Annotated in this window: 23 protein-coding genes; all 23 read left to right on the forward strand. The window is 40.6% G+C overall.

Annotated features, from left to right (window positions below; all coding sequences use genetic code 11):
• Positions 1-45: 45 nt before the first annotated feature.
• Positions 46-21,783, forward strand: a complete 21,738-nt coding sequence (locus Q8R38_05045; protein MDP3791387.1) for an AAA family ATPase — start codon at positions 46-48, stop codon at positions 21,781-21,783.
• Between the two features lie 147 nt (positions 21,784-21,930).
• Positions 21,931-22,533, forward strand: a complete 603-nt coding sequence (locus tag Q8R38_05050; protein ID MDP3791388.1) for a sigma-70 family RNA polymerase sigma factor — start codon at positions 21,931-21,933, stop codon at positions 22,531-22,533.
• A 60-nt stretch (positions 22,534-22,593) separates the two neighbouring features.
• Entirely contained in the window at positions 22,594-22,974 is a 381-nt protein-coding gene (locus Q8R38_05055; protein ID MDP3791389.1) for a zf-HC2 domain-containing protein, read from the forward strand.
• 221 nt (positions 22,975-23,195) lie between these two features.
• Positions 23,196-23,375, forward strand: a complete 180-nt coding sequence (locus Q8R38_05060) for a hypothetical protein (protein ID MDP3791390.1) — start codon at positions 23,196-23,198, stop codon at positions 23,373-23,375.
• A gap of 71 nt (positions 23,376-23,446) precedes the next feature.
• Positions 23,447-24,730: a site-specific DNA-methyltransferase gene (locus tag Q8R38_05065; GenBank protein ID MDP3791391.1), complete on the forward strand. Its 1,284-nt coding sequence runs from the start codon at positions 23,447-23,449 to the stop codon at positions 24,728-24,730.
• A complete protein-coding gene (locus tag Q8R38_05070; GenBank protein MDP3791392.1) occupies positions 24,723-25,400 on the forward strand; it encodes a helix-turn-helix domain-containing protein in 678 nt (225 codons plus the stop codon). The genes Q8R38_05065 and Q8R38_05070 overlap by 8 nt, the downstream gene beginning before the upstream one ends.
• Positions 25,393-27,069 (forward strand): phage terminase large subunit, encoded by a 1,677-nt coding sequence (gene terL, locus Q8R38_05075; GenBank protein MDP3791393.1) that lies wholly within the window; start codon positions 25,393-25,395, stop codon positions 27,067-27,069. Before Q8R38_05070 ends, terL begins: the two co-directional genes overlap by 8 nt.
• Before the next feature lie 120 nt (positions 27,070-27,189).
• Positions 27,190-28,878, forward strand: coding sequence for a HEAT repeat domain-containing protein (locus Q8R38_05080; GenBank protein ID MDP3791394.1), 1,689 nt, complete (start codon positions 27,190-27,192; stop codon positions 28,876-28,878).
• 422 nt (positions 28,879-29,300) lie between these two features.
• Entirely contained in the window at positions 29,301-29,579 is a 279-nt protein-coding gene (locus Q8R38_05085) for a GIY-YIG nuclease family protein (protein ID MDP3791395.1), read from the forward strand.
• Between the two features lie 257 nt (positions 29,580-29,836).
• A complete protein-coding gene (locus Q8R38_05090; protein MDP3791396.1) occupies positions 29,837-30,463 on the forward strand; it encodes a nucleotidyltransferase domain-containing protein in 627 nt (208 codons plus the stop codon).
• Positions 30,463-30,960, forward strand: coding sequence for a HEPN domain-containing protein (locus Q8R38_05095; protein MDP3791397.1), 498 nt, complete (start codon positions 30,463-30,465; stop codon positions 30,958-30,960). The genes Q8R38_05090 and Q8R38_05095 overlap by 1 nt, the downstream gene beginning before the upstream one ends.
• Before the next feature lie 2 nt (positions 30,961-30,962).
• Complete coding sequence (locus Q8R38_05100) at positions 30,963-31,493, forward strand: DUF3024 domain-containing protein (protein ID MDP3791398.1); 531 nt, start codon at positions 30,963-30,965, stop codon at positions 31,491-31,493.
• 158 nt (positions 31,494-31,651) lie between these two features.
• Positions 31,652-31,957, forward strand: a complete 306-nt coding sequence (locus tag Q8R38_05105; protein ID MDP3791399.1) for a DUF134 domain-containing protein — start codon at positions 31,652-31,654, stop codon at positions 31,955-31,957.
• A gap of 3 nt (positions 31,958-31,960) precedes the next feature.
• On the forward strand, positions 31,961-32,782 hold the full coding sequence (locus tag Q8R38_05110) for an arsenite methyltransferase (protein MDP3791400.1): 822 nt from the start codon (positions 31,961-31,963) through the stop codon (positions 32,780-32,782).
• On the forward strand, positions 32,782-33,828 hold the full coding sequence (arsB, locus tag Q8R38_05115) for an ACR3 family arsenite efflux transporter (GenBank protein MDP3791401.1): 1,047 nt from the start codon (positions 32,782-32,784) through the stop codon (positions 33,826-33,828). The genes Q8R38_05110 and arsB overlap by 1 nt, the downstream gene beginning before the upstream one ends.
• Before the next feature lie 51 nt (positions 33,829-33,879).
• Positions 33,880-37,818, forward strand: coding sequence for a diguanylate cyclase (locus Q8R38_05120; protein ID MDP3791402.1), 3,939 nt, complete (start codon positions 33,880-33,882; stop codon positions 37,816-37,818).
• A 128-nt stretch (positions 37,819-37,946) separates the two neighbouring features.
• A complete protein-coding gene (locus Q8R38_05125) occupies positions 37,947-39,125 on the forward strand; it encodes an ROK family protein (GenBank protein ID MDP3791403.1) in 1,179 nt (392 codons plus the stop codon).
• A 140-nt stretch (positions 39,126-39,265) separates the two neighbouring features.
• The gene (locus Q8R38_05130; protein ID MDP3791404.1) at positions 39,266-39,514 is read left to right on the forward strand and encodes a hypothetical protein; all 249 of its coding nucleotides are present in this window, start codon (positions 39,266-39,268) and stop codon (positions 39,512-39,514) included.
• Positions 39,501-41,084: a TolC family protein gene (locus Q8R38_05135; protein ID MDP3791405.1), complete on the forward strand. Its 1,584-nt coding sequence runs from the start codon at positions 39,501-39,503 to the stop codon at positions 41,082-41,084. Before Q8R38_05130 ends, Q8R38_05135 begins: the two co-directional genes overlap by 14 nt.
• Positions 41,085-41,097: 13 nt before the next feature.
• A complete protein-coding gene (locus Q8R38_05140; GenBank protein MDP3791406.1) occupies positions 41,098-42,387 on the forward strand; it encodes an efflux RND transporter periplasmic adaptor subunit in 1,290 nt (429 codons plus the stop codon).
• Between the two features lie 2 nt (positions 42,388-42,389).
• A complete protein-coding gene (locus tag Q8R38_05145; protein ID MDP3791407.1) occupies positions 42,390-45,527 on the forward strand; it encodes an efflux RND transporter permease subunit in 3,138 nt (1,045 codons plus the stop codon).
• Positions 45,527-48,691: an efflux RND transporter permease subunit gene (locus Q8R38_05150; GenBank protein ID MDP3791408.1), complete on the forward strand. Its 3,165-nt coding sequence runs from the start codon at positions 45,527-45,529 to the stop codon at positions 48,689-48,691. The genes Q8R38_05145 and Q8R38_05150 overlap by 1 nt, the downstream gene beginning before the upstream one ends.
• A gap of 212 nt (positions 48,692-48,903) precedes the next feature.
• Positions 48,904-50,612: hypothetical protein (locus tag Q8R38_05155; GenBank protein ID MDP3791409.1), on the forward strand; the 1,709-nt coding region annotated here is incomplete at its 3' end.

Below are 50,612 nucleotides of genomic sequence, written 5' to 3' on the forward strand. Positions count from 1 at the left end.
AAGGCGGCCATTGACTCTGCAAAACAGACAGCGGAAGAAGTCCGTTTGGAAACCGAGCGCCTTGCTGAAGAAGCCCGGAAAGCCGAACAGGCTGCCATAGACGCGTTAAAGCCCGAAGCCGCTTTAAAAAAACCTATTAAAAAAACTATTGAACAAATGCTTAAAGATCTTATAGATAATATTCCTGTCGAAAATTCAAATATATGGGATACGCTTAACAAGATGTATCCGTTTCCCTCCAGAGACGCGAAAGCGGATATCAGAAAGATACTCCTTGGATTAGCCGGCGATGAGACTCTGTCAGCGTTAATAAAAGGACTGCACGATAACCTTTCAAATGGTGGGGTGCTAAAAGAAAAAGATATGCTGTCAAAAGAAGAGTATGAGCAGTTCAAAGTACAAAGCGGTCTTAAAAAAGATTTTGATAGACCACCATCTGAAATAAAGAATGGGTTGCCTTTTACTTATAGCAATATGTCATATCAGCTTGTTCTGGCACCACGCGATATTTTGGATATGATCGGCGGTTATATTAGCGCGGATTGCACAGACCCCGGGTTTATGAGTGGTAGTTCTTTTCTTAAATATGTTCTTAGTCATATCCGTAGCCCAGGATTCCTAAAATTCAGGCTGTATAGACAGACTAAAGAAAATGAGTGGGAATGGGTGGGCAATGTCTATACGGCAGTCGCTAAAGACAAAAATAACCACCCAATTTTTCTCATCGATGCATTGCAACTACCTTCCAAGGACGCTGGTCCATTTCATACCGAACCAAGCCCTAATAAAGGAAATCTGCCTTTTAAGAATCTTCAAGAAGCCGCAACCGTGGCCGAGCAAGCTGTAGAGACATTGATAAATTACGCCCAGGAGGCTGGCTTTAAAGAGGTTTGGCTGGGATTTATATCTAATTTTTATGAACCAAAAGGAGGAGGGCTCGTAGAGCATTTCCAGACTAAATATGCGGATGCCTTTAACGCTAATCTTGCTCCGACTATGGGCAAGGAAACTAGATCCGCCCAAATTAAGCCCACAGATGCTGGTAACTATGAGAGTAAGTTATCCGAATTAGGAATCGAGCTCTTAGGAATACCTCGCCATAAATTAGACTCTTTTAATTATAGACGTGGTTTTGCCAAAATATGGTCTAAACCAGAAATTCCAGTATTACCGCCTCCCGTTCAATTACCAAAGGCTCTCATTGGTGCGATGATATTTGATTTAGATAACACCTTATCAAGGACTACGCAGCTTGTACCCGATGAGATAATTGAAAAGTTGATAGAATTTCTAAAGCAAAATGTTCAAATTGCCATAGTAACTGCGCAAAGCAAAGAAGAAGTAGAGGAATATTTAATAGCACCTTTAAAGAAAACAATAACTGATAAGGGTGGTTCAATGGGATCCCTTGACAACTTATTTATTTACACTTCATTAGGAAGCCAAGGTTGGAGATTAGATGAAAAAGGTCAGTTTCAATCTACATATGATAGAACGAAAGATACGCCTTTTGAATCAGATCAAGAGAAAGGTCTATTAACAATAATAGGAAAAATTGTAGATACAGAGCAGATTTTAGGTCCGGTAATTAGAGATAAACATGAAGGGAAATATATACACAATCGCATTGCCTCTCTAACAATAGGCGGAGTTGATAAAGAAAAAAGGATCGATATTGCCACGAAATTGCGGCAAGGGCTTTCTTCTTTGAAAGTTGACATTAAGATTTCTGGAAGCAAAACTATTCATATAGTGCCTAAGGATGTGGATAAATCCGTTGCGGTAAAACATTTTAGAGATGGAGTACTCAAAAGTCGGATGGGAGACCAGATAAAGGATGAGAATATTTTAGTAATAGGAGATGACTTCAAAGAATCGGATGGTTTTGCCCAAGGTTTAGACTTGGATCTCATTGTTCTAGACGCGAACAATTACTCGGTAGGAACGAAAGATAATCTTCCACAAAATGTGCAATTCTATCCTGATGGAGAAAAGGGATGGCAGAGGGCATTAAATTTATTTTTAGCCATTAAAATTTTTGAAAAATTACAAGTGGCACTTCCATTTGCTCATCCTTATAAAGATAGCTTGATCCAAGTCTTAAAAGATTCTCAGCTCAAAAAAGCTATAGAAGAGTCTTTAATGATGCGAAGAAAGTTAAAAGCCGAGGAAGACGAACAATTAGTCGTTGAGTATAGAGGACAGCCAATTTATAAAATAGCGTATAACAAAGAACAAAAAAGATGGTGCGTAACGAGATTTAAGATAAAAAGAGAAAAATATAAATCACCAGAGATGAATTATAAAAAAATTGAGGAAACATATCGAGAGCCAATAATAATCCGTGAGTGGGTTGCTACCCATAAAACCGCCGAAGAAACGAGGGGGGTTGTAAAAGAAAAAATAATTGGAGAGGGTGAAGACCCTGTGGAATGGCTGGATTCTACTCCTATATTAGATTTATCTAATACTAATGTAAGGCGAAAAGTTAAGGGCGAATTTATAGATGTGCCTTTATATGAGACAGTAGATGCTGATTCCAAAAATCCAACAACAGCTATAGGCGGCATAGTATTACAAGACAAAACTACAAAAAAGTTTGAAGCCAGTAAATTTAAATATAGAATCATTCTTCTTCCATGGGATAAGGATGATACGGATAAGTATCTTGCCGTGCCAGAAGTTTATACTGGCAACGGTGAATATATGCGAGAACGAAAATTGGCATATTCGCCTGATCGGAGCAATGATGGGAGATTGCCTGTCATGGCTATTTTATGGAAAGAGTCTTTATTTCCTCTCTTGGATAAATACAAAGACAGAGAGTTCATATTGCGTTGGAAATACCAGCCTATTGATGAAGAACCTTCGTTTGGATATGCTGAAGAAAAAGAAATAGTTAATTCAAGTACAATCGAAAGAATAAAAATATCTCCCTATTATTTATTATTAACCAACACCGCCGTGAAACTCTTTGAGATAAAAATAAGCGGGAATGGCAAAATATCATATGACAATATAAAAGCAATTGACAGAACAGAACTTTTAGAGGAGTGGAAAGACAAACTTTTGGAGATTGTCGGGGTTAAGATAAAGCAGCCTTTGAAACCCACTCCCGAACTAGCCCAACCACCCCATCCTCCCAAATCAATCTTCCCCGAAAAAGCTACAATGGAAACTACGGTCAGGCCAAAACCCATTATGACTGAAGAAGAAATTCGCATTTCCATCGAAAATTTCTGGAGGAAAGGAAATAAAGACTATGACAAATTTCTGACCAAGTTTGAAAATCTCGAAAAAATAGACGATTCTATTCTAAACGCATTAACATGTTTGCTTTTAGATGATAGGTATAGATATACGATTCATTTAATTTTATCATTAGAGAATATACGGTCATCAGCAGTTAAATATCTTGAAAACCTTTATTTAGAACTTAAAAATAGGGAAAATAGAAAAGACGCCTATTTAATAGGAGAAGCTTTAGATATTTTAGGAAGCCCCGTTGGAATACATTCAAATATGGACTATTTACTGACTATGCTATACGAAAGATTGGGAATTATTAGCTCGGTTTTTCAACATGGCCCTGAAAATTATGGCTATTTAATCAGTCAAGAAAACAGACTTTTTATGGAAGCCTGGAGAGATGGTTTGGAATCAATAGTTAAAACCGATTTTGCAAGAGATAATGCTATTAGAAAGAAAATTGATGAAATGATCGGAGGATTAGCTGCGCATGGCGCAAAGATTTTTCCTTATATTATTGAAAGGGTTAAAAATATCAATCAAGAATTAGAAAAGACAAAGAATGAATCGCTTCATCCCGACCATGATAAAGCTCAAATAGCAATAAATTGGTGCCTTAAACAACAGATTGGATTATTAAAAGAAGTTATTGAACGAACAGGTGCATATGGAACTTTGTTGCAATTATTAGAGTTAATATCAAACGAAGAATTCAAGCAAGCGGCCAGAATAGGAATAGAAAGTGCAATTTCTAATTTAATTAAGGAAGATGAAATAAACGGATCAGGCGAGAAATTCTGGAAGCTTTTTAGAGGTAAAAACGCGCCAAGTATTAAAAGGGTGAAAGAAATTGTCACAAATGTTTTAATTGAAAGAACGCCAGATTCCGTAGATACATTGCTTTGGTTATTTGATATGCAACTTAACGATGTTCAGATTGATAAAATTATACAAATTCTTAAGCCATTAAGTTTAATTGTTGTTCCAACGATTCAAAATTACGTTGACTCTTTAAAATGGTGGCAACCAAAAAGGGTATTGAAAAAAATTATTAAAGTCGACTATAAAAAATTAGCTGTTCAATTAATAAATAAGCTTAAAGAAGCACCTGATAAGCGACATGGGTTGAACCAAAGTAAATCAAATAGAGGTGTTAATACATTTCTTATGAGTATATTTATAGCCTCCTCTTTATTAGGTCTTACCTATCCAACATTGGCTCAAGAACAGGTGCCCGAAGAACATATAGTTCAAACTCAACCCACTCAACCTGAAAAGAAGGTAGAGCTTCCTACTGCACCAGAAAAGAAAGCTCCAGAAAAAACACCAGCAGAAAAACAAAAAGAAGCAGAGGAAAAGATAAAACAGGAAAAAGCCGAGGCTGAACACCAAGTACAATTAAAGGCCGAAAGAGAAGAAAAGGAGCGTAAAGACGAAGAAACCCGTATCAAGCGAGAGAAAGATGAAGAGGGGCAAAAACGTGTAGATGCCGAGAAGTCTAAATCCAGAGAAGAAACATGGGAAAGCTTTAAGAGTGGAGCAGTAGTAGTATTTAAATGGATTGGTGTCGGGCTTCTATTTCTTTTGGGAGTAGGATTGCTTATAGGAGTTGTAAAAATCTTAGAGGCGATTAACAAGAATATAAAACCCATAGCCAGAGGCACGGCAAAAGCTGCGGTAGGTACAGCAAAAGGCACAGGTTTTCTAATAAAACATTTAGTTTTATCTCCTTATTATTTTGGAAAATATGTGGTCTACTATCCTTTAAAAGGTCTTTATATGGGGTCAGAGTTTACTATAAAGGCTATAGAAAAACGTAATGTAGCCACAGAAGTTATAAGTCTTATACTTTTCTTATCGGCATTGACAGGCTATGTAATCTATAAAGCCACAGCTTATAGTACCTTAATCAATATGCCCACGCCTTCCACAGGAGATTTAATAAAGATGTTGGAGGATCCATATAGAGCAATAATGTGGGTAGTTTTTGGTGCGGCAGGCATATTAACATCTATTGGCATCGTAAGATACATTGCAAGAAGTAAAAAGAACCTGCCAGTAAGCGGAGTAGCGTTATCTTTAATCATTGTTTTTTCAAGCATAGCAGGGATAGCCAATTATCCTCTTGCATCTTATTTATCTAAAGATAGGGCAAGGGTAGAAGCGATAGAAGCGTTAAGTAAATCTACTGATCTGACATCACCCGAAGTAGTGGATAGTCTTATTGAGGCACTAAGCGACAGAAATGCTGATGTAAGGAAGCACGCTGCCGAAGCCTTAGGTAACTGTGGAGATAAAAGGGCTATAAAACCGCTTATTCGTGCATTAGATGATTCTGAAGCAAGTTCTTCCGCTGCGTCCGCGTTAGATAAGTTAGGTGTTGTAAAAACAACCGATGATATAGAGTTATTGAAAAAGCTGCTAAAAACAAATTCTTATTATGGCTTTAAAAGTGAAGCAACCGCTGCCTTTGTGCGTATGGGAACGAGTTCTATTCCCGTTTTAATAGATATGTTATCGGATGATAATTCCGCTTTTCAGGAAGTGGCTAACGATGCGTTAGTAAGTATTGCCAAAGAAAATACTCGTAGCGTACTCAATGGCTTAGAGAAGCCCCTATCTAATGATAAGGCAGGTGTAAGATTGAGAGCAGTGAAAATAATTATTGGTATGGATAATAAGCAAGATACAGTTGGTATTCTCACGCGAATCTCACAACAAGATAGGGACTGGGATATTAGGGAAAAGGCCACAAGTCGTTTGCAGGATATTAAGCCGGACACCAAGGAAGCGGAAGTAGTAAAATTAATCTCTAAAAAGGACGAGGAAGGATTGGTTAAAGCAGGTGCGCCAGCGGTTGGGTTTCTGGTAAGTAACCTAGAGTCTTCGTCCGGATATTCGGAGAGAGAGCAGAGAGAAATGTCGGTAAAAGTCTTAGCTAAAATTGGCGATAAAGCTGCTGTAGAACCGATTATCAAAGCGATGCAGGACAGTAAAATTGAGTCTAAAGTGGCGGTTGAGGCTCTTGGGCAATTGAAAGATTCTCGTGCTATAGAGCCGTTACTTAAACTCAAGAAAGACTCTGATTATTCCTCAGATTCAGAACCGGGATGTGATAAAATCGCAGAAGCAATAGTTCAAATTAACGGAGGTAATCCTACCGATGCCCTTGTCAAGGCGTTAGGGGATGATAATAAAAATACACGCAGAATAGCCGTGAAGGCTTTGGCGCAAAGTAATAACCCCGAAATAATAAAGCCATTTATAGAGAGACTAAAAGATGATGATGAAGAAGTTGTGGTTACAGCGACACGAGCACTGGGCAGACTAGCAGCCAAGGATGCGGTTGATCCGCTTGTTGCGATTGTAAAAGATGAGAATATAAGGGGAGATAAACTAAAAGCTGCCACAGAAGCGCTTACACAGATTGGCCAGCCAGCGGTTATGCCTTTGTTGAAAATAGCAGATGATAAAACGGTAGGCGAAAGAGCACAAATTATAATAACAAGAATTGGTCAGGGTTCGGTAGATTCTTTAGTAGAGAGATTAAATCATTGGAATCCATCGGAAAGAAAACAAGCCATAGAGCTACTTGCTAAAATAGGCAAGCCGGCAATTCCTTCTTTGATTCAGGCATTTGGTTCAGATGCCTATTCCGTGCGGGAAGGAGCTTTGAATGCCTTGATTCAAATCAGGGATACTGAAGCATCTGTTGATTTACTTATTAATGGACTACAGAATCAAAATTCAGATATAAGATGGAGATCTGCTGCGGCTTTGATAGAAATGCCTCATCAGAAAGCCGTGGGGTCGCTTATACAATGCTTAAATGACACTTCTCCCAAGGTGCGCAAAACCGTTGCGCAGGCGCTAGGGTTTTATTCAGGTCTTGAGGCGGTTCAGGCTTTAATGCAACATTTGCAGGATGGGGATGTATTTGTGCGTAAGGCAGTGGTAATTAGTTTAGGAAGAATAGGATTTGGGTCTCAACTACGAAACGAAGTTACTTCAGCGATAATCCAAAAATTAGATGATACTGATTGGCAAGTTCGTGCCGCAGCTGCCAAGATTATTATAGCTTCTCCCGGGGTAGAAAATGCGCTTGTTTCACACCTTGAGGATCCAAGTCCCTATGTTAGAAGACAGGTAGTATTGTCTTTGGGAAGGGTTTCTTCTTCAGCCACTTATTTTGACAAAGCTCTCAATGATTCCGATGAATATGTCAGACTAACAGCCATACAGGCAACAGAACAGATAAATCCATTTTCTATCAATATTTCAGACAATTTTGTTTTAAAGACACTTTTTGATGATAATGAAAATGTAAGAGCAGTTGCACAAAAGGCATTAAAAGAGAAAAAAGATTTTCAGCTATCATATAGGCTATTGGAGATATTATCAGATGTTAGTAAGTCCAATAACGAAAGGGCTTATGCATTAGAAGCAATAAAAGCGCTAGATGAATTCGGGGCAAAAGTTTTAATAGTCGGCCTAGAAAGCAAAAATGATGCTATAAGACAGGTATCAGCACAGGCTTTAACAAAGATGGGTAAAACTGCCTGTGGCCAATTAGTTGAAAATTTACGTAACGAAGATGTTACAACGCGCCAAACCATCGTTAATATCCTAATCGAGATAGGCGATCCTGCCAAAAAGGATCTTTCTAAAGCCATTTGGGCTGAAGATGACCCTGAATTAAGCGGTTTGGCCAAGGCAGTGTTATATAAAATAGATTATACATCGGCACAAAAGATACATCAAAATCTATACTTTCGCTATGTAACTTGGCCTGAAATCAAAAAATGGACAAAGGTATTAGCTCCTTTATATTTTCTAATCTTGATAGGCATTGGAGGACTATTTGGAGCTATTAAATATATGAGAGAGCAAAAATCCAAGAAGAAAACATCACCAATCTTAAGGCGGGTTACGTTAACTCAAAAACCAATAATCGTGGCAGAGGCGATTATTAAGAATGGATCAGAAGTAGAATTGCGTGTAAAATCCACATATCAAACTTTAATTACCATGAGAGAAAAGAAGTTACTGGAGAAAGTTTTATCCGAACTAGGGGCATCTGGCAACTCACAATTAATTCATAAGATAAGTAAAATTAAGCTTGTTACAGGAAATGATCGTCTAATGCATATAGACAAAAACATCCATGAGCTCGTGATTGATATAGATGCCTTTAAATCTTATTATCTTTTACTTATGGAGATAGAGCATGAATTACAGCATATTTTGATGGGTTCTTTAAATCAAAGAGCCCCTCCCCTGGTGGAGGAGCTTACTATTCTTCGCCATGAAATAATGCGTTTTCTTTCCTTTACAACTGACCAACAAGAAGAAGTTCTTTCCATCCTTAAGGCAGATAATGATCTTGATGATAAAAAATTCTACGAGATATTGGAATCTGCCCAACAGCATGATATAGAAGAGGTTTCAAGTCTACTCATCAAATATGTTATACGATTTTATCCTAAAGAACTGCGGCGCGGATTACCTGCCAAAATATTAACAACTTTAAAACAGGATATAGTTTCTCTCTGGCAAGACTTACACTCAAAAAGGATTGTTTCGTATCTCGGGACTAAATATGCGATAGAGCCGAAAATAGCCAAGCTTATGGTAAGGTTTCACAGGAAAATGATGGAAGAAGTCCGGAAAAGAAGCATAGGTGAAGATAAGCTTGAACCTTATGAATTTACCCTAAGGGAATTATATAAATGGGCTGAGTTTTACAAACTATTTCGTAATCAATGGGGAATTACCACATCATTTATAAAAGGCGCTATTTACATTTATGCCGACCGTATGGAAAATCAGAAAGATAAGAATAGGTTTTATCATGATATAAATGCGATGAGCTTAGATTTGGAGGCATTGGAAGCCATTGATTATAAAGAAGGTAGGAAGCCTGATATAGCAACACTTTTGTCTAAAGAGCAAATTATAAAGGATACTGTTAGAGACAATAAAAAAATAATTGATGAATTAGGTATGGGAACTAATACTTCTTCCGATTCCGAATATATCCCTAGCAAACAATCGGCTGAACTTGTCCATATTCCTCGGACAGTAGAAGATCTTGAAAAAATATCCTTGGCCGTAAAATTAAATGATCCCGTTCTTCTGATAGGAGAAACAGGCGTTGGCAAAACATCTTTGGTTAGAGATTTAGCATTTTTGACTAAAAATGCCTTCAGGCGTTTTAATCTTAACGGTCAGACGGACAAGTTGGAATTCATCGGCGGATTTAAGCCCAAACGTAAGCATTCAAAACAAGATAAGACTGGCAAGCGGGAATTTAAATTTGAATGGTATAACGGTATTTTAATTGAAGCGATGCAGAAAGGACACTGGTTGGTTTTGGATGAGATTAATTTGGCGGAGCCGGAGGTTATAGAGCGCATACGATATCTTCTTGAACCAAAAGGTTATTTGAAGGTAAGTGAACATGAAGGAGAGCAATGGATACAGGACAATGATTATAATAATTTAGTTAATGAATTGGTTGGTGAATACGCAGATAAACATACCGAAACAAAAGAAGAATTGATTAAAAAAGCCGTTCAAAAATTATCAGACAAGGGTATTTTCAGGATCCATCCGAATTTCAGACTTTTTGCCACGATGAATCCGCCCGAATACGAAGGTCGTAAGCAACTTTCACCAGCTTTAATGAATAAATTTAGGGTTAAATGGATAAGGAATTTTACCCACGATGAAATTTGCAAGATACTAGAAGAAAAATATCAATTAAGTGAAGATATAATTAATAAGCTCTCCAACTTTTATGTCGAATTGGCACGTATTTCCGGTAAGCAAGGTGAATTAGGCAGAGAAATCGGGCAGCCGTATTATTTTACAATTCGGCAATTCTTCAGGCTTGCCTTACGTGTTCGGCATTGGCTGTCGCAATTCACAACTATGCCTTCCGAGGAAGTTATAAACCAGCGCCTTGCTCTTGAATCGGAGGAGGTTTATGGAGATAGTTTAAGAACAGATGCGGATAAGAAATTGTTTAATAAATTGCTCGAGAAAAAGGAAATATTCGGTTATTTGCCGCCACAAATAAACACAGAAATAAAAATGGATGAATCTAAGAAGAAGGTTTGTTTTGGCGAGGTTGAACTACCCATCAACGAAAAAAAAGGTTTATTTGTCCCCACCAGCAAGGCAGAATTAGCCTCAATTTCCAGTACAAGACGAAATTTAAGGAGCTTGGCCCGATCAATCCAAATGAGGGAAAATATTCTTCTAGTAGGTCCTACCGGAAGCGCGAAGACAGCATCGCTTGCCAATATAGCATATTTGACTAGGAATAATTTTATTCGTCTTAATCTTGATAGCCAGACAGATATAGGCGATTTAATCGGCAAAAATGTTCCTGAGGAAGGAACTTCCGGTTTCCGATGGCAGGATGGTGATCTTATTAAGGCGATGAGAGAAGGCTATTGGCTTCTTCTTGACGAGTTCAATTTAGCGGAACCCGAAATCTTAGAGCGTATTAACTCTCTTTTAGATGACGATGGTTCGTTAGTGGTCACGGAACATGAAGGTGAAGTGTGGATTCCTGGCAATATTTATGATGAAAAGAAAGCTAGCGGTGAAGATATGTCTAAATTCCAGCGCATTCATGAAAACTTTAGATTATTTGCCGCTATGAATCCGGAGCATTATGCCGGTAGAAATAGACTGTCATTGGCAATGAAAAACAAGTTTATCGAGAAATGGTTCAGCGGGGATTTTTCTTCTAATGAGATAAAAGAGATAATAAGATTTTATCTGACCAAAGAAAATCTGTTCAAGGGGCCTCCTCTCCCAAATAAATCTATAGACGCTATAACCGAATTTATGGCATCCGTTCACCTGTCTATTTTACGCATGATCAAAGAGAACAGGTTCAATAGGCTTGCTTTATCTGGTAACGCCGAAGATTATAATTTTAGTCTCAGAGAACTTAAGGACTGGGCTGAGTTTATCAGGAATTTGGTTATGGAAGTTGGCGAAGGAGTTATTACAAAATCGATTGAAGATAACAGAAAGAAATTAAATAAATTACAGAGACAATTAACCATAATATCTGATCCCATAGAAAGAGAAAAACATATACAAAAACTTAGAGAAGAAAAATTGATACCTTTGGAAATCTCATTTCAGCGACAAAAAGATGAAAATGAGAAAAGAAAGATAGAAGCGGATATAATGGAACTAAATAAAGAAATAAACAGATTAAATGATCCCCGCGAAAGAGAACAATATAAACAAGAATTGCAAGTCGATATGGAAAAAGTCAAGCAATCTATTGCGTCTTTTGAGAAGATTGGAAATGACAATGATACGATTTGGCATTGGGGTATAAATAGGGCTGTATTCGATGGATCTCTATATATTTATTGTGATCGGTTATATGGGTTAGCCGCCAGGACTAAAGAGCATACATCGGGTGATAAAGATATATTCTATGTAGAAATTTTAGAGCCTATATTTACACAATTAATACAGACAGGCATTGGTGGCCTCGAGGCTATCGATGTCGAAAAAGAAAGACAACTTTTAGGGGAAGGCATAAGCCCGGATGAGTTAATTAGAGGTGCGAAAGAAGAAGGTATGGATGTGGCATCACAAAAATTAGCCGTAAAATTTAATGATCTAACTTTTAATTATCCCGAAGAGCTAAGGGGCTATTTAACGAAGATATTTAAGGATCTGACTAAGCCAGAGACCCAGATTCAAGGTATCTATGGCTTCGCTCTTTTACCCAGAAAGACTGCTCTTAGGCTTGTTGATATGGCATTAGATCATCCTAACCCAAAGGTAAAACAAGCCGCAATGGAAACATTGACTCAAATATTTAGTGAAAGAGACGAAAATTTTGCTAATGACTTCACACCATTCACAGGTAAATTGGCAGTATTTCTAAGCGATGAAAATCAAGATTTAAGATTGACTGCAGCGTTAGTTTTAGAGAATTTAAACTGGTTAGAATGGAAAGGAATAGCCATACCCAGGATTTCCGAACATCCTGAAAAACGCCCCAAAAGTTTACCTTGGGACGAAACCCTTAAAAGACTCATTAAGTTAAAAGACGGTACAGGAGATTATTTAGGAATCTTTGGATTTATGAAGAGTAAATTAACGCTTGCCTCGATGCTCCTTATAAGCTCCGGAGCCATGATTCTGATCACCCCTTTTATATTACAAGCATCTTCTTTTAGCATAGGAATAGCGTTGATCGGAGCTCTAGGGTATCTGTCAGCAATAAAAATTTGGAGGCCCATTAAGAAAGAAGATGTTTCCACACATATACTTGCCGGTTGCGTTGCATTAGTATTATTTACTTTACCTGCAGTATTAGGTTTATATCTAAATAGCTCAATTCTCGCCTTGTTTGCTCATTTGATCGTATTTTTAGGAACATTAGGGATTTCGATAGGAATGTTGGATTTGTTAGGCCTTTCTTATTATCTTATTTACCTACCTCAACTCGGCATACTTTCTATGAGATATGATAGATTAGCCTTGGACTTAGATGATTTTTACGCTCTTCTTGAAAAAACAAAAGAAGGCAAGTTCATTCATTTCCCATTTGAATCGGAAGAAAAAGTTAATTACTTTAATATGTGGTATGGCAGGGCTACTCTCTTGACCGGATTTGTCGTAGGAATAAACTTTGTCATCTCTCTATTTCATACCGCAAGGATAGATAGTCTTCCAGTGATTCCTTTTATTGGTTGGATTCCGCCATGGCTACAGATCAGTTTTGGAGCGCTTGTTGGAGGCGGCCTGGGGTATTTTGTCTCTAGTTTTACAATTTTAGCTGCTGGTACTTTTAAAGAAATGTTGTATAAACCACTAAAAGCAATCCGTGTAGATAAAATCAAAGAAAAAGACTGGATTGGATTCAAAGAACTCTTGTCAGCTTATGACTCATCAATCATAGAAGCTTTCAGAAAATATCGCAATAGATTACTTAAAAGCGATGAGGGTATAGATGATGCAGAGAAAGAATCGACAGGTAAAAATGCTATACTACAAACATTACGGCCGGATGCAATTAAACGCTTAGATAAAGGTGCTCTTGTATACACCATTTTTGTACCAACGTCATCTTTAGATGCAAAAGAAACCCAAGTATTCATTCCCGAAGCAGAAAATTCTGAATTAATTCCTGTTGTTGATACAGTGAAGGCTTTAAAACAAATAGCGCTTTCCGTATTGTTGGATGATCCAGTTTTGTTAGTTGGCGAAACCGGTGTTGGTAAAACATCTTTAGTGCGATATTTAGCTAATCTGACAAGACACAGTTTCAGGAGGTTTAATCTAAGCGGCCAAACAGACAAAACCGAATTTATAGGAGGGTATAAACCAGGGGCAACAGGGATGTTCCAATGGAAGGACGGGATACTTGTGGAGGCAATGCTCTATGGTCATTGGTTGGTATTGGATGAATTAAATCTTGCGGAGTCGCAAGTCCTCGAGCGGTTAAACTCACTTCTAGACGATGATCGCACCTTGGTCTTGGCGGAACATTCAGGAGAACATTTCAAAACCAAGACAATATATGAAGAAAAAAAGAAAGAGGAAGCCAAGGAATATTTTGATGAAGTTAGAAAGGTTAACTATATAGTAGATAAAGACGGAAGAAGAATCTATTGTATTCATCCGGAATTTCGTTTATTTGCCACAATGAATCCGGCTGAATATGCCGGGCGTAAAGTTCTTTCGCCGGCCCTCATGAATCGATTTAGAGTTAAGTGGATAGACGACCTAACTATTACCGAGAAAAAGCTAGTACTTTTAGAGAAATATTATAATCAAATCGAAGGAGATAAAGAAAAACATTTTATCTTTGGGGACGGGGTATTAGATCGGCTTGGTATGTTGCATGAACGCATATCAACAGCAGCCAAATCACGTGAGATTGGCAGGGATTCAATCGACCCATATCATTATTCAATACGCGATCTCTTGAAACTGGTAAGAAGAGCAGTGAGTAGAGTAGGCTTAAAAGAAAACAGCATTGGTGTACTTTTAAATAGTTATGAAAAACAAGATATATTTGTCGAAGAACTACCGGAGGTTTATAAAGATAAAATTCGCGATAGAGATGAAGAAGAATTTTTAGGTAATATTTTTATTAATGCAGCATTTAAATATAGTTCTAAGTTAGCTGAAAATCTGCAAATTGATCAAACCAATTCCGCTGTTAACTTTGGGGAAATACCTCTCTTGAAAAATACGAGAGGTGGTCCATATATACCAGGCGCTGAGGCAAACTTAATTCATACACCAGGCACTTTGCGATATCTGAAAAGAATCGCTAAAACTATTATCATGAATGAAAAAGTTTTATTGGTAGGCCCGACTGGAAGCGCAAAGACCTCGTTGATCCGTTATCTAGCATATCTTACCAAAAATAATTTTGCCAGAATGAATTTAGACGCGCAGACGGATACCTCTGAGCTTATCGGTAAGCATGTCCCTGTTGAAAATAGAAAAGGTGAGTTTAAATGGCAAGATGGCATGTTGGTGGAGGCATTAAAAGAAGGGTGGTGGGTGCTCCTTGACGAAGTCAATTTAGCCGAAGCCGAAATATTAGAACGTATCAATTCTCTTTTAGATGACGATGCCTGCATGGTAATAACCGAACATGAAAATGAAAAAATCATTTCAAATGCCGAATATGAAAAGAAATTAAAGCCATTTATTGAGGAATATATCAATTCTGGCGCGTCTCAGAAAGAAGCAAGACAAAGGGCAATCAAAAAACTTACAGAAGAAAAAATATTCCCAATCCATCCCGATTTTAGATTATTTGCCGCTATGAATCCGGAGCATTATGCCGGGCGGAATCGGCTATCTATGGCGATGCGCAATAAACTTACTGAAATCTGGATTCCCGGAGACATGGATATTAAGGAATTAACTGAAATCGTGAAAGGATTTTTAAGGGAGTATTCACAGGGCGCAATTAAGGAAAGAGATTTAGAATCGATAGCCAATGCCATGGCTTTGTTTCATACGAAACTGCAAGAAGTATTTAAAAAGTGTGCAGTTTTTACGACAGGATATGAGTTTAGTATCAGAGAATTGCGCGTTTTAGCTCGTTATATTTCTACATTTGGGCCTACGATAGGCATAAAGGAAGCTTTAAGGAATGGGATAGCCTATACTTATATAGACCGCCTTCATACCAAAAATTTCCGATTTAAGGATGAAAAGGGAGAAGAGAAAGAAACGAATGATAGAAAGTTATTTATTGAAATTCTTGAGGGGATACTGAAGGAAAGCATACCTTTATTGGATTTAGGCTATTTAGAATCATATGCATCCGGGAAAATAATTTCTGAAATAAAATTCGGCGATAAAACGATTAATTTTGGTGGCGTTTCGATCCCGATAAATGAAACGAATGGTTCAGAATATGTTCCTAGCGAAGAGGTCGCAAGGCTTGTTTTAACGCCCCAGACAAAATCAAATCTTGGTAAAATAATCCAAAGCGCGATTTTAAAAGAACCTCTTTTATTAGTGGGCGAAACAGGTGTTGGCAAGACCTCCTTTATCAGGTACCTAGCCAATAAAACACACAATAATTTCCGTAGATTCAATCTAAGCGGTCAGACGGAAAAACTGGAATTCATTGGAGGTTTCAAGCCAGATGAAAGAGGCGTATTTATTTGGCATAAAGGGATATTAATCGAAGCGATGCAGAAAGGACATTGGCTAGTTTTGGATGAGATTAATCTCGCCCCTTCCCAGGTTATTGAGCGTTTAAATTCTCTTTTAGATGACGATGAGTTTTTGGTGATAACCGAACATGAAAATGAAAAATGGGTACAGTCGGAAGTATATGATAAACAAAAGAACAGATTGCTTAAATCCGATCCTAGCGCAATTAAAAAAGATTCAGACGACACAGAATATCTGTTGATTAAATCTGCAAAATTATATCGTATCCACCCGGATTTCCGTCTCTTTGCCACAATGAATCCGGCAGATGCCGAATATGCCGGGAGAAAAAGGTTCTCACCGGCTCTAATGAACAGGTTTAGAGTTAAATGGATAGATGAATTCCACAGGGATGAACCTGATGTACGACAAATCCTTCAGGAAAGATACGGTAAATATCTACCGAACTGGCTTCTCGAAGCCGCGTTAGATGTTCATTTTCAAATGCATGAAAAAGGAAAAGAATTAGCGGATGGCAAAATATATTATACCATTCGGCACTTGATGCGCTGGCTAGGTCGCGTGAAAGAAGCAGGCGTTAAAGACGAAAATGAACTCAGAAGAATAGCTGCGTTAGAGGCAAAAGAAGTTTACGGTGATGGTCTGTCGGATGAGAGCAGTCAAAAATATCTTAAAATGGGAAGAGAAAATGCAGATAGAGTAAGGGAAAAAGGCCTTTATGATATATTGAAAGAAAAATTCGGCGCTGATTTTCAGGATGACGATATTCAGATCGGCAATAAAGATGGCAAGGTTTACTTTGGGAATATTGGCGTTCCAATAAATGGCAGACAAGAAAGTTATATTCCGGCCTATCCTTTAAACTTGACTTATTCTACTAGCAGATATCTAAAAAAGTTAGCTAAGGCAGTATTAAGAAATGAGCCTATCCTTCTTGTAGGACCTACGGGCGGAGGGAAAACCGCTTTTGTAAGGCAGTTGGCCGATTTAGTTAATATGAATTTTATAAGCTTAGATCTCGATGGGCAAACAGATGTGGCTGAGCTTATAGGACAGTTTATACCAGAAGAAAAAACTGATAAGTATAAATGGCATCCCGGCGCATTACTCGAAGCTCTAGAGACTGGCAGTTGGATTCTAATCGACGAGCTAAATCTGGCGGAACCGGAGGTATTGGAGCGGATAAACAGTCTTTTAGATGATGATGGTATCCTAGTTGTTACAGAGCATGAAAATGAAGTCTATATGCCGGCAAGATTATATGATGCTAAAGTAAATAAGATGAAAGAAGAATTAAAGAAAAAGGATAATCTTTCGGAAGAAACCGCAATTAATGTTGCACAAAAAAAGCTAAAAAATCAGGGTTTCCATTGTATTAAGCCTAATTTTAGGCTATTCGCCGCCATGAACCCTGAAAGTTATGCAGGAAGAACTAGGCTTTCCCTTGCCATGCTTAATAAATTTAGCCTATTATGGGTTCCTGGTGATCAGCCAGAATCGGAACAAATATCAATAGTTGGGCATTATTTATCCGTACCTGCGAAACGACAGGAAAGCATTAAGATACCTGAAGAAATATTACATGAGGCGGTACCCTCCAAGGTTGCAGTTACTCAAGCAGTAAAACCAGAAGAAGCGAAAGAATCAATATCGATGTCTGAAAAAGAAGTGAAGTTGATTTTTGATAAAGCCGAAGAGTATAAAGAAAATAAAGATTATCATAATGCCGAAAAATTATATAGTGAAGTAATTAATCAAGCGGAGATTCAACATAAGGAATCGGAATGGTGGTTTTATAAGCATGCCTACTCTACTCGAGCACTTGTTCGTAAATATTCTAAAAAGTTTGATGAAGCAATGTCTGATTATCTAAAAGCAATTACATTAAATCATGGTATGAGCATTGTCTGGATGGGAGTTAAAGATTTATTAGATATTGTCAGTAACCCAGTAAGGCAAAAAGCAATAATTATAATAAAAAATGCAGATTTGAGTAAGGACGCATATGGTCTGGCATTCCAAGCGCGCTGTTTATTGGATAGCGCGAAATTTACAGATGGGCCATTAAGAAAACTATTGTTAGAAAAGTCTTTAGCTTGTTGTGATGCAATGTCAGATGATACAATCAAGGTTTCCATGGAAGTGCAAGAAGCGCAGGAAGAATTGAAGAAGATTGATAATCAAGGTAATACTACTATTGGTTCAGAAGGAGATGGGAGTTCCAGCGTAAGTTTTGTTAATTATGGAAGATATATGGGGATGATTTCAAATGGTAGTTTTGCAGAGAAAAAAGTAAATTTCGCAACCGAGCAAAAATCATCTTCTGAAGCGACATCGTCTACGGATTCACAAGAATCAAGTTGGCTTGGCAAGTTAAACCACTGGAATAAATTGCGAAGGATCAATAGCGCAATGCGTAAAATCGAATTAACCGCGAAATTCTTTGGAGGAGATTTCAACGTTAAGCTAATGCCTCATCCGGGAAACGAGTGGGGTATTACTTATGATACCGATCCACCGACGATTATGTTCCCTGAAAAAGATTTAATGGAGAAAAGCTGCCGGCACAATGTGGCGACCGCTATGCACGAAGGAGGCCATCGCGACATCACGTGGATTGACCCGGAATTTAATAAGTCAGAATCAACGCGATTTTTATTCAATGCTGTTGAAGATCCCCGGGTCAATAATTGGATTATGGCTAAGTTTAGAGGCGCGGGCGATTACTTCGGCGATCTTTATAAAGAAACCTTTCCGATAGTTCAAAAACAGCCGTTTAACGATTCAGTAGTTTTGCCTCATATTCAATATGGTTTAGGATTGATACATTATTGGTTTTATGGCAAAGAACACCCCGCTATTAAGAATAAACGAGTTTTAGATGCCTTGCAAAGAACCAGAGAAAATGTTATCAATGCATATGAAACATTGCCGGGAACCATTTCTGTTAAAAAAGAACGCGGCGAGAGGATAACAGTCAGTTCGCCCATCTTTAAGCCTATGCCAGTCGATCTTCCACCTATAGGCCAAAGACAATATTTGGGCCAGCCCGATATAAGTGCCATACAACGTATAGATGAGGACAGAATTGTATTGACCACGGCAAGAGGTCATAAAGAAATTGTCCATTTATCGGATGGAAAAACTTGTCAAGTTGTGATTAATATCAGCCCTAGCGCTGAAGAAAAAATTAACGCCGCGCAAGATGCTGCTTGGATTATTAAGCATAAGATATTACCTATATACGAAACGCTGGTAGAAGAATCTAAAAATGTAGCAAAGCAAGGTGTGGGTCAAAAGGGTGGTAGTGGCATGTCTTCTCAAGAAAGAGAAGGTAAAGCTGAACAGGAAGTGGAGCAGAAGTCTAAAGAAGCAGCAGATGCGTTAGGGCGTAAATTCCCCATAGACGAGGAATTGGAAAAGACGGTTTCTCAAGATAAATCTAGAGGTGGCAGTCCAGAGAATAAAGAAAAAGAGGAAAAAGAACAAGGGGGAAAAGACATTAGTAATAAAGATGCTAAAAAACAAACAGGGCAAGGAAAAGAAGTTAAAATCGGACAGGAAAAAGAATCGCCAAGTAAACAGAGCGAAGAAGAGGAACGCCAAGATGTTGCTAAAGGTAAAACTGCCGAAGAAGAACAAGGAAAGGAATCAAGGGAGCGACCAAAGGTAGTTTCTGAAGACGAGGAGTCTCTTACAACCCAAAAACAAATAGATCTTGCAGCTAAATTAGAGCATGATATTAAAAGAAAATTAACGCGTTACGATGAATATTATCTTCCTATGGCTCATTTAATTGAACAACTATTTGGTGTACTGGATAATGAGTTGCATAAGGATATTAAACCCAAGTATAAAGGAGATTTTGCTACCGGAACAAAATTAAATTTAAGAAAAGCAATGCAAATGGAACATACTGCGGACACCGATATATGGTTAAGGCGAGTAAAGCCTGCAAAGCGCAGTTTTAAGTTTGCACTGGTCTTAGACGAAAGCGGTTCGATGGGCTCTCCTGATAAGACAATAAATGCCATGCATAGCCTAGTATTGTTACAGGAAGTGCTCTCAAGATTAGAAATCGATTTTAGTGTCATAGGTTTTAGCGATAGAGCTTGGACCCATAAAGGATTTGGGAAAAAATTCAGATATGAAAATAAAGACGACTTGATAAGCGAAGTATTAAGTTATATGCAACGAGGGCAAAGCACTAACGATGCCGAAGGTGTAGAGTTAGCGACTAAACAATTGGAAAATCAGGATGGAGACTCAAAGATAGCCATTGTAATTACTGATGGACAGGGTAATGGTCCGGAGAGGGTGGCAAATTATTTAGAAAAGGCTCGCAAAAAGCACATTGAAGTAATTGGCATTGGAATTGGTTATGCTATGGGCTACGTAAAGGGTGTTTATAGGCCGTATATTCTTGTCAATGAAGTCGATGATCTACCAAAAGTATTGGCCAAAGTATTGATAGATATTATAGTACATCAGAAACCTACTTCTGAGGTTGGGGTTAATGGCCTTTCGACGATTCCCGACATTAAAAATGATAATTCTACGCCTACGAATTTTATGACTGAGCAAGGCACTGGTATAAAGACCGGTGTATCCAAGCTATCAGAACATTTACCACCCAATGCTAATGGTTTTGTTGTCCCAGAGCTTCTAGCGGTACTTAGCGGTATAACCTTATTAATTTTAGGCATGCCTTTCGTATTGAGCCATATCAGTAGCATTTTAATTGGAGGCAGTATATTAGGTGCATCATTAGTGATTATTAAGTATATTAAAGATACTATTCAAAGTCATAGAGAATTAAGCGATATCGATAAATCTGCTGAACAAGGAAGAGCTATTTTAGAAAAGAATAAAAAACATATAGAAAAGGAAGTTGGAAAACTGACCAAAGAACTTCAAGCTATTGAAAAAGAAATTTCATCAGTCATGGAAGAAAAAGCAGGTATTGATAAAAAAATAGATGGCTTGAAGGCATCCGAGCAACAAACGACAGAAGAAGCAAAAATAAATGCCATAAAAGATGAAATCGGTGCCTTAGAGTCGCAAGGTAAAGAAATACAACAAAAATTGGGTTCTCTTATAACTAGCAAAAAATCAAATGAAGATAAAATAGCGAGATTACGGCAAGATATATACCGCATAGAACAGCAAAAGCCACAAGGCGCAGGTATTAATGAAGCCGAAGCGTATGCAACCAGCCTTGTCAATTCAGTCGTAGTAAGGGCAAGGGAGGCAAAGAAGCTCGGTCAGAAGCTCATAATCGGCTTTGACACAAGCTGGATCCCCGGCTATGAAAAAGGCAAATTAGAGCATATGGCACTAAACCCGCTTGTAAGAGAAATAGAAAAGCTGGAGCAAAGATTAAGTGACTTAGGGCTTGATAACGTGATAATAGTTAATAAGTCAGGAGATGAATTAGCGAATGAGTTGATTTCAAGTGCGGAAAAGACCAATACCCCACTATCTAACGTGGTAGCTTTGGCAAGTCAGAGCACGATCAGCTCTAAGGCATTTGATAACCTAAGAAGCACAAAAGATGAAAAGAAAGCTTTTATAGCAGCTATTAATACTGATGAGTTTGATAAATATTGCATGGAACATCCCGAAGATTCCGACAGGCTGTATGTCAGGATAGTTGAGATGCTGAGTATAGCATTGGAACTTTCAATCGGTAAAGAGCCCCCAAACAACCCGCTGATAATCTTATATGACCAAGAGACCAGAATAGTGGTATTTATGCCTAAGGCTGAACCCGTTGATTTCAAAGAGCTCAAAAACCGTTATGATGCTGAACGGCAGGCAATAATCGCTGCGTAAGTAAAAATCCTCCAAGTATAGATATTTTTTACTTTATCCCCTAGCCCGACCCGAGCAATTTAAGACTTGAGATTTTCTTCAAAAGTAGTAAGATAAAAGTCACAGGTGGCACTCCAACCAAAATGAATTATAGGAAACGGAATCACAATGATAAGCAGACTTAGTGAGCATAGTTCCGATAGCGCATTACTCGAAGCATGCTGTCAGCATGATGAATTCGCTTTTAAATTACTTTACGACCGGTATAGTAAGCTTGTTTATAGCGCTATCCATAAATGGATAAAAACATATGCATCTAAGAAAGAAGATCGGAAAGAAGATATCAAGGACGTTTTTCAGGAAGCATTTATAGATATGGTGGAGAACAATTTTTCGAGACTGCGACAGGCAAAGGATCCGAATAAATTAAGTGGTCTTATTTTTATAATTGCGCATCACAGAGCTGGTAAATATTTTACTAAAAAATGGAAAGAAGGCGAGTTTGTAGAAAAAGATTTAAAAAATATACCATCTCCGGAAAATATTATTGAAAATCTTACTAGAGAAGAACAGAATTCAATCGCGGAAAAATTCTTAAATACTTTGAGCAAAAAAGAATACGATATCATGGAGTTGCATCTTCATAGAGGTTTTAAATATGACGAAATTGCCGCAGCTATGAGACTTTCTAGGGTGTACGTCGGTGTTATTATTAACAGGGTAAAAAACAAGATGAAGCTTTATATTAAGAATAAATATGGCGAAGTATAAAATTTGTGTAATAAATAGACCCAAAGATGTATCTATATCAGTTGAAAAGGAGATTTTAAAATGAAACGCAAAAGGGACGCAATCGATAGTTTATTTATAAATTATTTTAAACATAAATATGGTGAAGAAAAAGAGTTGCCCCGCGGTGGCGTGGAGCATATAAAATCCGGCGTGGAGATTAAATCCCCGCTTGATTTAATTCCAAAAGAGAAGAAGACCACATGCCCACCAGATGTCAAATTAGGCGCATATATAAATAATGTACTTAAAGGAAACGAGAAGGCGGCGCTTGAAAAACATTTATCGACTTGTCCCGGTTGTAAAGATAAAGTCGAATCTGGCCGCGAAATAGTAGAAAAATTCGAAGAAGGAAAGCTCCCGAACGTTCCGGATAGTATTTCTTTTCCCATATCCGATCTTAAAAAGACATCCCGCAAGTAATCTATCTCCATCAAAAAAATCTGTAATAAAACGCACCCTTTATGTATCTATATCATTGAGAGTATAAAAAGTTAATTTATACTTCTCCCCCTCGCTATGAATAAAAATAACCCTCTATTTTAATCCGCAGGGCTATCCTCAAGAACGCCGACCTATATATCCCCTTATTTTACAAATAGTTAAGAAAAATGTGTAAAAATGAAAATAGGAGGTGACTAAAAATGCGTAGTTATGAGTTTTTTAGAAAATTGCTCAAAAAAGAGAAGGAGATTACAAGAGAACTTTCCGGCAAAGGCAGAGACATTGAGTCCCAGCTAAGATTTCTGCGTTACTTTATTGGCGAGGCGGATGTTGAGCCAGAAGACATAGTAGAAATAACGTTTCATTTAGTAAGAAAGTAATGAAAAACCACTAGCCCATGGTTCTCTGCCATGGGCTAGAAATGTCTAAAAACCAAAAGGAGGAATAGGTCATGAAGATTCAAAAAGTAGAAGTGAGTAAAATTAACCCGGCTCCTTATAATCCGAGGGTCGACCTTAAGCCGGGCGATCAGGATTATGAAGCGCTGAAAGCGAGTATCCATACATTCGGCTATGTCGAGCCGCTTGTTTGGAATGAAAGGACGGGGACGCTTGTAAGCGGTCACCAGAGGCTAAAGGTATTAATAGAGGAAGGCGCCCCCGAAATAGAGGTAAGCGTTGTGGATTTACCGCTTGAAAAGGAAAAAGCCCTAAACCTTGCTTTAAACAAAATCCGAGGCGATTGGAACAAGGATAAGCTGGCCGAGATTTTAGAGGAACTATCCGGCACCCCTGAAATCGAGCTCACGGGTTTTAATGCTCCTGAGATAAGCGAGATTTTGGATAGGGCTGAAGAGGTAAAAGAAGATGAATTTAACGCAGATGAAGAGCTTAATAAAATAGATCAAGCTATTACCAAGGAAGGTGATCTTATCATCCTTGGTAAGCACAGGCTTCTATGCGGTGATTCATCAAAAGAGGAAGACGTGGCAAAGTTAATAGGAGATAGTAAGGTAAATCTTATATTTACCGATCCTCCATATAACGTTGATTATTATGGAGGTAATCGCCCGACTCCTGAGAATGCGCGACCAAAGCAATGTAAAAATTGGAAGCGCATATACAACGATAACCTAACTCAGGGCGAATATGAGACGTGGTTAAAACAGATCATTACCAATGTCACACCTTATATAGGAAGCGGCGCGCCTATATATATCTGGAACGGATCAAAGCAGTTCGGTCCGATGTATACGATGCTGGCAGAGTTAGGATTCCATGTATCGTGCGTTATTACATGGGCGAAGGAGAGTTTCTCAATAGGATATTCTGACTACCAGATGCAGACAGAGTTCTGCCTCTACGGCTGGAAAGAAGATAATGGCGCCCATAAATGGCATGGCCCCAATAACGAGACCAATTTATGGCAGATAAAGAGAGACTCGACTTCAAGCTATAATCACCCGACACAAAAGCCAGTAGCGTTAGCACATCGCGCGATAAAGAATAGTTCCAAGCGAGGAGATATCGTTCTCGATTTATTCCTTGGCTCAGGGACTACTCTAATCGGCGCGGAAGGCCTGAACAGAGTCTGTTACGGAATGGAAATAGACCCGAATTATTGTGACGTGATTGTAAAAAGATTTATAAAGTTGGTTGGCGAAGAAAATGTTTCAGAAGAAATCCGCGACAAATATATAGGTAAAGAAAAAGGAGGTGAAACAGAAAATGGATAATCCGGTTGATAACAAAAATAAGGAAGAAAGCCCTGTATTTAAAATCATACAGGAGATCAAAGATAAGACTCGAGACGCTAAAGATATGCCTAAAGAATCAAGGCAGGAGTGTGTTGAAACCCTGTATTCCGAAGGTTATTCCGTATCGCAGATAGCGCAGCTTTTAGATAGAAGCGAGAAAACGATAAAACGGGATATTCAGGATATAAGGCAAAGAGGTTCCGTAAGACCCAGCGTTGAACTGGCGGCCCAGCTTGTAGGTGACATGCTTAAGAAGCTTGAAGTATGCCATTCGTATCTTGTGAGAATAGCCCACTCAAAAGAAGGGTCTTTGCAGGAAAAATCCCAGGCCGTTTATTATGCCTCAAAAATAATAACGGAAATGACCGAGCGGCTCCAAACTCTAGGATATCTTCCTTCGGCTCCCCAGAAAGTAATAGGAGATATTTATCATCATAATGATTGTGATGATAAATCAATCGCGGAAGCTAAAGAAAAGCTTAAAGAAATCGAGAAAATTGCGCAAGAGACAGGCGCTCTCGATGAAGACACAAAAAAGCGCATCGAGTTATTGAAGACAAAAATCGAGAAGACAGAGATAGTCAAAGAAGTGGAAGATTTAGGTAAAGACCAAAACAGCAAAAATAAGGAGGAAACAAAAAATGAGTAATATAAATAATAGCGAAAGAGAGTTAAGAAAAAGTCTAGGCGAAAAATCAATCGAGGCATTCGCGAGGCTGTATTTTTCCCACTACCTTAAAAACGAAATATGCTCATTCCATAAAGATTTATATAGAATCCTTATGGAAATGGTCAGTGCTAGGGGAAAACATACGGCTATAGCCGCTCCGAGGGACAGCGCGAAAAGCTCCATCGTAAGCTTAATATATGTCCTCTGGTGTATATGTTATAGAAAAGAACCCTATATGGTCATATTGTCGGAAACACATGACCAGGCCGTGGACTTACTGTCACACGTAAAAGATGAGCTCGACTCAAACAATGAGCTGATAGAGGATTTTCCCGAAGCATGTGACATTGACAAGGCCGCTGTTTGGAAAGAAGATGAAGTAATTACGGCTAATAGGATTAAAATTATCGCGCTAGGAGCAGGGCAGAAGATTCGTGGCAGAAGGAATAAACAGTTCAGGCCTTCACTTGTGATACTGGATGATATCGAAGGAGATATGGCCGTAAGAAACCTGGAACAGCGGAAAAAGTTATATGAGTGGTTTACAAAGGCTGTATTAAACGCAGGGTCTGAGAATACCAATTATATAGTGATAGGCACTATCCTGGATTACGATTCGCTCTTAGCCAAACTGATTTCCGATACACAAGAAAAGAAATGGGATAAGTATATTTATAAAGCTGTGGTAAGTTTTTCAAAGAACCAACAGCTTTGGGATAACGATTGGTCCCGGATATTAGACTGTCAGGATGGCTATAAAGATAAAGAAGGCCCGGAGGGAGCGCTAGAGTTTTTCAAAGATCATGAAAAAGAGATGATGGAAGGTGTCAGTGTCTTGTGGGAGGACAAGGAAAGCTTCTATCAATTGATGTTGGCTCGTGCTTACAATGAGGCAAGCTTTAATTCGGAAAAACAGAATGAGCCCTTAAGACCTGAAGAACAGAGCCTCAGTATGAATGAGGCGCGTTTCTGGGATGACGAGTTTAAGACAGAAGAAGCGCTTCTAAAGTCTTTGAGCGATGATATACAGGTAGTAGGCGCTCTTGACCCCAGTTTAGGATTAAAAGGAAAGTCCGGCGACTTCTCCGCGATAATAACGCTTGTCAAAGACAATAAAACAGGCATTGCTTATGTGCTTGACGCTGACATAGAGAAGCTAACTCTAGATAATCTATATGAAGCCGTTGTCGAACATTGCAGGAATAGGCGTTATGGCAGATTTGTTATCGAAGAGAATAACTTTCAGGCAGCCGTTATCCTTGCGATAAATGAACGCTTAAGTGAACGGGGAATAGATTTTTCTGTCGAAGGGAAAGGTAATTTTTCCGATAAAAAGGGAAGAATTCAGATGCTGCAATCTCCGATTAAAAGAGGAAAGATTCGATTCTCGCGAAAGCATGCGAAGCTATTAGAGCAGTTGAAATATTTTCCGCGCGGTTCTCACGATGACGGTCCTGATGCTCTTCAAATGGCGTTTGAAGCGGCTGACGATGATAATCATAGAACCAGATGGCTTCCGTTAACAGGAGGAGATGACTATATGCCGGGCAGCGCTTATTGGACTGAGCATGATAGGTTAACAAAAGACCCCAATGCTAAGTATTATGGAGATGCATACAATGATTATGATGATGGCGGCGATGATTAAATTTAAGCTCAATTAGCATCATGAAAATCCCTCGGTGGATATTAATTTTACCGAGGGATTTTTTGTTATTATTTTTCCTTATCAAACATGTTATAATATAAACTTATAGGAGAAAAATATATGCTTTCACGCCATCAAAATATAATCGAAAGATTAAATACGGATAATGAACAGGTTCGAGCCGAAGTTGTTTCAATTCTCGAATCCATGGGAAAAGAAGTCGTAGATTCGCTTATTTTTGTACTAATGGAGTCCCATAATAAAAATATACAGTTTGGCGCGATAGATGCCTTGGGGCGCATAGGAGATGACGAAGCGGTAGATGCAATTGTGTTTAGTGCGTTTTTTGACCCCATCTTATCATCACGACCGAACACACTTAAAGCTCTTATTAGAATTGGAGAAAGAACAGATTACGAGAATATTATACAATTTTTCTTAATGTATTATAATTCCGAAGAATCCGATGTCTATAGCGCAAGAATTATGCGTTATATCGGCTATCTTGTAACGTACGCTATGTACTCTCATAAGAGATTAGGTGAAATCAGTAAATATAAATCTATTCTCATCAATGCGCTATACAGCAAAAATACGTTAGTTCGTTCTGCTGCTGGTTCTGCGCTTTTTGACGTTGGATCAATAAGACCTATTCTTAACGCATTGGAATTTTGTAAAGACGCAGAAATTAGAAAAGACGCCTCATTGACTCTTAATGATATCGCCTATAGGTATATTATGCTGGGAACAGGAAAAGATGATATCGTGGCGATAAGGAAAGCACTATATCGCGCATGTGTTGATGATGATAAAAATGTGAGAAAGGCAGCCAAGTCGTCATTAGATTATCTAGCCAGTGTTATTAAATTTGAGAAAAATAATAAAATACGAAAAGCTTCTGTGCGCAATTCCTTTCTAAAAATCTTTAAAGATTTGACTATAACGGAAGAAGATTGTGGCTGCGAAGGTGGCGTATTTTTTTCGGAAATAGCACAAAAAGGGAAAATCATAAGACCTTTGAAGAAAAGAATTGTCGGGCGTTGTTGTGGTTCGGATGTTAGATGGGGCGCCAAAGGGGACGTAATAGTTAGAAAAGGGAAGTTTATAACCAAAACAGTTGCGAACGAATTAGAAAAAGCCGGTAAAGAAGTAATTATGGTAAGGAGCGTTATCCATTGTCAAGCAAAAGAAGGGATATGTTTAAAATGTTTTGGCAAATATAATTTTGCGGGTGATGTTGCCAAAGTGGGCGAAAAAATAGGTAATAAAGCGGCGTCTTGGTGGGCAAGATTAAAATTTAATAAACATGTGATAGAGTTATTGGAGGCACGTAGGCCCGAAAATCCTGCTATCATATGTGAGGTAGACGGTTGTATTGTTATCTATAGTGAAAAATCACGCGGAGTAAAAATTTTTATAGGGGAAGATAAAGTTAATAAAGAATACATTATTCCACGAGACAGAATGATTATTGTTGATGTAATGGATGGAGCCTTTTGCGGTCAAGAGTTGACTGACGGTCGCCTTGATCCCTGTGATATTTTTAGGATAAGGGGCACCGCTAAGTTGAAGGAATATATATTGAACGAGATGTTATATTATATGCCACAAAGTGATTTTGACGAAAGGCTCATTGAATTATTCGTTAAGGAAGCTATAAAGGTAAAAATAATTAACCCCGGCGATAGCAGATTTAAGAAAAACCAAATAGTTACTATGAGAGAAAGCATAGCCGAAAATAGTCGCCTTCCTCGTAAAAGTAAGCATGCTATATGTGAGCCGTTTTTTGCCGGAATTCAGTTTAAATAATATAGATTTGCAGTTTCAAACCCCAAATGTCCGGACAAATAACGGGACATTTTACATCTCTTTATATAGCAATTAGTTGCGACTTTTGTCCATAGAAGACAGTGGACAAGATTGGACAAAAAAGCGATTATTTTGTCCAGCAATTGTCCAATTTCGAACCTTTAGACATGTCCGAATACCTCTCTAAAATTCGCCTCTCTGATTTCGAAAATTCTTGTTTTCTATGATTCAGGATTGTATAATAGCGCTTAAGAATTGAGAGATACATTCAGGGGGAGAGGATAGCCCCCCTACCATGGTTCGACGCGCCAAAAAACCTCTCTGGTAAAACTGAGAGGTTTTTTGGCTTGCTCACCATGGTGGTGAGCAAGCGAGCCGTCGCCTATTTCAGGCGAGCGCGCCGAACCACCAAGAGGCTGATAATGTGGCATGTTTATATAATCCAATGCGCTGATGATACACCCTACACCGGTACTACCACAGACATTCCTCGTCGAGTAAATGAGCATAACAGTAGTAAGGGCGGCAACTACACGAGAATCCGAAATCCCGTTAAACTTGTCTATAAAGAAGACCATCCCAATCGCTCAGAAGCCTTAAAGCGCGAAGCCCAGATCAAGCGCTGGACGAAACAGAAGAAACTTGCGCTTATAACTGGCGACACCTCTAGTCTGCATGATTTAAGCAAATCTCACGATTAGTTCTCGACTTCAACCTCTCTTCCTCTCTTAGTTAATCGATGATTGGCCACATATTTACGAGATTTAAAACAGTGGTCATGGCCAATAATTCGATTAACTGAGAATCTTGAAAAAGGAGAGAGCGCCTCTCTCTATCTCTCCGCGGGAGACGTACCTTAGTAATGCTGCGAATGCTTTTTTGTTGACAATACGTTCATAGTGTACCATAATATAGAACAGTTGAACCATGTTATGGAACGTTAACCTACGAGGCATATATGCTGATACCCTTGCAAAGAAAAAAGATATTGGAAATATTCATGAGTGATCCCTCGGGGGAGATACACTTGCGGGAGATCTCTCGTCTTTCCAAGGTTTCGTTAAATAATGTTAACAACACTATGCGGCAATTTGTAAAAGACGGTTTATTTAAAAGACGCGAAATCTCCAACATGTCTTTATTCAAGCCGGATCTTGATAGCGAAGACCTACTTAAGCTTTTCGAATATATAGAGCTAAAAAGGAAAACGGTATTTTACGGCAAAAATAAGAGCATCGCTCGCTTGTTAGAAAAATACACTGTCAATATTATCGAGCTATCAAAAAGACAAATACAGCTTGTGGTCCTTTTTGGATCAGTGGCTAGAGGCGAATGGGGCAAGGGCAGCGATATAGATATATTGGCTGTGAGTTCGAATAAAGATAAAGACGTTATTAATATCCTAAATAAAGCAAAAATAGACGTAAGCCCTCTTCTCGAAATTACCCCGATCTCTACGACGATAGAAAAATTTACGGAAGGTCTCAAGAAAAAGACCGAGTTTTATCATGAATTGTGGAGCGATAGAATTGTTCTTTATAACGAATCATTATTCTGGCAATTAGTCAGGGAAGGGAATAGGTAATGGCAAAAGATATTGAAAAAATATTACATGGATGTTTCCATCCAAAAGAAGGCCGGCCGAACCTGCATAAAGTGCCGGTTAATATAGAACGAGCAAGACAGCATATCGATAAAGCCCGCAAGAACCTACGGGCGATGAAAATAATGTTTGATAACGATCTATTCGACTGGACTATCATCTGCGGATATTACGCTATGTATCATGCTGTCTTAGCGGCTTTATTTAAGATAGGCATTCGCGCAACGGCCCATTACTGTGCTATAGCGGCATTTAAAGAATTCTATGTCAGGAGGGGCAGGGTAAGGCCCGAGTATATTAGTTACATTAAGAAAGCAAAGCAACTTGAGCAAAAATATGCCAATACCTTAGAAAAAGCACAAGAGGATAGAGTTATAGATCAATACGGGGTCGAAGTGCTTACAAATGACGATGCGGAATGGATACTGGAAGATGCGAAAGATTTTGTACTTAAAATAGAAGAAGTGCTGGCGGGATAGACATGGACTACTCTGACAAGCATTCATCAATTAAAAAAGCCGCAAAATTAGACGTAGATACAGATAGTGGTTACTATGAGTTTCTAAAGATTGCGAAGAAAAGTAATCTTGGAAAAGAGCGTCTTAGCTATTATTCCAATGCATATGAAGCTGCCGGTGACTCAGGTTTGCGCGCGCTATCATATCGAAAAAGGATGCCCGAAGCTATACGAGAAAGTGCCGTAGAAGAAATTAATAAATATCTTTATAATAAAGTACCTCTCAAGCACCGCTCGGAAATCGGATTTCTTGTTAAAGTGCAATATAATCGCATTACTATTGCTGAAAAGAGGCCGCTTTTTGGAGATCCTGCCAGGACGAGCTGTTCTGAGTTTTGCCAGATGCGATATACGGATTTCGACAACCGCTGGCACCTTTATTGGAAAAGAAAGACCGGTAAGTGGTGGCCATATGTTCCAAAAAAGGATGTTTATACAATAAACGATTGTGTTAGGGAAGTAGATGGAGACGGGTGGGGATGTTTTTGGGGATAAAAGTCCATTTTCGTTCAAACCCCCACGGCTACCAAAGTAGGGTGGATACTCCGAAGAACTATAAATTTTTCGGAGTATTTTTTTATACATACTATTGACAGATGGGTATAATATCGGTAGGATAGTTATGAGCATATGCTCATAACTAGGAGAATGATTTGAGGCCAAAGAAGACCAGATGGGTTAAATGTTTGCCCGGTGAAAGATGTTTTAAGCCTGTGTGTAAGCCGTTTAATAAAGTTAAATGCACGTCTTTAACTCTAGATGAGTTTGAGGCCGTCAGGCTGGCGGATCTTGATGGACTGGAACATCTTGACGCGGCGAAAAGGCTTAAGATCTCACGCCCGACATTCTCCAGGATTTTGTCTTCAGCCCGTAATAAGATTGCCGATGGGCTGGTAAATATCAAAGCTATTAAAATTGAAGGCGGGTGCTGCAAGATACTAAGCGGAAAGAAAAGGTGATATGTGAGGGAAAGAGCCGGTGAGATAAAAAAAATTGTGAGAGATGGCTATGCAAGAATTGCTAATCAAAACGGTTCCTGTTGCCCGGCAAAGTCTTGTTGTGGCAGCGCTAATACCGTTCAAGCCATAAGCAAAAGCATTGGCTACAGTGAAGAGGATATAAAGGCTGTTCCCGAAAATGCTAACCTGGGCTTAGGATGCGGCAACCCCGTTGCTTTGACGGCTTTAAAAGAAGGCGATGTGGTGCTGGATTTAGGAAGCGGCGCCGGATTTGACGCGTTTCTTGCCGCTAAAAAGGTCGGCAAGACAGGACGCGTCATCGGCATTGACATGACGGCCCAGATGATTAAAAAGGCAAGAGCGAATGCAAAGAAGGGCGGCTATTCTAACGTTGAATTTCGCTTGGGTGAAATTGAAAAGCTTCCAGTCGAAGACAATTCCGTCGATGTGATTATTTCCAATTGCGTGATCAATCTTTCGCCGGATAAGAAGAGCGTATTTGAAGACGCGTTCAGAGTATTGAAGCCCGGCGGGAGGCTGATGGTTTCCGATTTGGTGCTGGTGAAAGATCTGCCTTTGATTATTAAAGAGTCGGTGGAAGCGTATGTGGGTTGTCTTGCAGGCGCTATCTTTAAGAAAGACTATCTGAATTATATTAAAGAGGCCGGATTTGATAATATCGAAGTTGTCGGCGAGGCTTTTTATCCGGTTGATGCTACGGCAAAAGTTATTAAGAGTAGCCCTATAAGAAGCCCGGATGACCTCAAAGAGATCGAGCATTCGATTGCGAGCATAAAGGTTAGCGCAGGAAAAGGAAGGGGATAATGTCCGATACTATTTCAAAAAAGTTATCATTTCTTGACAGGCACTTGACGCTATGGATATTTCTCGGGATGGCGCTTGGCGTGGTTTCCGGATACCTCTATCCGGGAATAGCCGGATTCTGGAATAGCTTTCAAATTGGTACTACCAACATTCCCATAGCAATAGGCCTTATCCTTATGATGTATCCGCCTCTTGCAAAAGTAAAATACGAAGAGATGGGGTCGGTTTTTAAGAATGGCAAGATATTGGCCTTGTCTCTTGTCCAGAACTGGGTCGTTGGGCCAATACTAATGTTTGTCCTGGCGGTGCTTTTCCTGAAAAATTACCCCGACTATATGATAGGCCTGATAATGATAGGGCTTGCGCGCTGTATCGCGATGGTTATCGTATGGAATGATCTTGCCAAGGGTGACACCGAATACTGCGCTGGCCTGGTAGCATTTAACTCACTATTTCAAGTTGTATTTTTTTCAGCCTACACGTGGTTCTTTATCACGGTGCTTCCTCCATATTTTGGGTTAAAGGGAGTTGAAGTAAATATCAGCATCGTGCAGATCGCGAACAGCGTCTTTATCTATCTGGGTATTCCGTTTCTCGCCGGGATCATTACGAGGATCACTTTACTAAGGTTAAAAAGTAAAAGATGGTATGAAGAAAAATTTATACCTATGATAAGTCCGATAACCTTAATATCGCTGTTATTTACTATTATCGTTATGTTTTCGCTCAAGGGCCAATATATCGTAAGAATACCTCTGGATGTTATACGAATTGCCGTACCATTATTAGTCTATTTTATATTGATGTTTTTGGCCTCCTTCTACATGGGCAAGAAATTCAGCGCGGGGTATGCGAAGACCGCGACGCTCTCATTTACGGCCGCAAGCAATAATTTTGAGTTGTCCATAGCGGTGGCAGTGGCCGTGTTCGGGATTAATTCCGGCGTCGCATTTGCCGCGGTAATCGGCCCTTTGGTCGAAGTGCCGGTGCTTATCGGGCTCGTCAACGTAGCGTTATATTTCAAAAGAATATATTTTAAGGGGTAGTCCGCCTATTTTGCCTTGCCTGCGCCTTATTCTTGTAGTATTCTATTAGAAATGGCTACCAATTCACAAGATGCCCGTTTTGAGGGCCCGTCCTTTATCGATCCGTTAACGAGGCTTTTTAATCGTTACTACCTGGATCAATTTATTCCGCAGGAGATAAAAAAAGCAGGTCTCAGTAATTATCCGTTATCTATACTTATGATAGACGTGGACAAGTTCAAGAAGATCAACGACGGATACGGCCACCTTTGCGGCGATAGAGTCCTGACGCAGGTCGCGGAAGCCATCAAGAAATCCATCAGGCAGACCGATACGGCAATAAGATATGCAGGAGACGAATTTATAATTTTATTATCCGGCGCCGATAAAGATAAGACCGCCAAGATATGCGGCACTCTTGTTAATAACATCGAACAGACAGGCTTTACCGGGGACAAAAACCAGAAGATCAATGTAACGCTAAGCATAGGCTACGCAGTATTCCCGGAAGATGCCGATGATAAGACCAAACTTATAGAGATGGCTGACAAAGCGCTGTACCTGTCTAAAAAAAGGGGCAGGAACAGGTTTGCCTCCGCAAAAGAAGTTACGGCGGAGGAAGTAAGCTCCCTCATCGCGATGGAATCGTTTCCATGCCGTAAATTTATCGACAGGCAGAAAGAATTGGACGCGCTCAAAGGGATGGTTTCGCTGGGCATAAAATCCGGCGCGCCACAGGCGGCATTCATAGTGGGCCAGTCGGGAGTGGGTAAGACAAGGACCCTGAATGAGATAATAGAGTATATAAAAGATCAGGCTATTATTGTGCATTGTAATGCCTCCTCGCAGCATTCCAACGACCCATATTATCTATTTGCCAGGGGCCTCGGCGGCTACATAGATAAGGCAGGTATGGATAATCCTGAAATGACCGACATATTACTGAAGATGCCCTCGTCCGAATTATCCGAGCTGGGCCTTGTAGTTCCGCAATTAAGGAAGCTGATAAAGAAATCGTCCGATCTGACAATAGATGATAAAGGCAGAAGGTTTTTGATATTCAAGGCATTTTTAAATTTTTTAAGCGCCTTGAGCGGCCTTCTTCCCGTTTTTATAATTTTTGACGATATACAGTGGTCCGATAGCGCGAGCCTGGAACTGATCCGGCACCTGATTAAACAAAAAAAAGATAAGAATATATCGATAATCTGCGCTTCTATGGATGACAGGCTTGCGCAGTATCCCGAAGCGAAAAAGATCGAGCTTAATAATCTATCGAACGATGACACGGCCCTCATGATAGAGGCCATCTTCCCGGAACCGGGAAGATCGAAAGAGTTTACCGGTTTAGTCTACGAGGCCACGAAGGGCAACCCTTATTTTATCGAAGAAATTCTCAAGTGGCTTATCGAAAAAGGCATTATATTTTATCGCAACGACGCCTGGCAGGTTAAGTCCGGCATAACGGGGAATGACATACCGGCATCGCTCGACGATATTATAAAAAGCAGGCTAATGTCCCTGGATGACGAGACAAAGGAAATGATACTGCAGGCCGCTGTAATAGGTAAAAATTTCCAGTCGGATATTTTGAACAAGCTGGGGGACAAAAACGAGGGCTTCATATCGGAATTGATAGAGCGCGCCAAAAGTATGCATCTTGTAAGCGATGTGGATAAGACAGGAGGGTTTGATTTTGTAGGAGATCGCACGCAGGATATATTATACAGCCAGCTGGATGAGGACCAGCGCAATAATATGCATTATAAGATAGCCGAGGCGCTGGTAGATGAACACAGGGATAATATTTATGACGTCGCGGGCCAGGCCGCGTTTCATTACAGCCATGTTCCGGGACGGGAAAATGCCCTAAAACTCGGTAAAGAGCTGCTGGAAAAAACGAAAGAACTGTTCAACCCCGGTGAAATAAAAGAATATCTGGAGCAGTTCGCGCAGGAGCTTCTTTCCGGAAAAGAGAAAACAACCGTCGAATTAAGCGACAATATGATGAAAGAGGCGGTAAAGTTCATCCTCTTTACCCAGGGTGCTATTAAAAAGATACGCCTTTACCCTCCGACAAGTTCGGTTAGGCTTGGTACAGTAAAAGAAGCCTACGCTATTATAAATAAGATACTGGGTGAGTCAGAGACCCTGGTTATTACCGAGGTAGAAAAGAGCCTCGTAGTAAACGGTAGGCGTTTGTCTCCGGGTGAATCGGAACACGCCAAGGCGGAAGATTTTGTGCATATAATGATGGAGCAGGAGATAAAGACAATATCTTTTAAGACTTGCCTGCGCGAAGACGAGATCGGCAGCCTTATAAACCATTTATCGATAGGCCGCAAAGATGTGGCGGATAAAGGCGGGTGGGCGGCGCTTATAAATAAAGAATCGCTCGAACATATAGGGATAGATGAACTGCACTTCATATCCGTGGATGAATACGCGCAAACCGGCCGCGGGAGAAAAGGTTTAAGCGATCTCATGCTCATGGAGTTTTTGATGGGCAAGATAGACTCAACCGCGGTAAACAGGGAAGAGATCATCCATAATATAGAAAAGAATCCTCAGGCTATAGCGCGGGCGATAACCGATATAGCCAACACGGCAATGGAAAAAGACGGCACGCAGGACCAGGCCAAGGTTATTACCGACGCTGTAACGAAAATAGACGCCCAGATATTCGACGCAAGATCCAAAACCGGCAATCACCAGAAAGATATGGCCAAGATAATTCTGGAATTAGAGCCCGGCCTTAGGCATAAAGTTATAGGGTCTTTTATGTCCGAATCAAGGCAGGAGCAGAAGAAAGTAGCTACGGGCATAATGGGCGCTCTTACCGATGATTTTCTCATAGATGTTATAATGGAAAAATATAAAGACAATATGTATAACCCGCTTCTTATAAAAGAGTTTATCGACGAAATTTTGATAAACCAGGAGCGTAAAAAAGAAGTTTTGGAGAAATTGGAACCTAAATTATTGCAGCTTGATGTAAGCAGCGAAGACCTGGATTTTGTGATGGGCAGATCCGCATGGAAAGATCTTTCCTTGGAAAGAAAGATAGGTATATTGTTGGGGCTTCCGCAGGATTACTATACTCCGGACGCGCTGGATAAGATCGCGGACCTGCTCGAAGACCTTGATTCTAAAGGCAGGAAAGATGAAGTCAAAGACGCTTTAGCAAGATTTTTAATAAAGGCGAATAAACTTAACGAAAAAGCGCGCCGGAATTTATTAAAAAGGATAAGCGAATTTTTAAAGGAACCTTCCGGCAGGACGAAGTATATACTGGAAAAATTGGAACAGGAAAAGGACCCGCAAATTCTTGCCGAAGCGCTTGAAGCTACTAAATATATTATAACAGATTCAGCGGCCCCGGATGATGCGTCTTTCGGGATTTTTTCGGGCAAGCTCTTTATGATTTTGCTCAAAAAAGTTAAAGAAGAAGAAAGTCAAAAATCTCAAAGCTATGAAGTTATTAAAAATTTTGTAACAGATATTTCTATTGCCCCTGTCTTAAGAAAGTTAGTATATGCGGCCATTAATGATAATGCGTATCAGATTAAAGATATATACTTTGTTTTTAACGAAAGACTTGTAGACGCGCTTGTAGAACTCGGCACCAAGAAGAGTGTAAGCCTGAAGGATCCATTCAGAGAATTTCTTGTAAGAAAGCAGATAGCGGATTTATTAAAAGGCTTAAAAACCGCCCCGGTGGATAGGCTTAAAAAAATATGCGCGGAATTGAAAGAAGCCGTAACCCCTTCTTTAATAGAGCTAATAGGATATATTCAGAGCGAGGAGATGGTCGAGACACTTGTGCAATTCATTCACCATAAAGACCCCGCTGTGAGGATGGCCGTGGTACAGGCCCTAAGCGAGATCGGCGGAGCTAAGGCTGTAGAGGCATTATCCAAAATAGCTAAGGAATCCCAGGATAGCAATATACGTGACCTTGCCAACATGCGTATGCAAAAGTTAAAAAAGAAGATCCCTCCGCAAAAATAGCAATACAAATAGCGAAAAGTTAGCGTTACTAAAATTTACATATTATAGATTTGACTTTTTATTCTATATTAGGTATACTTGAGTTCAAAAGTTAGTTACTAACCAAATATCTATAGAGGGTTAAGAAAATGGATGCAAAGCCTGACGGGTTGTTTCATTATAGAACTCTCTCTGATAAAGAGAGAAAAAATTTAGCGATTCTCGAACTAATTAGAAAAAAAGGTCCCATCTCCAGAACAGAAATTTCCAGAATAACAGATATAAATGTGGTGTCCGTCTCGAACTATATCAAAGACTACATAGACAAGAAGATATTATTAGAGACCGGATGGGATGTCTCCAGCGGCGGAAGGCGTCCGGAGCTGGTAGAATTAAACAGGAAGAATCTATACGTTATAGGTATCGATGTAGGCAGCCGGGAAGCGGCCGCTGTAATTACGGATCTTTCGATAAATGTACTGGCAAAAATCAGATTGCCTGTATTAACGGACACTATAGACGCGATATCCGAGAAAGCTATCGAGGCCTTCCAGGAAGTGATAAAAAAATCCGGCATAGAAAAAAATAGCGTGATGGCCATAGGGTTGGGCATAGTCGGAGCGAATTCGAAACTTAATTCCGTGAGAGACCATATGCAGGCGAAGACCGGGATTGAAACATTTATGGGCAGTGATGCCGCATGCGCGGCGTTTGGGGAGAAAAGGCTTAATCCTGCCGCCGACGTAGAAGACCTTTTGTATATGTATTCAGATGTAGGTTGCGGCATAATTATACGGGGAGACATATATTTCGGCGCGGGCGGCAATGCCGGCGAGATACAGATATCGCGTGAACATATATCGAGGGAAGAAGAGCTTATATTTTTTAAATCCGCGCAGTATTTAAGGCCATGGGGAATGGACCTTGGCATAACACAGATGGCAATGCATGAGATAGAGAAAGGCGTGGGCACCAAAATCGTCGCGTGCGCTAAGGGCGACACTAAAAATATTACCAAAGAAGTTGTTATAAATGCGGCGATAGAAAATGATGATCTCGCGGTGGATATAATAAGAAACGCGGGCATGAATTTAGGCATTCGTATAGCATACCTGGTAAATCTATTCAATCCCGAGATAGTCGTAGTGGGCGGCGGAGTGGAAAGAGCCGGTGACATTATTTTAGATCCGATAAAAAGCACGGTTAAAAAACTCGCTTTTACCCGGCAGGGTAACAGGGTGAATATAATAACAAGCGCCATTGGCGAAGACGCTGTCAGTATGGGCGCGGCGGCATTGGCGGTAAGAGAAATATTTTTGAAAGCATAAAGGTAAAAAAGAGGGGGTAATTTATGGCGCAGGAAATGTCTTGTAAGGTTTGCGGCAAACCGTTCTTGCCTAATAAGTATCGTCCCAACCAGACGGTATGCTCTTCTCTCGAGTGCCAATATCAGAGGCAACTCGAGAATATGAAAAAGTGGCGCGGCAGAAACCCGAACTATTTCAGGTATAAGGAGAGCCAGGACTCGTCATGGCGCGAGACGTGCAGGCAAAGGTCGCTTGAATGGCGCAAGAAACATCAGGAGTATTTGAAGTTATACAGGGAGGAGCACAGGGACAGGCATAGATCCTATATGAAGGATTACATGAGAAACTATAGGAAGAAAAAAGGGATAACTAAAGGCGAAGATAATAAAAACAGTAATGAATCTGTATAAACATTTAATAATCCCGGGATTGGTTTTATTTTGTGCTTTGGCGCTGTGTGCGGCAGAGTCTTTCGCAGACGAAGAGGTTATGGGCCCCTCGGAAGTCGAAATGGCGGGGCATTCTATTATGGGAGCGAAAGATCCAAACAGTATGCCCGAAGGCGAATTTGTCAAAAATGAGACGGAGCCGGCAAGGATACTGACCCTGGAAGAATGTTTAAATATAGCGATAAAGAATCACCTGCCTCTAAAAACAGTAAAGAAGAGCGTAAAGTTGGCCCAGTGGAGATTGTTTGAAGCACGACGTAACCTGCTGCCAAAGGTGGGCGTAAGGATGGAAGAACATAGCGGGCAGATAGGCGGCCGGCGTTTCTACGGAAAAAGCACCGCAGTCGATCTTCAACAGACGGCCTTCCACGGCGGCGAGTTTATGTACACTATGATGCAGGCGCAGACAAATCTAAAGATAGTAAATAAAGAATATTCGAGGATTAAAAACGATCTTATACTACAGGTTAAAAAAGGATATTATACTCTCGCGAAGGCGAAGGAAAATTTTAAATCTCAAGAGGATCTTTCGCGGGAGACTTCAAGAATACGTGAAATGGTCATTAAGCAATTTGAATCCGGCGTCGGATCCAGTCTCGAATTTTTAAATGTTTCTTCTCAAACCAATCAGATAAGATTTCAATTTGTGTCGGCCAAAGGCGATGTAGAGGTAGCGGAGCTTATATTGAAGCAGGCCATGAGCATAGATTCGGGCGCGAGGATAGATATAGAGCCTCCGAACGAACTTAAAAAGGTGAATATCGATTTTGAAAAAGTTTTGCGCGACGCGCTGGTCCACAGGCCCGAGATGCAGATAAATTCCATGATGATGCAGTACTATATTTATGAGAAGAAGATCGCCAATTCGAAGAGTTGGCCCAAAATAGATTTTATAGGCTCTTTTGGTATGGCCAAGGAAGAATATATAGCCAAAGATATGGGAATTGACCCCGCGACAGGCACGGTCGACCCGGACCAGAAGATGCTCCAGCAGTGGTATGCGGGTGTAAAATGCAGCATCCCCCTCTGGGGGTCTACCGGCGAGTATTCATATACCAAAGAGGTATGGACGCCCGTTGTGAGCGCGTTTCGCGGTACATCTACGATAACCAATTCCTACAAATTTAATTTTTTGGATAACCTTGCCCAATATTCAGAAAAATATTCCGCGGATGTCGATATGGACAGGGCCCGCCAGGAATTGATAAAGATAAAGCAGGACATAACTCTGGAAGTTAAAGAAGTATGCTTTAATTATGAAAAAGCCCTGTTGCAGCTCGATACAGCTGTCAATAAGGTAAAGTACCAGGAAGGCGACCTTGAGCTTGTCAAATTCAGGCGACAGATGGATGAGGCGCAGGATTCCAATGTTATAGAAAGCATGATAAAACTAGCGCAGGAGAGGTTCGGGTATGTACAGGCCCTAAGCGATTGCCAGGTAGCTATCGCAAGCATAAGCAAGGCCGTCGGCGCGCCGGAATACTTTAAAGATATAGAGCCAACGAACGGTAATAACGGTAATAATAAGTGAGGAGCCCGAAATTATGAAGATGATAGACATGAATAGCATTAAGGACAAGTTGAATTTTATGAAGAAGTTCGATTTTAAAAATTTTAAATTTAACAGGAAAGCGTTTCTTATAATAATAGGTGTGCTTATAGTGCTCACAGTCCTGGTTAAAACTACCACAAATATACAAAAAACGCTTTTTAAAAAGAAAGCTGATATAGCGGCGAAAGCAAGGCCGATTACTTTCGAAGAGGACGCTACCGCGGTAAAGGCATATAAGATCAAGAGAATGGATTTTAAGGATACACTGCCCGCGCTTGGTAATATAAAAGGGTTTAAAGAGATAGGCTTAAAGTTTCAGGTGCCGGGCATCATAGAAAGTATAAACTTCGAGGAAGGGGAGAAGATTCAGGAGGGCGACATTATAGCCAGCTTAAACCAGAAGGATGCTCTGCTGAAGTTAAAATATTCGGAGATAGAGTTAAGCAAGAACAAAAAATTATTTGAAATAGGCGCAATAAGCTCGCTTAAGATGGAGCAGTCCAAGCTCGAATATGAATCAGCTAAGAGCGACCTCGATAAAACCAATATTTACGCGGTAAGTAATGGGCTTATGGGGCCCAGAGTTACGGATGTGGGCAGCTATTTTAATCCAAGCGAGTCAGGCGATAAGGTCGGAATTTTTATAAATGCCGATAAAGTATATGCGGAATTCAATATCATAGAGAAAGATATACCTAAAGTGGCGCTGGGCCAAAGAGTGGAAGTATTTGTCGACGCCTATCCCAGCAAGTCTTTTACCGGCACGATAGACAGGATCTCGCCGGTTATAGAGGGCCGCTCCAGGACCCAGACATTAAAGGTGGAGCTCGACAATAAGGATAATATATTGAAGCCGGGCATGTTTATAAGATCGCTCATATCTACCTATGAAAAGAAAGACGCTTTGGTTGTGCCGTCTTCAGCGCTGAAGAAGAAGGAAAATGATTATTTCGCGTATGTGATTCACAAAGAAGAGCCAAAGAGCCTGGCAGAGCCCTCTATGGTCAAAGACAGGAAGAGCCAGAAGCCAAGGGGCCTCTTCGGAATATTTAAAGGCAAAGAAAAAGAAGAGCCAAGGCCTGATTTAAAGATGGCCAAAGAAAAACCCGCCGAATATGGAACGATAGAAGTCAGGAAGGTAGGCATGGGGTATATGTCCGAGGACCTCGTCGAAATAGATAAAGGCCTTGCCGAAGATGAGTTGGTGGTAGTAGAGGTCCAGGAAGAGTTCAAGGATAAAGCAAAAGTTGAAATTGCCGAGGTTCAGGAAGGCGTGCTGTAAAGGTGAATTTACCCAGGTTATCGATAGAAAGACCCGTTACCGTCATGATGGTGGTAACGGCGGTCATTATATTTGGAACAGTATCTTTGATGCTGCTCCCGCAGGAACTTTTTCCTCAGATAGTATATCCGCAGCTTACCGTTGTTACGCCCTATGCCAACGCTGCCCCCGAAGAAATAGAAACGCTTATTACTAAGCCAATCGAAGAAGCTGTCGGTACGGTAGCGGGAGTAAAAAGAATACAGTCTATCTCCAGAGAAGGCCTTTCGATGGTTATCGCGGAGTTTGGCTGGAATCAGAATATAAATTTTGCCGCACTTGGAATGCGTGAAAAGATAGACCTTATAAAGGAACGGCTGCCGCGCGATGCCGAAGAGCCGATAGTATTACCTTATAATCCATTTGACAGGCCCATTCTTATACTCAGTATTACCAGCTCCGCCGACCGGTCGGCCGTGTCCTTAAGAGAACTCGCCCGTAAGATGATAAAGGACGAGATCGAGAAAGTGGAGGGAGTGGCTTCGGCGACGATATCCGGAGGTCTTGAGCGCGAAATACAGGTGGATGTGGATCAGGATAAACTTCAGGCGCGCAACATACCCATTCTTGACGTTTCAAAAGCCGTTTCCAGCGCGAATCTTAATTATCCGGCAGGCACCATTAAGGAAAGCTTCTACGAATACCTTATCAGGACGCTCGGGGAGTTTGAGAAAGTCCGAGATATAGATGAAATCGCTTTGGGCCAGGGCTCTACGGACGAAGAGCTTTACCAAATGCAGTCCGGCGGGCAGGGTGTAGCAAAAGGGCAGATATCTAAAGACAGACGTCTTATATATTTAAAAGATGTGGCTTTAGTGACCGACGGTATAAAAGAGAGGACAAGTTTTTCCAGATACAATGAAAACGAAAATATATCGCTGTCTATTCAGAAGCAGGCCCTCGGCAATACGGTCAAGATAATAAATCGTGTAAAGAAGAAGATAGTCGATCTTAGGGCGGATCTGCCCAAAGATATCAGCATAGCGGTAGTTTATGACCAATCAACGTTTATAAAGAGTTCTATAAACGGTGTGTGGGAAGCGGCGTGGCAGGGCAGCCTACTTGTATTGCTGATACTTTTCTATTTCTTAAGAAATATATGGAGCGCGCTTATAGTTACTTTTACAATTCCTATATCGGTAATGGCCACATTTGCCTTGATGTACTTCTCCGGTGTTTCGATAAACATGATGTCTTTAGGCGGTATCGCGTTTGGAGTAGGCTCTTTAGTCGACGCGGCGATAGTTGTAATTGAAAATATATGCACTCATAGGGAAAAAGGGGTGGATCCAAAAGAAGCCGCTATTGTCGGCGCTGAAGAGGTCGCGATAGCCGTCGCGGGCTCCGTCCTTACAACAGTCGTTGTATTTTTGCCGCTTATCTTTGTAATAGGGATAACAGGCCAGATATTAAAGGACTTCGCTCTTACGGTCACATTTTCACTTCTCGTTTCATGGGTCGCAGCCGTAACGATAATACCTCTTCTCGCGTCACGGGGAATTAACATATCAAAGGAAGAGCCGAAGGCTGTAAAAGGCTTGCGCAGGATTTATTCGGGGATCAGCGAAAGGTTCATCAATAAAAGAGGCAGATATCTTCTGCTTACATTAGTGGTATTTTTAGCGTCGCTTTTGATATTTGCGGTATTGGACAAAGAGTTGATGCCTAAAGTTGACCAGAGCCAGTTTGTGATGAAGGTAGATATGCCTGCGGGGACAAGGCTTGTGGTGACCAATGAAATTTCACAGAGGGTCGAAAAGGTACTAGTAGCATTTCCGGAAGTAGATAGCATCAACGTAACGGTTGGCTCGACGCAGGAATCAACCACGAGAAATGTCCTCGAACGGTTAAGTTCCAATCAGGCGGAAATAGTCATTAATCTTAAGACAAAAAGAAAAATGAAAAGCACAGAAATAGTCCAGTTGATAAAGAACAAGCTGGCGAATATAGACTTAGAGGGTGCAAAGATAGAATACGTATTACAGGAGAATGTCTTGGCCGCGGGAATGCAGGCGCAGGCTCCGGTGACCATAGAAATAAAAGGAAACGACCTTAAAGAGCTGGAAAATATAACCATAAAAATGCAGGATGCGCTTTCGAAGATAGAAGGTATTTATGGTATAAAGAATAATCTTGCCGAGCCTTCGCCGGAAACGAAGATATATATAGATAAGGACAAGGCGTCTATGTATGGGCTCTCTGTGTCGGATATAGCGCAGACGGCTATAATAGCGCTTAAGGGCTCGGCAGCCACTAAATTTAAGGAGAAGGGCCAGGAATACGATATACGCGTACGCTTACGGGAAAAGGACCGCAACAATTTCTCCAAATTGAGCAGGTTGCAGCTTCAGTCTCCTATGGGAATGGGTATTCCTTTGGGGAGCGTTGCCACATTCGGAAAGGGGAAAGGTCCCAGCGAAATAAGAAGAATTAATCAGGAAAGGGTGGTCTCTGTTTACGCCAACGTTTATAATAGGCCGTTAAAAGATGTGTATGCCGACGTAAATAGCGCGATAAAGAGCCTGTCGATACCCAAAAACTATGTCGTTAAGCTTACCGGCGAAAGCGAAGAGATGAAGGCGTCATTTGACAGCTTAAGGAACGCCATAATAGCGATCATACTCCTGGTTTATATGATAATGGCCGCTCTCTTTGAATCACTTTGGCAGCCGTTTATAATAATGTTCACTATACCATTGTCGCTGATAGGCGTGGCGCTGGGGCTTTTTGGCACAGGTACGAGCGTTAGTGTGTATGTTCTCATAGGCGTCGGTATGCTGGGCGGTATAGTGGTCGATAACGCCATAGTTCTTATGGATTATATAAATCTTTTGAAATCAAGAGGCATGAGCGACAAAGATGCGGCCATAGCCGCCAGCGGCGCGAGGCTGCGGGCGATTCTTATGACCGCGCTTACGACTATCCTGGGCCTTGTGCCCATGGCATTTTTGGGTGGGGAAGGTGCCGAGCTCAGAAGGCCAATGGCGATCACCGTAATGAGCGGCCTTCTTATAGCCACATTTCTGACCATAGTAGTAATTCCTACTATATATCTATCCTCATCTGAATTTTTGGGCAGGATTTTCAGAAAGAAAAAGTAATGAGTCTTCCGGAATTTTCAATAAAGCGGCCTATCACGATGCTGATGGTCTATACCATCTTTATCCTTTTGGGCATCCTGTCTCTTATACAGCTTCCCGTAGAGTTATATCCCAATATAAGCTTTGGAGAGATAAGCATCATAATTCAGGTTCGCGGCGGCATACCTCCGACGGAAGTGGAGACTCTTGTCACAAAGCAGGTGGAAGAAGCCGTGGGAACGGTGAGCCATCTCGAAGAGATGCTGTCTATATCTAAAGAAGGGGAATCTACGGTTGTATTAAGCTTTGAGCCTGGTATAGATATGGATTTCGCGGCTCTTGAGGTCAGGGAAAAATTCGCGAAGATCAAAAATAAGCTTCCCAAAGAGATAGAGAAGCCCATCATAGCGCAGTTTAAACGTTCAGACGTGCCGATAATTATCATCGCGGTAACAAGCCTTAGGCGGACAACGGAAGAGATTAGAAAAATAGTCGATGAGAACGTCAGGGAGGCGCTTAAGCGAATAAATGGTGTGGCGGATGTTGAAGTAGCCGGCGGCAGAGAACGTAAGATACTTATAGAGGTGGACCAGAGAAGATTAGCCGCCTATAACATTTCGCTGGAAAGAGTCATATCGACGGTTGGTCTTAATAACCTGAATCTTCTGTCGGGGGAAATGTCCGAAAACAAACAGAAATATCTTATAAGAACCATAGGTTTATATGCCAGCGTAGATGAAATAAAGAGAATCCCTGTCTCGGCTTTACCCAATGGGACTATGATAAGGCTCAAGGATGTGGCCACGGTGCTTGATTCTTATCTTGAGCCTACCGGCTATGCCCGTGTTAATGTGCGGCCTGTCGTGAGCTTATATATACAGAAAGAATCCACCGCCAACACCATTAAAGTAGCCGCTCAGATAGTAAAAGAAGCCGACAGGCTTAAATCAGTTTTACCGTCGGATATCAACCTGGTGGTAACATCAAATCAGGCGGATTTTATAAAGAAATCCATAGATAATTTAAAGGACTCCCTGTTAAAGGGCGCGGGGCTGATAATGTTGGTCCTGGTATTTTTCCTGATACGGCTTGATAGGAACCTTCTTATAATTACAGTCACGCTTCTGGCTGCCACAATGTTTTTACCCGCAAAATTTTTGTACCCTATCTTGATAGGCATGACCATTGCTTCCGCGTCGATATCAAAAATGAGGCCCGTTCTTATAGTGACATCCGCAATTCCGATATCGATAATAATAACATTCGTATTCATGCTGGTCCTAAAGCTATCGCTTAATTTTATGACGTTATTTGGCCTGGCGCTGGGCGTCGGTATGCTGGTCGATAATTCAATAGTAGTCTTTGAGAATATACTGAAGCAAAACGAAAAGAAGATAGGGGGAATTCCTGCGGCAATAGCAGGAACTGAAGAGGTCTGGGTGGCCATTTTGGCCGGCACGCTTACGCACATATCGGTATTTTTGCCTATGGTATTCGTAGGTAATGAAATAAAACTGCTTTATGGAGGGGTTGCCTGGACCGTTACATTTTCGCTTTTAATATCCCTGGTCGTAGCAATAACTGTGGTGCCACTGCTCGCGTCGCGTATGAAGTTTTCCATAGATGATATACCTAAAGGATACGGCTCGACCGGAGTGGTGGGTATAATGAAGATGCTCTATTCGGCGCAGCGCAAGGGAGTCGTGTATTTTATGAGGAACCGGCGCATGGTCTTTCTCATAGCCTTTATTGTGTTTGCTATAGCGCTGTTCTTATTCTCCAAGCTGGGAAAAGAATTTTTGGGCACTACAGAACAGAATAAATTTACAGTGTTTATAGAAATGCCTACGGGAACGAAGCTGGAAGCTACGGATGCGGTTGTAAAACGTGTGGAAACTCTTATAAAAGAGATACCGGAAGTAAAGACGTTTTCATCCAGGGTGGAGCCGTGGTCGAGCAAGATCTATGTGGAATTGGTGGGGCTCTTGCAGCGCAAGCGGTCTGTGGCGGAAGTAATAGATAGCCTGCGTCCGAAGGTAGAAAAGATAAGGCCCGCTTTTATATATTTTGAGGAGGAGCAGGAGGTAGGAACCAAGGAGATTATATTAGAGTTATTTGGATATGATTATGGGATCTTAAGAGAAATAGCTATATCGATGGCTTCGAGGCTCGGCACGATAAAGGGATTTACAGATACCAAGATAAGGATGAGGGAAGGCCGCCCCGAGCTTGGGCTAAGAATTGATAGGGCTCGGGCCAGTATATATGATTTAAACGTTTCAGATGTATGCGATATGGTGCACGCTCAAATGAGGGGCTTGAGGGCAACATTATTCCATACCGCATCCAGCGAGGTGGAGACCATAGCGAGAATAGACGAGAAATACAGAAAAACATTCAAAGACCTGCGCAAGCTGGTGCTTACAAATAAGAAAGAGGACAATATATTTCTGGAGCAGGTGACAGATTTTAAGTATGGCCTGGGTCCGAGCGAAATATGGAGAAAGAACAAGACCAGGATGATACAGGTCAGTGCCAACATAGGAAGGACTCCTTTAAGCAAAGCGGCCGAGCTTACGAAAAGCTCTCTGTCCGACCTGAAACTTCCGGAAGGCTATTTCTACAGGATCGGCGGTAACTACCCCACCATGATCGCCACCCAGAAGCAGATTTGGCCGACGCTTATGCTTGTAACGATATTGATATACCTTATTCTCGCGTCACTATTTGAGTCATATTCACAGCCTCTAATCATAATGCTGTCGGTCCCATTGGCTATCATAGGTGTCGTGATAGCGCTATACGCGACGGGCAAGTCCGTGGGAATGGGTGTTTTTGTCGGGCTTATGATGCTCGGAGGCATAGTCGTGAATAACGCAATTTTATTGATAGATCACGCAAATCAGCTGCGCAAAAAAAGTATAAAATATATAAAAGCGATAATAATGGCATCCCGCGACAGGTTAAGGCCGATAATAATGACCACTCTTACCACTCTTTTGGGGTTACTACCAATGGCGGTAAGCAGCGAAGAAGGGTCTAACCTTTGGAGCCCTCTGGCCATTACTGTCATTGGCGGGCTTATATCATCAACAATTCTTACCCTGCTTATAGTCCCAAGTGCCTATATTGTATCGGAAGACTTTAAGGTTTGGTTGGGCAAATTCCTATCCAGAAAAAAGTAGTAATCAAAGGCGCTTACCGTTAATATCAAGCTATATTATCTTTTAACAGTACTGATGGTTTTACTAATGTTAAGATTTAAAAAAGTTTAATATTGTGCCTTGCCAATGTTGGCTTTATATGGTATATATATTAATGTATCAGTGGTGGGTTAATTTTTTTGAGATGTTTATACAATGTTTAAAAAAGTTTTATAAAAAGGTTAAGAAAGACCATGATAGAATATCAGATAAACCCAACTAAGAGGCTAATCCTCAAGATTGTCGCTGTCTTTTTGATAGCGGCATTTGTGTGGTATGACATATCTTGGGCGGGTGATCTGTATAATTATAACTTAGCACATACAGCGCAAACTGCTTCTACTGCCCCCACCAGGGAAGTCACCAACTATGACCGCCTTTCTTATGATACAAAAGAGTCCGTTGCAAGGAAACTGCTGCCTACCGGATCAGATTCCGAGCAGTCGCAGCAATTTGCCCCTGACTATATCCAGAGCCAGCAGTCGAAACACGAAGAGATAATCCGGCAGAAACAGGACACGCAGGATATGCTAATGTCTCTTGACGAAAGGTTAAGAAGAAAACTTAGTAACAAAGAAGATGAGGAGCTGGATCTTAAAAAGAAGCGCGGGGGCGGCGGCAACAGCCGCTTAGGAGCATCGGGCCAGCCTGTCGAGTATACCTTGTCGGACTACGATGAAGAAGGTAATCCCCAGCAGATAAACATATACAATTACGAGGGCGGCGCCTTAAAGTCGATTACTTCTTACGATATACGCGGGCTGGACCAGTCAAAGTGGATATCAGGCGGCAAAGAAATAGAAAGCAAAGACGGCGATAAGTTCTTTGGATCATACAGCGAAGCGGATAAAACAGGCCTTACGGATGACAGGATACTTGAGAAAGTATTCTATTCCGGAGGCGCCGGATCAGAAAGAATAGATTACGTCTTGAGCGATTATGATACCGAAGGGGTGTCTCACACAGTAAGCGTTTACGATTATAATAAGAATGGCGACACAAATGAGAATCTCGATGAGGTGAGAAGCTATGATAGTGACGGCATTGATATATCGAAGCCTAAGAGTGAATGGGCCAGCCTGTTAACTGAAAATAGGCTTTCCAGGACAAACGTTTATGAAGGCGAGAAGGATAAAGAGAGAGTTAAATATGTTTTAGATGACTATGCTATCGAGGCTAACGGTAATAATGAGCCCAATCAGGTAAGCATCTATGATTACAATAATAACGCCGGTGAAGATGAGAAGAATGAGAGCCTTGACGAAGTAAGAAGTTACGATATTTCGGATTATTATGGCACTGACCAATGGGATGAGGTGCTTGGAGAGCTCTTAAGCGATGATAGCACTATCCTTGAAGACCACAAGCTTGACTTGGAAAGCGTCTCCCTGTTTTCGGGGCCAAAGGGTTCGGAAGTAATTACGCAGGCATTTTACTACGATGGCGGTGAAATAGTCACCCGCAAAGATTATTCTTATTACGAATATGACGCTAAGTATAGCAAGAATAAGAAGCAGGCGTTGAGAAATGTGTATACGTTCAATGTTGAGGATATGGGCACGGAAGAAGCCAGGAGAGTAAGATCTAACATAGTCTATAACGCGGACGGCACCATCGACTTTGCGGCTTCCACTCTTAATGGCGAGCTGGTAGGAGAAGATACGTTTACTGGTTGGGCGAGCAAAGAGAAGATATCCCAGACTCTGGAATATTCCAAGGATGCCACCACAGGTGTATATTCAATCTCTTCCAGAAAGGACTACGCTTACGAGGCCGGCAGATTAGTAGGCTCTTATACATTCGATACTTCAGCTGTAACCACAGGCGAGGCCTCAAAGAGAGAAAAATCTGTCATAGTCTACAATGCCGATGGTTCCATAGACTTCACCAATTCAACATTCAC

The sequence above is a fragment of the Candidatus Omnitrophota bacterium genome, assembly GCA_030695905.1.
Classification (GTDB): Bacteria; Omnitrophota; Gorgyraeia; order 2-01-FULL-45-10; family 2-01-FULL-45-10; genus CAZHPY01.

Coding starts and splice junctions, on each gene's coding strand:
- Q8R38_05085 (MDP3791395.1), top strand. CDS start 29,301: ATGTGGCATGTTTATATAATCCAATGCGCTGATGATACACCCTACACC.
- Q8R38_05060 (MDP3791390.1), top strand. CDS start 23,196: ATGCGTAGTTATGAGTTTTTTAGAAAATTGCTCAAAAAAGAGAAGGAG.
- Q8R38_05050 (MDP3791388.1), top strand. CDS start 21,931: ATGATAAGCAGACTTAGTGAGCATAGTTCCGATAGCGCATTACTCGAA.
- arsB (MDP3791401.1), top strand. CDS start 32,782: ATGTCCGATACTATTTCAAAAAAGTTATCATTTCTTGACAGGCACTTG.
- Q8R38_05095 (MDP3791397.1), top strand. CDS start 30,463: ATGGCAAAAGATATTGAAAAAATATTACATGGATGTTTCCATCCAAAA.
- Q8R38_05065 (MDP3791391.1), top strand. CDS start 23,447: ATGAAGATTCAAAAAGTAGAAGTGAGTAAAATTAACCCGGCTCCTTAT.
- Q8R38_05080 (MDP3791394.1), top strand. CDS start 27,190: ATGCTTTCACGCCATCAAAATATAATCGAAAGATTAAATACGGATAAT.
- Q8R38_05135 (MDP3791405.1), top strand. CDS start 39,501: ATGAATCTGTATAAACATTTAATAATCCCGGGATTGGTTTTATTTTGT.
- Q8R38_05070 (MDP3791392.1), top strand. CDS start 24,723: ATGGATAATCCGGTTGATAACAAAAATAAGGAAGAAAGCCCTGTATTT.
- Q8R38_05125 (MDP3791403.1), top strand. CDS start 37,947: ATGGATGCAAAGCCTGACGGGTTGTTTCATTATAGAACTCTCTCTGAT.
- Q8R38_05120 (MDP3791402.1), top strand. CDS start 33,880: ATGGCTACCAATTCACAAGATGCCCGTTTTGAGGGCCCGTCCTTTATC.
- Q8R38_05140 (MDP3791406.1), top strand. CDS start 41,098: ATGAAGATGATAGACATGAATAGCATTAAGGACAAGTTGAATTTTATG.
- terL (MDP3791393.1), top strand. CDS start 25,393: ATGAGTAATATAAATAATAGCGAAAGAGAGTTAAGAAAAAGTCTAGGC.
- Q8R38_05055 (MDP3791389.1), top strand. CDS start 22,594: ATGAAACGCAAAAGGGACGCAATCGATAGTTTATTTATAAATTATTTT.
- Q8R38_05090 (MDP3791396.1), top strand. CDS start 29,837: ATGCTGATACCCTTGCAAAGAAAAAAGATATTGGAAATATTCATGAGT.
- Q8R38_05150 (MDP3791408.1), top strand. CDS start 45,527: ATGAGTCTTCCGGAATTTTCAATAAAGCGGCCTATCACGATGCTGATG.
- Q8R38_05100 (MDP3791398.1), top strand. CDS start 30,963: ATGGACTACTCTGACAAGCATTCATCAATTAAAAAAGCCGCAAAATTA.
- Q8R38_05130 (MDP3791404.1), top strand. CDS start 39,266: ATGAAAAAGTGGCGCGGCAGAAACCCGAACTATTTCAGGTATAAGGAG.